The sequence below is a fragment of the Hamadaea sp. genome (genome assembly GCF_013362815.1).
Taxonomy (GTDB): Bacteria; Actinomycetota; Actinomycetes; order Mycobacteriales; family Micromonosporaceae; genus Hamadaea.
Genome location: NZ_JABFVK010000054.1, coordinates 1 through 55,673 on the forward strand (window position 1 = coordinate 1; position 55,673 = coordinate 55,673).

General features: G+C 69.4%; 58 protein-coding genes and 1 tRNA gene (1 of these 59 running past the window's edge). 35 read left to right on the forward strand and 24 right to left on the reverse strand.

All coding sequences use genetic code 11. The annotated features are described in order from the left end of the window. Window positions 1-169: 169 nt before the first annotated feature. On the reverse strand, window positions 170-1,057 hold the full coding sequence (locus HOV77_RS24330) for a MazG nucleotide pyrophosphohydrolase domain-containing protein (RefSeq protein ID WP_290865430.1): 888 nt from the start codon (window positions 1,055-1,057) through the stop codon (window positions 170-172). After that, window positions 1,057-1,755, reverse strand: a complete 699-nt coding sequence (locus tag HOV77_RS24335) for a hypothetical protein (RefSeq protein WP_290865432.1) — start codon at window positions 1,753-1,755, stop codon at window positions 1,057-1,059. The genes HOV77_RS24330 and HOV77_RS24335 overlap by 1 nt, the downstream gene beginning before the upstream one ends. A 151-nt stretch (window positions 1,756-1,906) precedes the next feature. Between HOV77_RS24335 and HOV77_RS24340 the strand changes: the two genes are divergently transcribed. After that, on the forward strand, window positions 1,907-3,031 hold the full coding sequence (locus HOV77_RS24340; protein ID WP_290865434.1) for a hypothetical protein: 1,125 nt from the start codon (window positions 1,907-1,909) through the stop codon (window positions 3,029-3,031). A 94-nt stretch (window positions 3,032-3,125) separates the two neighbouring features. Next, on the forward strand, window positions 3,126-4,727 hold the full coding sequence (locus HOV77_RS24345; RefSeq protein WP_290865436.1) for a DUF885 domain-containing protein: 1,602 nt from the start codon (window positions 3,126-3,128) through the stop codon (window positions 4,725-4,727). A gap of 20 nt (window positions 4,728-4,747) precedes the next feature. On the opposite strand, the gene HOV77_RS24350 is transcribed toward HOV77_RS24345, so the two are convergent. Further along, window positions 4,748-5,440: a hypothetical protein gene (locus tag HOV77_RS24350; protein ID WP_290865438.1), complete on the reverse strand. Its 693-nt coding sequence runs from the start codon at window positions 5,438-5,440 to the stop codon at window positions 4,748-4,750. Between the two features lie 207 nt (window positions 5,441-5,647). Here HOV77_RS24350 and eno point away from each other — a divergent pair, with 207 nt between their 5' ends. The 14 genes from eno to HOV77_RS24420 all read left to right on the forward strand — a co-directional run bounded on the left by eno (window position 5,648) and on the right by HOV77_RS24420 (window position 18,226). Next, the gene (gene eno / locus HOV77_RS24355; protein ID WP_290865440.1) at window positions 5,648-6,928 is read left to right on the forward strand and encodes a phosphopyruvate hydratase; all 1,281 of its coding nucleotides are present in this window, start codon (window positions 5,648-5,650) and stop codon (window positions 6,926-6,928) included. Window positions 6,929-6,980: 52 nt separating this feature from the next. Then, window positions 6,981-7,511, forward strand: a complete 531-nt coding sequence (locus tag HOV77_RS24360; protein WP_290865442.1) for a septum formation initiator family protein — start codon at window positions 6,981-6,983, stop codon at window positions 7,509-7,511. Window positions 7,512-7,591: 80 nt separating this feature from the next. Beyond that, window positions 7,592-8,107 carry a DUF501 domain-containing protein gene (locus tag HOV77_RS24365; protein ID WP_290865444.1) on the forward strand — a complete coding sequence of 172 codons (516 nt, stop codon included), beginning with the start codon at window positions 7,592-7,594 and terminating at the stop codon, window positions 8,105-8,107. Further along, window positions 8,100-8,609: an amino-acid N-acetyltransferase gene (locus HOV77_RS24370; protein ID WP_290865446.1), complete on the forward strand. Its 510-nt coding sequence runs from the start codon at window positions 8,100-8,102 to the stop codon at window positions 8,607-8,609. Before HOV77_RS24365 ends, HOV77_RS24370 begins: the two co-directional genes overlap by 8 nt. Continuing rightward, a complete protein-coding gene (locus HOV77_RS24375; protein ID WP_290865448.1) occupies window positions 8,606-9,520 on the forward strand; it encodes a Ppx/GppA phosphatase family protein in 915 nt (304 codons plus the stop codon). Before HOV77_RS24370 ends, HOV77_RS24375 begins: the two co-directional genes overlap by 4 nt. Before the next feature lie 100 nt (window positions 9,521-9,620). Next, the gene (locus HOV77_RS24380) at window positions 9,621-10,868 is read left to right on the forward strand and encodes an MFS transporter (RefSeq protein WP_290865450.1); all 1,248 of its coding nucleotides are present in this window, start codon (window positions 9,621-9,623) and stop codon (window positions 10,866-10,868) included. 139 nt (window positions 10,869-11,007) lie between these two features. Further along, on the forward strand, window positions 11,008-11,682 hold the full coding sequence (locus tag HOV77_RS24385; RefSeq protein ID WP_290865452.1) for a dienelactone hydrolase family protein: 675 nt from the start codon (window positions 11,008-11,010) through the stop codon (window positions 11,680-11,682). A gap of 109 nt (window positions 11,683-11,791) precedes the next feature. After that, entirely contained in the window at window positions 11,792-12,496 is a 705-nt protein-coding gene (locus tag HOV77_RS24390) for a uracil-DNA glycosylase (protein ID WP_290865454.1), read from the forward strand. Beyond that, window positions 12,493-13,182, forward strand: a complete 690-nt coding sequence (locus HOV77_RS24395) for a DUF4129 domain-containing protein (protein WP_290865457.1) — start codon at window positions 12,493-12,495, stop codon at window positions 13,180-13,182. The genes HOV77_RS24390 and HOV77_RS24395 overlap by 4 nt, the downstream gene beginning before the upstream one ends. Beyond that, the gene (locus HOV77_RS24400; protein ID WP_290865459.1) at window positions 13,179-13,736 is read left to right on the forward strand and encodes a hypothetical protein; all 558 of its coding nucleotides are present in this window, start codon (window positions 13,179-13,181) and stop codon (window positions 13,734-13,736) included. Before HOV77_RS24395 ends, HOV77_RS24400 begins: the two co-directional genes overlap by 4 nt. Continuing rightward, the gene (locus tag HOV77_RS24405; RefSeq protein ID WP_290865461.1) at window positions 13,733-14,824 is read left to right on the forward strand and encodes a MoxR family ATPase; all 1,092 of its coding nucleotides are present in this window, start codon (window positions 13,733-13,735) and stop codon (window positions 14,822-14,824) included. The genes HOV77_RS24400 and HOV77_RS24405 overlap by 4 nt, the downstream gene beginning before the upstream one ends. 8 nt (window positions 14,825-14,832) lie before the next feature. Further along, window positions 14,833-16,200: a DUF58 domain-containing protein gene (locus HOV77_RS24410; RefSeq protein ID WP_290865556.1), complete on the forward strand. Its 1,368-nt coding sequence runs from the start codon at window positions 14,833-14,835 to the stop codon at window positions 16,198-16,200. After that, complete coding sequence (locus HOV77_RS24415) at window positions 16,197-16,754, forward strand: hypothetical protein (protein WP_290865463.1); 558 nt, start codon at window positions 16,197-16,199, stop codon at window positions 16,752-16,754. The genes HOV77_RS24410 and HOV77_RS24415 overlap by 4 nt, the downstream gene beginning before the upstream one ends. 71 nt (window positions 16,755-16,825) lie before the next feature. Further along, window positions 16,826-18,226 carry an NAD(P)/FAD-dependent oxidoreductase gene (locus HOV77_RS24420; RefSeq protein ID WP_290865465.1) on the forward strand — a complete coding sequence of 467 codons (1,401 nt, stop codon included), beginning with the start codon at window positions 16,826-16,828 and terminating at the stop codon, window positions 18,224-18,226. 103 nt (window positions 18,227-18,329) lie between these two features. Here HOV77_RS24420 and HOV77_RS24425 read toward each other — a convergent pair whose 3' ends face one another. Next, window positions 18,330-20,144, reverse strand: a complete 1,815-nt coding sequence (locus HOV77_RS24425; RefSeq protein ID WP_290865467.1) for a hypothetical protein — start codon at window positions 20,142-20,144, stop codon at window positions 18,330-18,332. 60 nt (window positions 20,145-20,204) lie between these two features. Between HOV77_RS24425 and HOV77_RS24430 the strand changes: the two genes are divergently transcribed. Together HOV77_RS24430 and HOV77_RS24435 are read left to right on the forward strand one after the other, a co-directional pair. Continuing rightward, window positions 20,205-20,285 (forward strand) — tRNA-Leu (locus HOV77_RS24430). Between the two features lies 1 nt (window position 20,286). Then, window positions 20,287-20,580, forward strand: a complete 294-nt coding sequence (locus tag HOV77_RS24435) for a hypothetical protein (protein WP_290865469.1) — start codon at window positions 20,287-20,289, stop codon at window positions 20,578-20,580. Window positions 20,581-20,653: 73 nt separating this feature from the next. Here HOV77_RS24435 and HOV77_RS24440 read toward each other — a convergent pair whose 3' ends face one another. The 3 genes from HOV77_RS24440 to HOV77_RS24450 are packed head-to-tail and all read right to left on the reverse strand — an operon-like array spanning window position 20,654 to window position 23,831. Next, a complete protein-coding gene (locus tag HOV77_RS24440; protein ID WP_290865471.1) occupies window positions 20,654-21,901 on the reverse strand; it encodes an acetyl-CoA C-acetyltransferase in 1,248 nt (415 codons plus the stop codon). A 38-nt stretch (window positions 21,902-21,939) separates the two neighbouring features. After that, a complete protein-coding gene (locus HOV77_RS24445; RefSeq protein WP_290865473.1) occupies window positions 21,940-22,734 on the reverse strand; it encodes an SGNH/GDSL hydrolase family protein in 795 nt (264 codons plus the stop codon). Further along, the gene (locus tag HOV77_RS24450) at window positions 22,731-23,831 is read right to left on the reverse strand and encodes an SGNH/GDSL hydrolase family protein (protein WP_290865475.1); all 1,101 of its coding nucleotides are present in this window, start codon (window positions 23,829-23,831) and stop codon (window positions 22,731-22,733) included. The genes HOV77_RS24445 and HOV77_RS24450 overlap by 4 nt, the downstream gene beginning before the upstream one ends. Before the next feature lie 64 nt (window positions 23,832-23,895). Here HOV77_RS24450 and HOV77_RS24455 point away from each other — a divergent pair, with 64 nt between their 5' ends. From HOV77_RS24455 to HOV77_RS24465, 3 genes are all read left to right on the forward strand, one after another. Continuing rightward, window positions 23,896-24,294: a YkvA family protein gene (locus tag HOV77_RS24455; RefSeq protein WP_290865477.1), complete on the forward strand. Its 399-nt coding sequence runs from the start codon at window positions 23,896-23,898 to the stop codon at window positions 24,292-24,294. A 46-nt stretch (window positions 24,295-24,340) separates the two neighbouring features. Continuing rightward, window positions 24,341-25,708, forward strand: coding sequence for a cystathionine beta-synthase (locus tag HOV77_RS24460; protein WP_290865479.1), 1,368 nt, complete (start codon window positions 24,341-24,343; stop codon window positions 25,706-25,708). 185 nt (window positions 25,709-25,893) lie between these two features. Then, entirely contained in the window at window positions 25,894-26,274 is a 381-nt protein-coding gene (locus tag HOV77_RS24465; RefSeq protein ID WP_290865481.1) for a hypothetical protein, read from the forward strand. A gap of 257 nt (window positions 26,275-26,531) precedes the next feature. Here the strand turns inward: HOV77_RS24465 and HOV77_RS24470 are convergent, their stop codons facing one another. Beyond that, window positions 26,532-27,023, reverse strand: coding sequence for a MarR family transcriptional regulator (locus HOV77_RS24470; RefSeq protein ID WP_290865483.1), 492 nt, complete (start codon window positions 27,021-27,023; stop codon window positions 26,532-26,534). A gap of 70 nt (window positions 27,024-27,093) precedes the next feature. Between HOV77_RS24470 and HOV77_RS24475 the strand changes: the two genes are divergently transcribed. Then, the gene (locus tag HOV77_RS24475) at window positions 27,094-27,558 is read left to right on the forward strand and encodes a hypothetical protein (RefSeq protein WP_290865485.1); all 465 of its coding nucleotides are present in this window, start codon (window positions 27,094-27,096) and stop codon (window positions 27,556-27,558) included. Between the two features lie 22 nt (window positions 27,559-27,580). Here the strand turns inward: HOV77_RS24475 and HOV77_RS24480 are convergent, their stop codons facing one another. Beyond that, the gene (locus HOV77_RS24480; RefSeq protein WP_290865487.1) at window positions 27,581-28,174 is read right to left on the reverse strand and encodes a hypothetical protein; all 594 of its coding nucleotides are present in this window, start codon (window positions 28,172-28,174) and stop codon (window positions 27,581-27,583) included. 18 nt (window positions 28,175-28,192) lie between these two features. Then, window positions 28,193-28,846, reverse strand: coding sequence for a peptide-methionine (S)-S-oxide reductase MsrA (msrA, locus tag HOV77_RS24485; RefSeq protein WP_290865489.1), 654 nt, complete (start codon window positions 28,844-28,846; stop codon window positions 28,193-28,195). A 52-nt stretch (window positions 28,847-28,898) separates the two neighbouring features. On the opposite strand from msrA, the gene HOV77_RS24490 reads away from it, so the two are divergent. Together HOV77_RS24490 and HOV77_RS24495 are read left to right on the forward strand one after the other, a co-directional pair. Next, window positions 28,899-30,038 (forward strand): cystathionine gamma-synthase, encoded by a 1,140-nt coding sequence (locus HOV77_RS24490; RefSeq protein WP_290865491.1) that lies wholly within the window; start codon window positions 28,899-28,901, stop codon window positions 30,036-30,038. Window positions 30,039-30,094: 56 nt separating this feature from the next. After that, on the forward strand, window positions 30,095-31,486 hold the full coding sequence (locus tag HOV77_RS24495; RefSeq protein WP_290865493.1) for an amidase family protein: 1,392 nt from the start codon (window positions 30,095-30,097) through the stop codon (window positions 31,484-31,486). 3 nt (window positions 31,487-31,489) lie between these two features. Here HOV77_RS24495 and HOV77_RS24500 read toward each other — a convergent pair whose 3' ends face one another. Beyond that, window positions 31,490-32,158 carry a class I SAM-dependent methyltransferase gene (locus tag HOV77_RS24500; RefSeq protein ID WP_290865495.1) on the reverse strand — a complete coding sequence of 223 codons (669 nt, stop codon included), beginning with the start codon at window positions 32,156-32,158 and terminating at the stop codon, window positions 31,490-31,492. An 82-nt stretch (window positions 32,159-32,240) separates the two neighbouring features. After that, complete coding sequence (locus HOV77_RS24505; RefSeq protein ID WP_290865497.1) at window positions 32,241-32,732, reverse strand: DUF2269 family protein; 492 nt, start codon at window positions 32,730-32,732, stop codon at window positions 32,241-32,243. 91 nt (window positions 32,733-32,823) lie between these two features. On the opposite strand from HOV77_RS24505, the gene ilvA reads away from it, so the two are divergent. The 5 genes from ilvA to HOV77_RS24530 all read left to right on the forward strand — a co-directional run bounded on the left by ilvA (window position 32,824) and on the right by HOV77_RS24530 (window position 38,674). Continuing rightward, window positions 32,824-34,032 (forward strand): threonine ammonia-lyase, encoded by a 1,209-nt coding sequence (gene ilvA, locus HOV77_RS24510; RefSeq protein ID WP_290865499.1) that lies wholly within the window; start codon window positions 32,824-32,826, stop codon window positions 34,030-34,032. Window positions 34,033-34,161: 129 nt separating this feature from the next. Beyond that, on the forward strand, window positions 34,162-35,517 hold the full coding sequence (locus tag HOV77_RS24515) for a hypothetical protein (protein ID WP_290865501.1): 1,356 nt from the start codon (window positions 34,162-34,164) through the stop codon (window positions 35,515-35,517). Between the two features lie 103 nt (window positions 35,518-35,620). Continuing rightward, window positions 35,621-36,829 (forward strand): nucleotide sugar dehydrogenase, encoded by a 1,209-nt coding sequence (locus HOV77_RS24520; RefSeq protein ID WP_290865503.1) that lies wholly within the window; start codon window positions 35,621-35,623, stop codon window positions 36,827-36,829. After that, a complete protein-coding gene (locus HOV77_RS24525; RefSeq protein WP_290865505.1) occupies window positions 36,829-37,641 on the forward strand; it encodes a glycosyltransferase family 2 protein in 813 nt (270 codons plus the stop codon). Before HOV77_RS24520 ends, HOV77_RS24525 begins: the two co-directional genes overlap by 1 nt. Before the next feature lie 10 nt (window positions 37,642-37,651). Further along, on the forward strand, window positions 37,652-38,674 hold the full coding sequence (locus HOV77_RS24530; protein ID WP_290865507.1) for an NAD-dependent epimerase/dehydratase family protein: 1,023 nt from the start codon (window positions 37,652-37,654) through the stop codon (window positions 38,672-38,674). A 92-nt stretch (window positions 38,675-38,766) separates the two neighbouring features. On the opposite strand, the gene HOV77_RS24535 is transcribed toward HOV77_RS24530, so the two are convergent. From HOV77_RS24535 to HOV77_RS24545, 3 genes are all read right to left on the reverse strand, one after another. Beyond that, a complete protein-coding gene (locus HOV77_RS24535) occupies window positions 38,767-39,675 on the reverse strand; it encodes a hypothetical protein (RefSeq protein ID WP_290865509.1) in 909 nt (302 codons plus the stop codon). Window positions 39,676-39,794: 119 nt separating this feature from the next. After that, complete coding sequence (gene greA, locus HOV77_RS24540) at window positions 39,795-40,286, reverse strand: transcription elongation factor GreA (RefSeq protein ID WP_290865511.1); 492 nt, start codon at window positions 40,284-40,286, stop codon at window positions 39,795-39,797. Between the two features lie 60 nt (window positions 40,287-40,346). After that, the gene (locus tag HOV77_RS24545) at window positions 40,347-40,778 is read right to left on the reverse strand and encodes a DUF4307 domain-containing protein (protein ID WP_290865513.1); all 432 of its coding nucleotides are present in this window, start codon (window positions 40,776-40,778) and stop codon (window positions 40,347-40,349) included. Between the two features lie 168 nt (window positions 40,779-40,946). On the opposite strand from HOV77_RS24545, the gene mca reads away from it, so the two are divergent. The 3 genes from mca (at window position 40,947) to HOV77_RS24560 (ending at window position 44,748) form a co-directional block, all read left to right on the forward strand. Next, entirely contained in the window at window positions 40,947-41,816 is an 870-nt protein-coding gene (mca, locus tag HOV77_RS24550) for a mycothiol conjugate amidase Mca (RefSeq protein ID WP_290865558.1), read from the forward strand. Further along, window positions 41,816-42,085: a hypothetical protein gene (locus HOV77_RS24555; RefSeq protein WP_290865515.1), complete on the forward strand. Its 270-nt coding sequence runs from the start codon at window positions 41,816-41,818 to the stop codon at window positions 42,083-42,085. The genes mca and HOV77_RS24555 overlap by 1 nt, the downstream gene beginning before the upstream one ends. Window positions 42,086-42,207: 122 nt before the next feature. Then, complete coding sequence (locus HOV77_RS24560; protein ID WP_290865517.1) at window positions 42,208-44,748, forward strand: bifunctional diguanylate cyclase/phosphodiesterase; 2,541 nt, start codon at window positions 42,208-42,210, stop codon at window positions 44,746-44,748. Here HOV77_RS24560 and HOV77_RS24565 read toward each other — a convergent pair. After that, window positions 44,729-45,559 (reverse strand): isocitrate lyase/phosphoenolpyruvate mutase family protein, encoded by an 831-nt coding sequence (locus HOV77_RS24565; protein ID WP_290865518.1) that lies wholly within the window; start codon window positions 45,557-45,559, stop codon window positions 44,729-44,731. The genes HOV77_RS24560 and HOV77_RS24565 overlap by 20 nt on opposite strands. Continuing rightward, window positions 45,544-45,984, reverse strand: coding sequence for a carboxymuconolactone decarboxylase family protein (locus HOV77_RS24570; protein ID WP_290865520.1), 441 nt, complete (start codon window positions 45,982-45,984; stop codon window positions 45,544-45,546). Before HOV77_RS24570 ends, HOV77_RS24565 begins: the two co-directional genes overlap by 16 nt. A 47-nt stretch (window positions 45,985-46,031) precedes the next feature. Between HOV77_RS24570 and HOV77_RS24575 the strand changes: the two genes are divergently transcribed. After that, window positions 46,032-47,399, forward strand: coding sequence for a PLP-dependent aminotransferase family protein (locus HOV77_RS24575; protein ID WP_290865522.1), 1,368 nt, complete (start codon window positions 46,032-46,034; stop codon window positions 47,397-47,399). Window positions 47,400-47,484: 85 nt separating this feature from the next. Here HOV77_RS24575 and HOV77_RS24580 read toward each other — a convergent pair whose 3' ends face one another. From HOV77_RS24580 to HOV77_RS24610, 7 genes are all read right to left on the reverse strand, one after another. After that, on the reverse strand, window positions 47,485-48,063 hold the full coding sequence (locus HOV77_RS24580; protein ID WP_290865524.1) for a TIGR03086 family metal-binding protein: 579 nt from the start codon (window positions 48,061-48,063) through the stop codon (window positions 47,485-47,487). A gap of 144 nt (window positions 48,064-48,207) precedes the next feature. Beyond that, window positions 48,208-48,438, reverse strand: a complete 231-nt coding sequence (locus tag HOV77_RS24585; protein ID WP_290865526.1) for a helix-turn-helix transcriptional regulator — start codon at window positions 48,436-48,438, stop codon at window positions 48,208-48,210. Then, window positions 48,432-48,860, reverse strand: a complete 429-nt coding sequence (locus HOV77_RS24590; protein WP_290865528.1) for a hypothetical protein — start codon at window positions 48,858-48,860, stop codon at window positions 48,432-48,434. The genes HOV77_RS24585 and HOV77_RS24590 overlap by 7 nt, the downstream gene beginning before the upstream one ends. Window positions 48,861-48,911: 51 nt before the next feature. Continuing rightward, window positions 48,912-50,138 (reverse strand): DUF6596 domain-containing protein, encoded by a 1,227-nt coding sequence (locus tag HOV77_RS24595; protein WP_290865530.1) that lies wholly within the window; start codon window positions 50,136-50,138, stop codon window positions 48,912-48,914. A 2-nt stretch (window positions 50,139-50,140) separates the two neighbouring features. Next, window positions 50,141-50,494, reverse strand: coding sequence for a YciI family protein (locus HOV77_RS24600; RefSeq protein WP_290865532.1), 354 nt, complete (start codon window positions 50,492-50,494; stop codon window positions 50,141-50,143). Window positions 50,495-50,521: 27 nt separating this feature from the next. After that, complete coding sequence (locus HOV77_RS24605; RefSeq protein WP_290865534.1) at window positions 50,522-51,127, reverse strand: dihydrofolate reductase family protein; 606 nt, start codon at window positions 51,125-51,127, stop codon at window positions 50,522-50,524. A gap of 100 nt (window positions 51,128-51,227) precedes the next feature. Continuing rightward, complete coding sequence (locus HOV77_RS24610; RefSeq protein WP_290865536.1) at window positions 51,228-52,697, reverse strand: ATP-binding protein; 1,470 nt, start codon at window positions 52,695-52,697, stop codon at window positions 51,228-51,230. A 273-nt stretch (window positions 52,698-52,970) separates the two neighbouring features. On the opposite strand from HOV77_RS24610, the gene HOV77_RS24615 reads away from it, so the two are divergent. Together HOV77_RS24615 and HOV77_RS24620 are read left to right on the forward strand one after the other, a co-directional pair. Next, on the forward strand, window positions 52,971-54,974 hold the full coding sequence (locus tag HOV77_RS24615; protein WP_290865538.1) for a thioredoxin domain-containing protein: 2,004 nt from the start codon (window positions 52,971-52,973) through the stop codon (window positions 54,972-54,974). Window positions 54,975-55,020: 46 nt separating this feature from the next. Then, on the forward strand, window positions 55,021-55,673 hold the 5' end (the start) of the coding sequence (locus tag HOV77_RS24620; RefSeq protein WP_290865540.1) for a hypothetical protein. 1,234 nt of this gene lie beyond the right edge of the window; 653 of the gene's 1,887 nt are visible here — the first part of the coding sequence; its start codon is at window positions 55,021-55,023; the stop codon falls past the right edge of the window.

A 55,673-nucleotide genomic window follows, 5' to 3' on the forward strand; every position in this document is an offset into this window, starting at 1 on the left:
GCTCGGGGGCGCGGCTCGGCGCGCGGCCCGGCGCTCGGGGGCGCCGTCCGGCGCGTTATCCCGGATAACGCTGCTTAGATCGCGGAGAAGGCGACGTCATCCGGCATACTGCGATGATCTTGAAATGCCGGTCTCAAGGTGATCTTGAAATGCCAGGCCCAAGGTACGGTCAGGACTCGACCTGCCGGAGCGCCTCGCGAAGCGCGGTCACCGCGTCCTCGTCCCGGGAGGACTGCGCCAACGTAGCGAGCGCGCTCGCCAGCGACGTGGTCGCCCGAGGCGGGTACGCCGCACGCTCGGCGGCCTTGGCCGCCTGCCAGTTGGTCATGATCTCGGCGATGTCGTCGGTCGCGCGGCCGGGCTCGAAGACGTGCGGATTACGCCGGATCATCTTCTCGACGAACTCGCCGGCGACGTCGTCGATCGTCCAGCGCTCGTCTTCGGGGAGCTCCTCGGCCATCCGCGCGTGCAGCAGGACCTGCAGGAGCACGTCGCCGATCTCGCCCCGCAGCGCGTCCAGGTCGTCGGCGACGATCGCGTCGTACGCCTCGTATGCCTCCTCCAGCAGGTAGCGCGCGAGAGTCTGATGGGTCTGCGAGCGTTTCCAGGCGTCCTCGGCGTGCAGGCGATCCATGACGGCGACCGCGTCGAGCAGCCGGGCGCCGGGCGGATCCCACGAGCCGTAGAGCAGCTCCATCTCGGCGAGCTGCGGGTTGCTCGCCAGTTTCAGGCCGAGTTCCCGGGCGAGCCGCTGATCCCCGTCCGGCCCGGCCAGCCAGATGACCGTGCCGTCGACCGCGCTAGTGCCGTCAGCCGCGCTCGTGCCGTCAGCCGCGCTCGTGCCGTCCGCGCTAGCGGCAGCCGCGTGAAGCAGGGCCTCGGCGGTCGGCGACGGCAGGATCGTGACGTCGACCCCGTTCGCCCGGAGGGCAGCGGTCTGCGCGTTCTCCGCCTTCGTCAGTACCGGGTACGCGCGGACGAGATCCCAGGCCGGGGCGGTGAGCAGTCCGGCGGGCAGCCTCGGGGAGGTAACGAGCAGGACGATGCGTGCCGTCATCAGCTCTGGACGGCGCCGGCTCCACCAGCGGCGGGCTGGGTCGGAGCGGGCGTGGGCGCGTCCACGACGCTGTCGTTGGCGGAGTCGCCGAGCTGCAGGACGACCGGCACGTTCTTCGGGCTGCCGACCGAGATGCTCAGCGAGCGGTATCGCGGGCTCACCGAGATGTCCTGCTTGGTGGTGGCGTCGGCCCACATGCGGCGGAGCGCCAGTGTCTGCACGATCTCCTGGCTCCCGACGATTTCCGGCTTGACCTGCTCGAAGGTCACGTCGGGCGAGAGCGCTCCGACCCTGATCGCATCCTCGTAGAACCAGTGGAGATCCGCGTCGCTGACCTTCGTCCCGGCGTCGGGCGCACCGTAGATGCAGCTGTGCATCTCCAGCCGGATACGGCCGATCTCGGTGGACTGGTCGAGCCCTTCGGAGGCCAGCGCCTGGGCGCCCTGTTGGGTGTTCGGCTGGAAGCCCTTGTCCGCCGCGAACTGCTTGCACGCCTCGGAGAGCACGAAGCTCAGCACGACGCCCTCCCGGCTGATCTTGCCGCCGGTGCTGTCGACCATGTCGGTCACCTGGGCTTCGGTGAGCCGCTCGTCGCCGACGTACGCCGCCGCGGTCGGTGCCGAACGGCAGCCGGCCAGGGCGAGCGCGGCGAGGGCGCCGGCCACGGCAACGGTGATCAGACGGCGGTGGGTACGCACAGCGGCCTCCAGGAATCGACGGTCCGGCAGCGAGCTTACTCATGGACGGGATCTCAGGGAGAGTTCGGGGACGCGGTGGATACCCAAGCGGCGTGTCGCACGGCAGAATTCCCTGAACGTCCGTCCCCTTCTATCGAGACGAGCTGACCCAGTGACGATCTTGACGTTGCCGCCCACGGACTGGGCTCGCATCGCCATCTCCGGGCCGACCGAGGAGCAGCGTCCTGCCACGGTGCTGCTGGTCTACCGGTTGTGGCTGGTGGCGTTCATTCTCAAGATGCTGGGCTCCACCTGGGACATGTCGTGGCATTTCAAGTGGCTGCGCGACGACCTGGCCCCGCCGCATCTGCTCAACACCGTCGGCACCGTTCTCGCCGTCGCGCTCGCCATCTTCCAGGTGCGTACGGGAGTCGGCGTGGACAAGCGGGCGCGCAATCTGATCGTCGCGGGCACCGGACTGTTCCTGCTGGCCATCCCGATCGACGTGCTCAACCACCGGATCAACGGGCTGGACATCACCGCCTGGTCGCCGAGCCACGCGCTGCTCTACATCGGCACCGCGCTGATGATCCTCGGCGTCGCGCACGGCTTCGGGATCAGCACCGCGCCCGGCCGCGTACGCACCGTCGGACTGAGCCTGGCCTGGTTCTTCTTCCTGGAGAACGTGCTCTTCCCGAGCCAGCATCAGGAGTACGGCGTGCTCTCGCTGAAGGCGTACCTGGCCGGCACGCCCTATGCGGAGCCGATCCTGCTGAAGTTCGCCGCCGACCAGATCGGCCGTCCGGTCGACACGATCGCCATCACGAACTTCACGTTGCCTGTCGACTCGTGGGTCTACCCGCTGTGGCTCGTCGGGGCGGCCATGCTGACCCTGGTCGCGGCGCGGATCTTCGTCGGCGCCCGGTGGACGGCGACCATCCTCACGGCGGCGTACCTCGCCTATCGGTGCGTCGTCTGGGGCCTCCTCTACGGCACCGGCTTCCCGCCCTCGGCGGTGCCGTTCGCGCTGCTCGCCGGGGCTGCGGCCGTCGACGTGGCGTTCCTCGTCGGAGCGCTGAGCGGCGCTGAGCGCACGCTTCCCGGCCGGGTCGGCGTGGCGGTCGTCGGCGCGATGCTGACCGCTTCGGCCCTGGGTGCGGGGCTGTACGCCCAGGCCGAGCTGGCCGCCCCGCCTGTCCGGTACGCCGTCCTGCCGCTCGCTGCGCTCGCGCTCGCCGCCGGCTGGATCGCGCTGACCGTACGCCGCGCTCCGGTGAGCGAGTCCGCCGAGGGATAGCACCAGATCACGGTTCTCGGCCGAATCATGCGTCAAGATTCGACCGAGAACCCTGATCCAGCGCTCAAAGACGGGCGACCGGTAGGGTCGGGGCATGGAGTTCGCGCCGCTGGCCGAGAAGATCGTGGACGCCGTCCTGGAGTCCGACCCCGTCGCCGCCTCGTACGCAGGCGACCACCGGTTCGACCACCGGCTGCCCGATCTGAGCACCGACGGCGTGGCCGCCGACGTGATGATGCTGCGCGAGGCCGCGCACGCGTTGTCCCAGGTGGACGCGGACGGGTTGGAGCCCGCCGATCAGGTCGACCACGAGATCTTGTCCAGCATCGTCGACCGGCAGATCTTCGAGCGGTCCGACGTGCGCGAACACGAGTGGAATCCGCTCGTGCACAACCCGGGCGCGCTGCTGCACGCGTTGATGTCCCGCCCGTTCGCCCCGGTCGAGGAGCGGCTGGAGTCGCTCGCGATGCGGCTCGCCTTCGTGCCCGATGCGCTGGCGACCGCGCGTACGTTGCTCGACGGCTGTCCGCAGATCCACCTGGAGACCGCGGTCGGGCAGTTCCAGGGCACCGCCGAGCTCATTCGCGACCAGCTGCCGTCGATGATCGCGCAGGTCCCGGCGATGGAGTCGGTGGTCGGCCCGGTCGCCGACCGCGCGGTCCGCGAGCTGGAGGACTTCGCCGCCTGGCTGCGCGAGCAACGTCCGGCGCGCGATCCGCGCCTGGGCCGCAAACTCTTCGAGGCCCGCCTCTGGCACACCCTCGACACCCAGCTGTCCGCGGCCGAGATCCTGGACCGTGCGGAAGCCAACCTCGAGCGGGTCACGGCGGAGATCCGCGAAGCCGCGTCCCAGGTCGAGGGTGGTCCCGCTACCGACCAAGGGGTACGCGCAGCGCTGCGGTCGTTGTCCGAACAGCGGCCGGCGAACGACACGATCGTGGAGCTCGCCCGGCTGACGATGGACGAGACCACCGAGTTCGTCCGCGCGAACGACCTCGTCTCCCTGGTCGGCGACCCGTGCGTGCTGGAGGAGATGCCCGAGTTCGCGCGGGGGGTGGCGGTCGCGTACTGCGACGCGCCGGGTTCGCTGGAGACGGCGGACGTGCCGACTTTCTACTGCATCGCGCCGACGCCCCGGGACTGGACGCCGGACCTCGTCGACTCGTTCTATCGCGAGTACAACGACCATATGATCCGGAACTTGACCGTGCACGAGGCGATGCCCGGTCATTTCCTGCAGCTGGCGCACGCCCGCCGATACCGGGGGTCGACCCGCGTACGCGCGCTGGGCTCGTCGGGTCCGTTCGTCGAGGGTTGGGCGGTGTACGCCGAGGAGGTCATGGCCGACCACGGCTTCGGCGGTCTCCCCGTACGCCTACAGCAGCTCAAGATGCAGCTGCGGATGACGATCAACGCTCTGCTGGACCAGCTCGTGCATTGCGAGGGGCTGGCCGAGGTGGACGCCATGGCGCTGATGACCGAGCGCGGCTTCCAGGAGGAGGGTGAGGCGGCCGGCAAGTGGCGGCGGGCTCTGCTGACCTCGACGCAGCTGTCGACCTATTTCGTCGGCTGGTCGGAGGTGTCGGCGATCGGGCGGGCCCGGCCGGCGGGCACCCCGATCCGGCAGTGGCACGACGCGATGCTGGCGCACGGCTCACCGTCGCCCCGGCACCTGCGTACGCTGCTCGGCGCCTGACCTCCCGCGCAGAGCACAGCTCAGAGCGCGGAGATCGACGGGCTCGGCTCGCTCGTGGCGAACGCGTCCGGAGCCGCGTTCGGGCTGTACTGAGTCATCGCGAACTCGATCGGCGCGCCGTCGACCATCCCGGTGAAGCTTCCGAGCACGTTGTCGGTGGTCACACAGGCTTCGATGTCGTAGTTCTTGCCGTTGCGCTCGCCACTCACCTCGACGCAGCTCGCCGGACGGCCGGCGATGGTGGTGTCCCGCTGCTCGATCTCGCTCCGCAGGTCGAGGGCGGCCGCCGTGAGCAGCGCGCTCACCTTCTGTGCCGGGACGAGGCCGTGCTTGAGCAGCTCGGAGGCGTCCGGTTGAGGCGTGGCCGAGGCGGGGGCGGCCGTCATCGTGCAGACCGCCGGTGCGCCGGAGCACCTCGTCGTGGCCTGCGGGGTCAGGATCAGCGCCCCATCAGTCCACCGGTACGCCGTCCGCCGCGGTTCCTTCGACTGCGTCACCGTCGCGATCGTCCCGCCCGCCAGCTGGTAGCGAGCCGTGTAGTCGGCGGCCGGCGGCTGGTTGAGCCGGGCGGCGAGGTCGTTCACGAGGTCGGTGCGGTCGATCGGCGGCGTCGTGCCGCCGCAGCCGGCCAACGCCAGTAGACCGGCCGTGATCGGGCCGGTCAAGAAGAGCAGAATCGCGTGCCGCCGTAACCGGCGCTCCCCGGGTCGCACGCTACTTACCCTGGCTCATGAGATCGATTCGCCGCAACGGGGATGTCCGATTCCCGAAACAATGCGGAGAAACTGACGTTCGCGTATCTCGGTTCCCGGCCGGGTCCCCGTCTGGCGTTGGGCGATCACCCGGCCGCGATAGGCTGCGGGTGATTTCGCACCGCAGAGTCGCGGCGCCCAGCGCAGACATCAACGAGGAGCAACACTGTGGCCACCATCGAGGGATTCGTCGCACGGGAGATTCTCGACTCGCGGGGCAACCCCACCGTCGAGGTGGAAATCGGCCTCGACGACGGCACCATCGAGCGCGCCGCCGTCCCGTCCGGCGCGTCCACCGGCGCCTTCGAGGCGATCGAGCTGCGCGACGGGGACAAGAGCCGGTATGGCGGCAAAGGCGTGCAGAAGGCCGTCGCCAACATCACCGACAAGATCGTCGACGAGCTGATCGGCTACGAGGCGAGTGAGCAGCGCCTGATCGACGCCAAGATGCTGGAGCTGGACGGTACGCCGGACAAGTCCAACCTCGGCGCGAACGCGATGCTGGGCGTCTCCCTGGCGGTCGCCAAGGCCGCCGCCAAGAGCGCCGAGCTCTCGCTGTTCCGCTACGTCGGCGGGCCGAACGCCCACCTGCTGCCGGTGCCGATGATGAACATCCTCAACGGTGGCGCCCACGCGGACTCCAATGTGGACGTCCAGGAGTTCATGATCGCCCCGATCGGTGCGCCGACCTTCGCCGAGGCGCTGCGGTCCGGTGCCGAGGTCTACCACGCCCTCAAGTCCGTCCTGAAGAAGAAGGGCCTGTCGACCGGCCTGGGCGACGAGGGCGGCTTCGCCCCCGACCTGCCGTCGAACGCCGCTGCGCTGGACCTGATCGGCGAGGCTGTCGCCGCCGCCGGGTACGCCCTGGGCAAGGACATCGTGCTCGCCATGGACGTCGCCGCGACCGAGTTCTACAAGGAAGGCTCGTACCTCTTCGAGGGTGCCCCGAAGTCGACGGACGAGATGATCGCGTACTACGCCAAGCTGGTCGAGTCCTACCCGATCGTCTCGATCGAGGACCCGCTGGCCGAGGACGACTGGGCGGGCTGGTCGTCGATCACCGCGCAGCTCGGCTCGAAGATCCAGATCGTCGGCGACGACCTGTTCGTGACCAACCCGCAGCGCATCGCCCGGGGTATCGCCGAGGGTGCGGCCAACGCCGTCCTCGTCAAGGTGAACCAGATCGGCACGCTGACCGAGACGCTGGACGCCGTGGAGCTGGCCCACCGCAACGGCTACCGCTGCATGATGAGCCACCGTTCGGGCGAGACCGAGGACACCACGATCGCCGACCTCGCGGTGGCGACCGGCTGCGGCCAGATCAAGACCGGCGCCCCGGCTCGATCCGACCGTGTCGCGAAGTACAACCAGCTGCTGCGTATCGAGGAGGAGCTGGACGACGCCGCGCGGTACGCCGGTGCCGCCGCGTTCCCGCGGTACAAGGGCTGACTCACCGGAAAGACAAGACCGCCGGAGAGATCGATCCGGCTAAGGTGAACGCATGACGCAGCGCCGGACGCCGAGTGGGCAGGGTCCCGCACGGCGCTCCGGCGCGCGTACGACCCGGGACGGGCGGTCGGCGGCACGTCCGGCCACCGCTCGCCGCACGGTGTCGGCCGGGGCGGCTGCGCGTACCACCGCCAAGGGGCAGCGCCGGTTGACGGGGCGCGCCGTGATCCTGCTGGTCGTCCTGTTGGCGCTGGCTTTGGCGTACGTGTATCCGCTGCGGGTCTACTTCGGTCAGCAGGACGAGATCTCGGCAATCCAGGCGGAGCAGGCGCGCCAGCGGGCGCACATCGCGGAGTTGGAGCAGACCCGGCAGAAGTGGGACGATCCGGAATACGTCCGGATTCAGGCCCGCCGCCGGTTGTTCTACGTCCGCCCGGGCGAGGTGCCGCTGGTCCCGATCTGGGCGCCCGAGTGGGCCGCGCGGGAGGCGGGCGTACAACCCGAGCCGTCGCAGAACACCGGGCGACCTTGGTACGAAACGCTGTGGGGGAGCGTCGGCGCCGCCGGCTCGAAGACCGATTAGCGTCAAGGACCGAGCGGCGCCGCATGTCACAGCGCAGCGGGTTCGGAAGAGCAGAAGTAGCAGATTCGATGGGGGACTAGATGGATCGGGACCTCGTCCCGCCGCCGGTGCGTACGCCCGCGACCGCTGACGACCTGGATGTCGTCGGCCGCCAGCTCGGCCGTCCGGCCCGGGGCACGCGAGCCGTCGCGCATCGCTGCCCGTGCGGCAACCCCGACGTCGTGGAGACCACGCCTCGCCTGGACGACGGCACTCCGTTCCCCACGCTCTACTACCTGACCTGTCCCCGGGCGGTCGCGGCGTGCAGCCGGCTGGAGTCGGCCGGGCTGATGAAGGACCAGCAGGCCCGGCTCGCCATCGATCCCGAGCTGGCGACGGCGTACCAGAAGGCGCACGAGGACTATCTCGCCCAGCGCGAGGCGATCATGCACGTCGGCGAAATCTCGGGCGTCTCCGCGGGCGGCATGCCCAACCGCGTGAAGTGCCTGCACGTCCAGCTCGGTCACGCGCTCGCCGCCGGACCCGGGGTCAACCCGATGGGCGACGAGGTGATCGAGCTGATCGAGCCGTGGTGGAGCGGCGGACCCTGTGTCTGAGGCGGTCGTCCGGCGGGCCCGGACCGGCGACGTGCGCGGCATCCGCCGCCTGATCGACGTGTACGCACCCCAGCGCCGCCTGCTCAGCAAGGCGACGGTGACGCTCTTCGAGGACGTGCAGGAGTTCTGGGTCGCCGAGCTCGACGGCGAGGTCGTCGGATGCGGGGCGATCCACGTGATGTGGGAGGACCTAGCCGAGGTACGCACCGTCGCGGTGGACCCGGCCGCGCGCGGGCGCAAGATCGGTCACGCCATTGTGAGCGCTCTGCTTGATCAGGCCCGGGAGCTGGGCGTACGCCGAGTCTTCGCGTTGACCTTCGAGACCGATTTCTTCCGCTCCTTCGGTTTCGTCGAGATCGACGGGGCGCCGGTTCCCCCCACCGTCTACGAGCAGCTTCTCCGGTCGTACGACGAAGGCGTGGCCGAGTTCCTCGCGCTGGAACGGGTCAAGCCCAACACTCTCGGCAACACCCGCATGCTGTTGCACTTGGAGCCCCGATGACGAGGGTCGCTGCGATCGACTGTGGCACCAACTCGATCCGCCTGCTCATCGCCGATTTCGACGGCGGACGCAGCACCGATGTGAGCCGCCGGATGGAGATCGTCCGGCTGGGTCAAGGCGTGGATGCGACCGGCCGGCTCGCCCCCGAGGCCATCGAACGGACTCGGGTGGCTCTTTCGGCGTACAAGTCGGAAATCGACGAAGCCGGTGTCACCGCGGTACGCATGGTCGCGACCAGCGCGACCCGGGACGCCGCGAACGCCGCGGACTTCCACGACATGGTGGTGGCGACGCTGGGGCGCGAGCCGGAAGTGGTCAGCGGCGAGGAGGAGGCGCGGCTGTCCTTCACGGGCGCGGTGCGTGGGCTGACCGCGGAGCCGCCGTTTCTCGTCGTGGACATCGGCGGCGGATCGACCGAGTTCGTGCTCGGCGACGGCAGCGGCGCGCGCAGCGCGATCAGTGTGGACATCGGCTGCGTCCGGATGACCGAGCGCCACCTGCACAGCGACCCGCCGGAGCTGGACGAGCTGGCGGCCGCGACGGCCGACATCGGCAAGGCGGTCGACCACGCGCTCACCGTCGTCCCCGGCACGCAGGCCCGCACGTTGGTCGGCCTGGCCGGATCGGTGACCACGGTGACCGCGATCGCGCTCGGGCTGACGAGCTACCAGCCGGAGCGGGTCCACCACGCTCGGGTGACCCAGGAGGAGGTCGCACTCGTGACCGCCGGGCTGGCCGAGATGACGCGCGACCAGCGGGCCGGGATCGGCGTGATGCACCCCGGCCGGGTCGACGTGATCGTCGCCGGCGCGCTCATCCTCCGGACGATCATGGAGAAGACCGGGGCGTCCTCCGTCCTCGCCTCCGAGCACGACATCCTCGACGGGATCGCGCTCTCCCTCCTCCCGTGACCCCCTTTTGGGAGCGCTGGATCAGGGTTCTGGGTCGAATCTTGGTGTGTGATTCGACCCAGAACCCTGATCCAGCGGTATGCGGGTAGGGTGCGTGATCATGAGCGCGCTCACCCCGCTGCGCCACGCCCCGTTCCGATACCTGCTGCTCGGTCGCACCACCAGCATGCTGGGCAATTCGGTCGCCCCGATGGCGCTGGCCTTCGCCGTCCTCGACCTCACCGGGTCGGTCCGTGACCTCGGCTTCGTGGTCGCCGCCCGATCTCTGACGAACGTCGTCTTCATCCTCTTCGGCGGCGTGCTGGCCGACCGGCTGCCCCGGCGGCTCGTCATGATCGGCTCGAACACGCTCGCCTTCGCCACCCAGGGCGCGGTCGCGGTCCTGCTGTTCACGCATACGGCGACGTTTGGGCTGCTCATGGGCCTCGCCGCGGTGAACGGACTGGTCGCGGCGTTCTCCTTCCCCGCGATGTCGGCCATCGCCGGGCAGGTCGTCCCGGACGAGATCCGGCAGCAGGCCAACGCCCTGATCCGGCTCTCGGTGAACTTCGTCGGCATCGGTGGCGCGGCCGCCGGTGGTCTGCTCGTGGCGGCGTTCGGGTCCGGGTGGAGCATCGCCATCGACGCGGCGTCGTTCGCACTGGCCGCGGTGTTCTTCTCGTTCATCCGGGTGCCTTCGGTGCGGGCTGCCGCCGCCGGGAAGTCGACCCTGCGCGAGCTGCAGGTCGGCTGGCGGGAGTTCGTGGCCCGGCCCTGGCTGTGGTCGGTGGTCGCCGGGTTCTGCGTACTCAACATGATGCTGAGCGCCGGGCTGTCCGTCCTCGGGCCGTCCGTCGCCGACGAGACCTTCGGGCGTACGGCGTGGGGTCTGGTGGTGAGCGCCGAACTCGCCGGACTGGCCCTCGGCGGACTCGTCGCGCTGCGGCTCCGCGTACGCCGATTCCTGCTGGTCGGAGTGATCGCGATGGCTCCGGTGGCCCCGGTTCTCCTGGCGCTCGGTCTCGCCCCGTACGCCCCGCTGCTGATCGCGCTGAACCTGCTGGCCGGGATCGGCATCGAGATTTTCGGGGTCTCCTGGGAGACGAGTATGCAGCGCCACGTCCCCGCCGATCTGCTGGCCCGGGTGTACTCGTGGGACATGCTCGGCTCGATCGTGGCGGTGCCGATCGGCCAGGCGATCGCCGGTCCGGTGGCCGCCGCGGTGGGCACGTCGACTGCGCTGGTCGGAGCGGGTGTGCTGAGCCTGCTCGCCGTGCTCGGCATGGTCGTCGTCCCCGCCGTACGCAGCCTGGACAACACGCCCGTGCCCGCCCCCGAGGCCACGGAAGAGCCCGCAACAGTTTCGTGACACAAAGTAGGCACGTGAGGACCGCGACTTTTACCTCAGACGCCTTCCCCTGGGTGGGCCGCCCATGGTTGGCTACGCCCAACACGTCCGGACCCTGGGCGAACGGCCAACGACGTCTGACCGACAGGAGGACCCATCCGTGGGCGAAAAGGTGAGCTTCGGCGAGGGCAGCGAGGGCTACCTCGCGCTGCCGACCGCAGGCGACGGCCCAGCGGTGCTGGTCGTCCAGGAGTGGTGGGGGCTGGTCTCGCACATCACCGGGTTGGCCGATCGCTTCGCCGAGGCCGGTTTCGTCGCGCTCGCCCCGGATTTCTACCACGGTGAGAACACCACCGAGCCGGACGAGGCTCGCCGTCTGCTGATGCAGCTGGCGTTGCCGCAGGCGGCGGCCGACATCGCGGATGCGGCGACCTACCTGCGGGGTCTGGAGCAGGTCACCGGCAAGGTGGGCGTCGTCGGATTCTGCGCCGGGGGCAGCCTCGCGCTGTGGTCGGCGACGGTCGCACCCGAGCAGATCGCCGCTGTGACGGCGTTCTACCCCGGTGGGTACACCGAGAAGCTCGCTCCCCAGTGGTCGGCGTACGCGGGCAAGCCGGCGCTGATCCACTGCGCCGAGGGCGACGGCACCTCGACCGCGCCGCACATTCAAGCCGTGGTCAAGGGCATCGAGGACGCGGGCGGCACCGCGACGGTGTACGACTACCCGGGCACCGACCACGCGTTCTTCAACGACGACCGGCCGGAGCACTACCACCGCGAGGCGGCGACCCTTTCCTGGGCCCGCACCCTGGACTTCTTCCGAAACGCGCTATAGAAAGCGACATAGCGCGCTACGAACTTGCGGCCCCCGAATCTCCTTCCCCGGGGGCCGCTTTACGTGCATGGGGGCACGTGCCGCCACGGGCGACCGTTAGGCTGTGCCGGTGACCGCCGCCGACCTCGCCCTGTTGGACGAGGAGGTCACCCATTGCCGGGCCTGCCCGCGACTGGTCGAGTGGCGCGAGCGGGTCGCCCGCGAGAAGCGCGCCGCGTTCCGCGATCAGACGTACTGGGGCCGCCCGGTGCCGGGCTTCGGTCCCGCCGACGCCCGCATCCTGATCCTGGGCCTCGCGCCGGCCGCGCACGGCGCGAACCGGACCGGTCGCATGTTCACCGGCGACCGCAGCGGTGAGGTGCTCTATGCGGCGCTGTATCGGGCCGGCTTGGCGACTCGGCCGGTCAGCGTCAGCGCCGACGACGACTTGCGGCTGATCGGCACGCGGATCACCGCCCCGGTCAAGTGCGCGCCGCCGGCGAACAAGCCCGAGCCGGCCGAACGCGACAATTGCGCGCATTGGCTTCGCCGCGAACTGCGCGACCTCGCCGAGCTCAAGGTCGTGGTGACGCTCGGCGCGTTCGCCTGGGCGGCGTGGTGGATGGCGCTGGAGCCGGTCTACGGCGTCCGGCCGCCGACGCCGCGCCCGCGATTCGGTCACGGCGTCGTTCACCAGATGCCCGGGCTGCCCGCGGTTCTGGGTTCCTACCACGTGTCGCAGCAGAACACCTTTACCGGACGTCTCACACCCGCCATGCTGGACGACGTGTTCCGGCAGGCACGGTCGCTCGCCGGAGAGGAGTCGCGGGGGTGAAGGTGCTGCGCCGCTTCTGGCCGCTGACGGCGGTGGTGGCCTTGCTGGTGATCGCGGGGTTCGCCGCGGCCACCGGCTCGTTGCCGCTGCGTCCGGCGCCGTTGCAGGGCGACTCCGCGAACGAGCCGCCGCCGACCTGGGACCCGCATCTCGCCTCGGCGAAGCCGCCGAACACGCCCGGCGCCGCGGCTCAGCGCATCGAGGTCTCCCCGGTGCTGATCGCGGTGGTCCAGGCCGTCTGCCTGCTCGTGGTGGTCGGGGTGATCGTCCTGCTCGTCGTGCTGCTGGTCCGGGGGGTGGTCCAGCGCCGAGTCGCCTTCGAAGCTCCAGGGGTACGCCCAACGCAGCGACAGACGACCGAGGAGATGCTGGCCGCAGTCGACCAGGGACTCGTCGAGCTGGACGACGACGGTGATCCCCGGCGGGCGGTCATCGCCTGCTGGGTCCGCCTGGAACGGGCCGCCCAGGCGGCGGGAGTGGAACGCAAGCCGGGCGACACCTCGACCGATCTGGTCGTACGCCTCTTCAGCACCCGGTCGGTGAACCACACGGTGCTCAACGACTTCGCCGCCGTCTACCGCGAGGCGCGCTACTCGCCGCATCCGGTCACCGCAGCCACCCGTGACGACGCGCGCGCCGCCCTGCGGCTGCTGCGAGACGAGCTCGGAGCGGAGCGAGCAGTATGAGTTCCAGCATTGATGAGCTTCTCGGTGGGGCGTACGAGGACGAGGAGCGCCCGCAACGCTCCGGCCGGTCGGCCAGTGCGTACGCGAAGGCGATCGGAGCTGCGCTGGCGTTGACCGCCGTCGGTTCGGCGGCGCTGCGTACGGCCAAACTCGACGCGCCCGTGTGGTTCCTGTTCCTCGTGAGCTGTGCTCTCGTCCTCGTCTACATCGCCGTACGCCGAGTGCGCCCGCCGTTGCCGCCTCGCGCCGCCGGTCGCCGCCATCTGCCGGACACCGCGCCGGACGGGCTGCGGCACGCGGTGAAGCGGTGGGAGGCCAGGCTGGACTGGTGCCATACCGACGCGAGCGCGTTCAACCGTAAGGTGATCCCGGCGCTCGGCGAGATCGTCGACGAACGGCTGCGCCAGCGCCACGGGATCACGCGGGAATCCGCCCCGGCTCGGGCCCGGCAGCTCGTCGGCGAGCCGCTGTGGAGCTTCCTGTCCACGCCGGTACGCCGGCCGCCGGCCCCACGGGAGCTGGCCAATCTGATCGCCTGGATGGAGCGGATATGACGAAGAACCTCACCCCGGCCGAGGTCGGCCGGGTCGCGGCGCAGGTGCTCGACCGGGTCGGCACCGTCGTGGTCGGCAAGCGCGCCGCGTTGGAGCTGGTCTTCGCGGGCATCCTCGCCGGTGGTCACGTGCTGCTGGAGGATCTGCCCGGGTTGGGCAAGACGCTGACCGCCCGGATGTTCGCCCAGGCGCTGGGCCTGGACTTCCGGCGGCTCCAGTTCACGCCGGATCTGCTGCCCGCCGACGTGACCGGGTCGTTCCTCTACGACCAGCGCAGTCACGACTTCACCTTCCGGGCCGGTCCGATCTTCACGAATCTGCTGCTCGCGGACGAGATCAACCGGACGCCCCCGAAGACGCAGGCCGCTCTGCTCGAGGCGATGCAGGAGAAGCAGGTCTCCGTCGAGGGCGTGACCTACCGTCTGGAAGCCCCGTTCCACGTGCTCGCGACGGCCAACCCGATCGAGTACGAGGGCACTTATCCGCTGCCCGAGGCACAGCTCGACCGGTTCCTGCTGCGGGTCAGTTTCGGCTACCCGGACGCCGCGGAGGAATGGGCGGTGCTGCGCCGCCGGATGGCCCGGCAGCGCGAGGAGGCCGTCGTCGAGGCGGTCGTCGATGCGCCGACCCTGCTCCAGATGCAGGCCGCGCTGGAGACCGTCGAGGTCGAGGACTCCATCGGGCAGTACATCGTCGCGCTGACCGCGGCGACCCGCTCCCACCCGTCCGTGCTGGTCGGCGCCTCGCCGCGGGGTTCGCTCGCGTTGATGCTGCTGGCCCGGGCGCGGGCGGCGATGGCCGGGCGCGACTACGTCATCCCGGAGGACGTCAAGGAGGTCGCCGTCCCGGCGCTGGCCCACCGGATCACGCTGCGCCCGGAGATGTGGCTGAAGCGGGTCGACCCCGGCTCGGTCGTCACCGACGTTCTGGCGTCGACGCCGGCTCCGGCCAGCGGGGCGCTGCCTGCATACGGGAACACCGGGGCACCTGGTCCCCGCCCGAGTCCCGCCCGTCCGCAGAACGAGGAATGGGAGTACGCGGAGCCGGAGGAGCCCGCCGACCCCTACCGTTACACGGCACGGGGCTGACCTTGGCGCTGCGACCGGCCGTTCCGCGTACGCCGCCGCCGGCTCCCCCGGAGGAGACGGCGGCCCAGGACTGGCAGCCGACCCGGGCGCTGGGCCGTGCCCTGCTGCTCATCGGGTTGCTGCTGGTCGCGGCGGCCTTGTTCGGCCGAGTGGACCTGGTCGTGCTGGCGGTCCCGTTCGCCGTCAGCGTGGCGTGGGGGCTGTCGCGACGGCCGACCGCCGTGCCCGGCCTTCGCCTCGCCACCAGCGAGGAGTACGCGACCGAGGGCAGCTCGCTGACGACGACCCTCACGATGGCCAACCGCGACGTGGTGGCGTACGACATCGCGATCGCGCGAACCCAGCACTCGGCGTGGCTGGACCTGACCGCGGAGGGTTCCGGCGCGAAGCCTGACCGGCCGGTAGTGGCGGCATTGGACCGCAACGAGGCGGCGGCGGTCGTGCTGGCGGGACCGGCGAAGCGTTGGGGCCGGCACAGCATCGGCCCGGCGGCGGCGGTCGCGGCGGCCTGCGGCGGTCTGCTCGCCTGCCGCGCGGTCGTGACGGGATCCCTGGGTTTCAAGGTGTTCCCGGTGACCGATCCCTTCGCCGCCGAAGACGCCATGCCGCGGGCCGCGGGCCTGGTCGGGCAGCATCGCTCGCGGCGGCAAGGCGAAGGCGGCGAGCTGGCCGGAGTACGCGTGTTCGGGCCGGGCGACCGGCTGCGGCGCATCGACTGGCGGACCACGCTGCGGACCCAGCAGTTGCACGTCGCGCGCACGTTGTCCGACCGGGACGCCGATGTCGTCCTCGTGCTCGACCTGCTCGCCGAGGCCGGAACTTCGGGCGGCACCGGCGGGGCATCCAGCGTGATGGATATCACCGTACGCGCGAGCGCCGCCATCGCCGAGCACTACCTCACGGTCGGCGACCGCATCTCGATGATCGAGTACGGGTCGTCGGCCCGCCGCCTCCGGCCAGCCTCCGGGCGACGGCAGTACATGACGGCGCTGGAATGGCTTCTCGACGTCTCCTCCCGTCAGGTTGTACGCACACCCGGGGAGAGCCGCATGTCGGAGGCGATCTCCCCGAACGCCCTGGTCGTCGTGATGACGCCGCTGCTCGACGCCCGGTCGGCCGACATGGTCGCCGGACTGGCTCGGGCCGGGCGCTCGGTGGTCACCGTCGACACCCTGCCCCCGGGGCTGGTGCCGACGGTCACCGGCCCGTGGACCTCCTCGGCTCTCGGCATCTGGCAGCTCGAACGCGCCAACACCATCGGCCAGCTGCGCGAACACGGCGTACCGGTGGTGGCGTGGGCCGGCGCGGGCAGCCTCGACCTCGTCCTGCGAGACGTCGCCCGCATGGCCGGCCGGGCCCAGGGAGCGCGCCGATGAACGCGTACTTCGAGCGGATCGTCACCGCCCTGTCCCGGATCACCCCGGCGACGCTGCTGGCCCGGGGTGCGGTGTTCATCCTGACCACGGCGGCACTGGTCATGGCCATCCCGTCGTTCCTGTTCGGGCCGCGGCCGATCTTGGCGGCGGCCGTGCTGGCGCTGGTCGTCGCGCTCGCGCCGGGCAGCCGGATCGTCACGGTGGTGCTGGCCCTGGCCGCGGTGGGCTGGGGCGCGACCTGGCTCGGGCGGCTGGCCGAGATCTCGCCGCTCCAGCTCGTGGCCTTCGGCAGCCTGCTATACCTGGCCCATTCGGCGGCCACGCTCGCTGCACTCATCCCGTACGACGCCGTGGTGACCCCTGAGGTGTTCGTCCGCTGGTACGTCCGGGCGATCGCGATCGTGGCGGCATCGGCTGTGATCTCTCTCGCTCTGCTCGTGGGCGTCTGGGCGCTCGCCGGGTTCAACGGGGCGGCGATCGCCTCGCTGCTCGGTCTCGCCGCCGCGGTCGCCCTGGTCGCGGTGGGTGTGAAGCTGGTACGCGCACGCGCCTGACCTGCGTGTGCGTGGTCACAAGTTGCGCCGCTGAATCGGCGCTGACACAAAGACGCGGGAAAATGGTTCTCGTGAAGCCTCAGCGCATTCTTGTAGTCGGTGCCGGACACGTCGGGCTGTACGCCGCCCTGCGACTGTCTCGCAAGCTCAGTTCCCGCGAGGCTGAAGTGATCATCGTCGATCCCCAGCCGCACATGACGTATCAGCCGTTCCTTCCCGAGGCGGCGGCCGGCAACATCTCCCCGCGCCACTCCGTCGTGCCGATCCGGCGCGAGCTGAAGAAGTGCAAGATCGTCGCGGGTGAGGTCACCAAGATCACGCACGCTACCAAGACGGCGACCGTGCAGCCCTACGTCGGCCCGGCGCTGGAGCTGGAGTACGACCACGTCATCGTGGCCCCCGGCAGCGTCTCGCGTACCCTGCCGATCCCGGGCCTGCGGGAGACCGGCGTCGGCTTCAAGACCATCGGCGAGGCCATCTGGCTGCGTAACCACGTCCTGGACCGGCTCGACGTCGCCGCCAGCACCAGCGACCCCGATGTCCGCAGCCGGGCGCTGACCTTCGTCTTCGTCGGCGGCGGCTTCGCCGGCATCGAGGCGCTCGCCGAGATGGAGGACATGGTCCGCGACGCGATCAACCGCTACTACCCGGAACTGTCCCCGAACGACGCCCGCTGGGTGCTCGTCGAGGCGGCCCGGCGCATCCTGCCCGAGGTCGGGCCGGAGATGGGCGCGTACACCGCGGAGCAGCTGACCAAGCGCGGCATCGACGTCCGGCTGGACACCCGGCTCGAGTCCTGCGTCGACGGGGTGGCCAAGCTGTCCGACGGCGACGAGTTCGTGACCGACACCCTGGTCTGGACGGCGGGCGTCAAGCCCAGCCCGATGCTGGAGGCCACCGACCTGCCCCGCAACCAGCGCGGCGCGGTCACCTGCCTGCCGACGCTCCAGGTCGTCGACGGCGACCGGATCATCGACGGTGCCTGGAGCGCGGGCGACTGCGCGGCCGTCCCCGACATCACCGGTACGCCGGACCAGAACGGGCAGCTCCCATTCTGCTCGCCGAGCGCCCAGCACGCCGTACGCCAGGCGAAGCGGATGGCCGACAACATCCGTGCCGCCGTCCGGGGCAGCGCGCTCAAGCCGTACCGGCACAAGCACGTCGGTAGCGTGGCCAGCCTCGGCCTGCACAAGGGCGTCGCGCACGTCTACGGCGTGAAGCTCAAGGGCTGGCCGGCCTGGATGATGCACCGCACCTACCACATGAGCCGGATCCCCTCGCTCAACCGGAAGGTCCGCGTCGTCGCCGACTGGACCCTGGCGCTCTTCCTCCGCCGGGAGGTCGTGCCGCTGGGCAGCCTGCACACGCCGCACCAGCCGTTCGACGAGGCGGCTGCCACGACTCCGCCCCGGCTCGCGGCACCGATCGCTCCGCCGGCTGCTCCTCGCGTACGCGAGAAGGTCGGGGTCTGACCAGTTCGCTTTCGCCCTTGGGCGCTGGATCAGGGTTCCGGGTCGAATCATGCAGCAAGATTCGACCGCGAACCCTGATCCAGCGCTTTCGCGTTGAGGGGGCTCAGCGCTTGATGCGCCACACGGTGGCGTCGGCGATCTGTTCGCCCGGACCGAGCAGCCGGTTCATCGTCAGCCGCAGCGCGTCCTCGCTCGGGGTCTGGGTCAGCACGACGCAGTCGGCCTTCCAGTACGCGAAGTCGCGCCGGGCCAGCGCCCGATCGGTGTCGTTGACGTCCCGAGCCCGGCCGGTCTTCGTCACATCCGCGATGAGCAGCGACGTCGGCCGCTTGTACGTGCCGATGGAAGCTCGGCGAGCGCGCCCGTAGGGCCCGATGAAGAAGCCTTCCGGCATTCCGAAGGCCACGTTGGTGGCGACGGCGTACCGCATCGGCTCGGGAGCCGGGGGAGTGGCGATCGGCAACGGCACGATCACCCCGCCTTCGGGCGCGCACTGCCGCCAGTAGCCCTCGCGGTAGAACACCGGGACGGGATCACGTTCCGTCGTCGGCAGCGGCGTGGGCAGGATCGGGGCCAACGCTGCCAGCACCAGCGCCGGTACGCCGTACCGCAGCGCCGAGGTGGGCCGGGTGCGGACGTCTTCGATGAGGTAGACCAGGAGGATCGCGATGAGCGGCACCGCCGCGAGGGCGAACCGCATCGGCAGCGCGCCGTCGACGACGGGAAGCCCATGGATGATCCGATACAGCCCCGGGATGCCGGTGCTCTCCCGGTCGATGACGACCCGCGGCCCGAGCGACAGCAGGCTCATGATCAGCGCTGCGACGGCGCAGGCGACCGCGACCGCCTGGCGGCGTAGCCAGATGATCGCCACGACCGTCATGATCAGCAGTGGCCAGCCGAGGAAGGTGTTCAGCTCGGTGTAGCCCGTCGAGAGCCGCAGGCTATCCGGCGAGCCGGCGATCGACAGCGGGGAGAACGCGCCGAAGCTAGCCAGGTCGGCGTAGAAGTAGTCCGGGCTGAACGGACCGTCCGGCACGCTCTGCCGCCCGGCGAACTGGGTGAGCAGCGGCCCGGCCAGCAACGCCGCGGCGACGCCGATCGCGGTGCCCAACCCGGCCAGGAACCGGCCCATGTCCGCCCGCGACGGCCGGCGCATCACGGCGTACACGATGGTGACGACGACCAGGGTGAGCGCCGTGAGGAAGAGGGTCTCCTCGCCGATGAGGACCTGGAGGCTGACCAAGACCGCGAGCAGTAGGCCGCTGGTGACCGAGCGATGGCGGTCGCCGGCTTGCGCCGCGCGCCACATTCGCACGACCGCCCAGATCATGGCCGGGACCAGCCACTGAGCCGTGATGTGGAGATGGGCGTTGGACTGGGAGATCATGCCGGGCGCGAACCCGCACAGCGCCGCGCCGACCGCCGAGGCGAACCGGCCCGCTCGCACCGTACGCGTGAACAGCAGATACCAGGCGATCGCCGTGCCGGCCAGGTTGACCGGGACGAGCAGCGCGAACGTGACGGGTGCGCCGAAGATCAGGGTGATCGGGGCCAGCACGACCCCCAGCGCGATCACGGTGGTGTTGGCGAGCAGGTTCACGCCGTCCGGCGAGTTGAGCCGGTCGGTGACGAGACTGAAGTCGCCGGTCCAGACGTGAGTGTCGTAGGACAGGAACCACTCGTACAGCGCCTGATCGGTCGGGTTCTGCCCGAGCGCGCGCCCGTGGGGGTCGGCGAGCAGGTCGTGGACGAGCCAGAGGGCGAACGCGACGAACGCCGCCAGCACCGCGACGTCACGCAGCCACGGTCGGCGGACCGCCCGGATCAGGCGGTCACGCGTTCCCTCGGTGATCTCGGGAGCCGGAGCCGCCACCGAATCCCGGAGTGGCGTGCGGAGCGGAGCGGTGCGCGTCACGGTGCGACCCTACCGTGACTACGGAGATCCCGTCGTTCTGCGTTACGGTGATTGCGCTGCGCGCAGGTGGTGGAATGGCAGACACGGCTGGCTTAAACCCGGCTGCCGCAAGGCGTGCGGGTTCGAGTCCCGCCCTGCGCACGTGGAGAGCGACACTTTGGCGGGTCAGGCGGAGCTGCTCGTCCGGCAGGTCGCGCACTGGACTCCGGCGCGCTGGGCCGGACGCGGCGACACGGTGTACGCCCTCGTGCAGCGCTTGGCGGACGCCGCCGCCGTCGCTGAGGGGCAGCCGAGCCGACCGGTGCCCCGGCTGGCCGACACCGCCCTGCCCGACCAGGTACGCGTCATCGTCGCCGATCTGCTTGCGGCTGCTCCTGAGGCCGCCGTGGCCGACGCGCTCACCGCGGATGTTCGCGCTACGCGGCTGGCTCTCTAGCCTTTTCCCTGCAGATCACGGTTACGCATGCTTTCCAGCCGGATTTGGCATGCGTAACCGTGATCTGCCGGTCTCAGCTGAGGCGCTCCAAGATCATGGCCATGCCCTGACCGCCGCCGACGCACATCGTCTCGAGCCCGATCTGCTTGTCGTGCCACTGCAACGAGTTGATCAACGTGTTCGTGATGCGAGCGCCGGTCATGCCGAACGGGTGCCCGACCGCGATCGCACCACCGTTGACGTTCACCTTGTCCAGCGGCAGGCCGAGTTCCCGGTACGACGGGATCACCTGAGCCGCGAAGGCTTCGTTGATCTCGGCCAGATCGATGTCGTCGATGGACATCCCGGCCCGGGCGAGCGCCTGCCGCGTCGCGCCGACCGGCCCGATGCCCATGATCTCCGGGCTCATCGCGGTGACGCCGGTGCTGACGATCCGGGCCAGCGGCGTGATGCCCAGCTCGCGGGCTTTCGTGTCCGACATGATCACCACGGCGGCCGCGCCGTCGTTCAGGGGGCAGCAGTTGCCTGCCGTGACTCGCCCGTCCGGCCGGAAGACCGGCTTGAGGCCGCTGACCGCTTCGAGGGTCACCCCCGGCCGAGGACCGTCGTCGCCGCTGACGACCGTGCCGTCCGGCGTCGTCACCGGGGTGATCTCGCGGGCCCAGAAGCCGTCCGCGATCGCCTTCTCGGCCAGGTTCTGGCTGCGTACGCCGAACTCGTCCATGTCGGCCCGAGTGATTCCGCGCTGCTCGGCGAGGTTCTCCGCGGTCTGCCCCATGGCCATGTAGATGTCGGGCAGCTCGCCGTCCTCGCGGGGGTCGTGCCAGGCTTCCGCGCCACCCTGCGCCCGTTGGGCGGTCCGCTGGACGGCCGCGTCGAACTTCGGATTCCGCCACGAGCCGCCGACCAGCGCCTGAGCCTCCGGCGGCAGACCGTCGGAGCTGCCCCGGGCGAAGCGGGAGACCATCTCGACGCCGGCCGAGAGGAAGATGTCGCCTTCACCGGCCTTGATGGCGTGGAAGGCCATCCGGGTGGTCTGCAACGACGAGGCGCAATACCGGGTGACCGTCGCGCCGGGCAGGAAGTCCATGCCGAGCAGGGTCGAGACCACCTTCGCCATCTGATGGCCCTGCTCGCCGCCGGGCATACCGCAGCCGAGGTAGAGGTCGTCGATGGCACGCGGGTCCAGCTGCGGCACCTTGGCCAGCGCCGCCTGGATGATCGTGGTGGTGAGGTCGTCCGCGCGCAGATCGCGCAGCGAGCCCTTGACGGCCCGGCCGATGGGAGAGCGGGCGGTGGCGACGATGACGGCTTCAGTCATGGTTCCAACCCTACTGGCGAGTAACTAACCTGCCAAGGTCAGGGGAGTGTCGGGCTGACCCCGGCCGCGTGCGCAACCGCCGGGAGCAGGGCGTACGCCCAGACCCGGTAGCCGTCGGCCGACGGGTGGTAACGATCTTCGCAGAGGGTGGCGGGATCGGCCCGGAACACCGGCCCGGTCTCGGCGGCGAGGTCGACGACCGCACCGCCGGCGCTGTGCACTGCGCGTACCTGCGCGCGGGCGATCCTCCGGCCCAGCCAGCCGACCAATTGCCGGAGCGGCGGGGCGATCGCCCGCGCGGCGCCCATGTCGGGGCACGTTCCGACGACCACTTCGACGCCCGCTTCGCGGAGTCGGCGTACGGCCGCACCGAGGTGCGTGGCCGCCTCGCCCGGTGAGCGCAGTCCGACGACGTCGTTCGCGCCGACCAGAATGACCGCCACATCGGGGCGTACGCCCAGCAGAGACCGCGCGACCTGGGTGGCGAGATCGGAGGACCGGGAACCGGAGACCCCGACGCTGGACAGGTCCACCCGTCGGCCCGGCTCCCCGCCGACCGGGTTGGACAGCAGCTCGGCGAGCTGACCGCCGACGGTGTCGGCGACCCGGTCGACGCCTACGCCGAGCGCAGCCGAGTCACCGAGCATCACCAGGCGCAACGGCGGAGCGGCGTCGGCCCCGATGCTGGCCCGCACGTTGAGCCCGAGCGCGGGCTGGGCGTACGTGCGACGGCGCGCCATGATCGCCTCGGCGGTCAGCAGCGCGGCACCGCCGACGGTCCCGGCGACCAGGGTGATCACCGTCGCCTTCCCGACCCGCTTGAGCAGGCTCATGTCGGCTGTCCCTCCACTCCGTCCAGACTCGTTGCCAGATCCTCGGCGGCGGTGGCGGCGTGGCCGTCATGCCGGGCCGCCGCCTCGGCGGGTACGCCGGCCTCCTGCGCAGCCTCCACGGGCAGCCGAAGCACTTCCCAGACCCGGTGACGCAGTTGGGCCCATCGACCGGCCGGGCCGCGATCCCGCCCGCCGACGGAGACCCCGCTGACCTCCGTGCCAGGCAGGCGCACCGCCTCGGCAGCCGCCTCCGGCAGCGACCGTACCCCCTTACCGGCGGTATGCGCAGCCGGGCGGAGGTCGCCTCGGTGCACGGCGGCGATCGCGGTCGGCAGGAGAGCGGCGCTCGCGATGGCGTATCCCTCGGCGGACGGGTGGAACCGGTCGCTGCCGAACATCCGCTGCGGCTCGCTGGCGAACCGAGGCCCGAGCAGGTCGCCGAGCGACACCGTCCAGCCGCCCGCCTCGACTACTGCGACGGTCTGCGCCATCGCCATCTGGCGGCTCCAATGGCGGGCCAGCCAGCGCAGCGGCGGCCGGATCGGCTGAACGGCACCAAGATCGGGACAGGTGCCGACGACTACCTGGCAGCCCGCCGCCCGCAGCTGGCGTACGGCGTCGGCGAGGTAGCGGACGGCGGAAGCCCGGCTGCCCGCGTGGGTCACGTCGTTGGCCCCGATGAGGATGACCGCCAGGTCGGGCTGGACCTCGAGGGCCTGCTCGACCTGCGGGCGCAGTTGCGCCGACGTCGCGCCCACGACGGCGAACGTATGCGCGACGACCGGCCGGCTCAGCCGCCGGGCCAGCCCGGTCGCGATGAGCGCCGTCGGCGTCTCCCGGGGGCGGTATACGCCGAAGCCGGCCGCCGACGAGTCACCCAGCACCACCATGGTCAGCGCAGGACCCTCGTTACGCTGCCCGTACCGCCCGTCCGGCCGGGGTGGTGGCGCCTCGGCGAGCGGGATGATCCGCTTGGCCTGCTCCGCCTGCGCGTACATGACACCTGCCGCCACCAGACCCGCCGTGACAGCGAAACCGCCGCTGTACGCGACGGCCCGCCCGATGGTCTTGACGGCCTTCTTTCCTGCGGTGCTCATGGCGGACTCCGAGTAACGTGAGGCTCGTACCCTTCGGCGTGTGACTCAAGGTTAGCGAGATCAAATGGGACGGACCATCAGGCGTACCGCAGCCTTCACAGCCTTGTGGAAAGCAGTGACCGCGTCGCATCGCGGCGGACCTGGACTGGCCGACCGCGTGTTCAGCGTGCCGCGGCTGGCCTGGGCCTCGTTGCGGGGTCAGTATGACGGCTCCGGCCGGTTCCTGATGATGGCATTGGCGACCTTGTACGTGATCTCGCCCATCGACCTGATGCCCGAGATCCTGCTCGGCCCGCTCGGCCTGATCGACGACGGCATCGTCGTCGCGTGGATCGCGGGCGCGTTCCTCTCCGAGACCGACCGCTTCCTGCAATGGGAGCGCCTGTTCCCGAAGGGCCGCCGCCGGGAACGTCCCGGCACCGCCCGGCCGGGCGAGTTCATCGACGGCCAGGTCGTCGACTGATCCCCGGCCGGTCCACATGATCAACCACAGGTAATAGGCTCTGGCCATGCGATATGTCGACAACGTTGTTGACCTGATCGGCGACACCCCGCTGGTCCGGCTGCACAGCGTGACCGAGGGAATTCCGGACGGCGGCCCGATCGTGCTGGCGAAGGTCGAGTACCTCAACCCGGGTGGGTCGGTGAAGGACCGCATCGCCGAGCGGATGATCGACGCGGCCGAGCAGGAGGGCCTGCTGAAGCCGGGCGGCACGATCGTCGAGCCGACCAGCGGCAACACCGGTGTCGGGCTGGCTTTGGTGGCGCAGCGCCGCGGCTACCGCTGCGTGTTCGTCTGCCCTGACAAGGTCAGCGAGGACAAGCAGAACGTGCTCCGGGCGTACGGGGCCGAGGTCGTGGTCTGCCCGACCGCGGTCGCCCCGGAAGATCCGAGGTCCTACTACTCGGTCTCCGACCGGCTCGTCCGCGAGATCCCCGGCGCGTGGAAGCCCGACCAGTACTCGAACCCGAACAACCCGCGGTCGCACTACGAGACGACCGGTCCCGAGATCTGGGCCCAGACCGAGGGCCGCATCACGCACTTCGTGGCGGGCGTCGGCACCGGCGGCACCATCTCCGGCGTCGGCCGCTACCTCAAGGAGGCGTCGGGCGGCCAGGTGAAGATCATCGGCGCCGACCCCGAGGGCTCGGTCTACTCCGGTGGCACCGGCCGGCCGTACCTGGTCGAGGGCGTGGGCGAGGACTTCTGGCCGACGACCTACGACAAGGGCGTCTGCGACGAGATCATCGAGGTCACCGACCGCGAGTCGTTCGAGATGACCCGCCGCCTGGCCCGCGAGGAGGGCCTGCTGGTCGGCGGATCCTGCGGGATGGCGGCGGTCGCGGCGATCCAGGTCGCCCGCTCGGCCCCCGCCGACGCGGTGATCGTGGTCCTGCTGCCGGACGGCGGTCGCGGCTACCTCTCCAAGATCTTCAACGACGACTGGATGTCGCGCTACGGCTTCCTCGCGGCGGAGGGCCCGACCGTCGCCGACGTGCTCGCGGCCAAGGCCGGCGTGATGCCGTCGCTGGTCCATGTGCATCCGACCGAGACGGTACGCGACGCGATCGACATCATGCGTGAATACGGGGTGTCGCAGTTGCCGGTGCTCAAGGCGGAACCGCCGGTGGTGACCGGTGAGGTGGCGGGCTCGATCGCCGAGCGCGACCTGCTCGACGCCCTTTTCGCCGGGCAGGCCCATCTGCACGACATGCTTGAGAAGCACCTGGCCCCGTCGCTGCCCATGGTCGGGGGCGGCCAGCCGGTCGCCGAGGCGGTCGCGTTGCTGGCGAAGGCGGATGCCGCGATGGTCCTCATCGACGGCAAGCCGGCCGGCGTACTCACTCGGCAGGACCTGCTGAACCACCTGGCGTGACTAGCTCGTCTAACTGACTGCACTCCTGGCGGCTCGCCCGAGAGGCTCCCCGGCAACCGCGTCACCGTTTGGAGCGACCCGCGCGCACTCTGCGCGCGGGTCGCACAGTTTGTCCGAGTGTGACGCTTGACCGGGGCGTTGACTTCCATGTCAGGAGCACACCGCTCCTCCTTGGGGGGGAAGTCGTGATCAGCGTCGCCGAACCTGCAAACCGGGCCGCCTCCGGCGAGTCCGAGATCCTCGACCCACTGCTCTGGCAGGACGCGCAGCTCATGCTCGCCCGCCACGCACCACGGGACGGGATCGGCACCGACGACGACACCTGTGCCTGGTGCGGCCTGCAGTGGCCGTGCCCGCCGCGACGGCTCGCCGAGCGCGCCGCGGCCGCGTCGACGCGGACCTGGCAGCACGCCTGGACCGCGCGGCACGACCTGAACAGCCTCCGTTCGCTGCCGAGCGTGCGGTCGCAGTCGGGCGGTCGGAATTCCGGCAGCCTGCTCGGGCTCGACGCGCCGGGCGCGGACGAGGTCGGGCGGGCCGGCACCAACCGGGCCCTCTTCGACTAGCCGAACAACGGACGCCCTTCCCGCCGGACCCGTCCCCCGGCAAGGCGGGAAAGACGTCCGGCATAGCGGCGACGCGCCGTGCCCGCCAGCGCGCGCGTCCCGCGAACACCCGCCCGTCGCGGTGATCGGCTGCCTCCGCCGATGTCGACGCCTCCGGCCAGGCGTCGCAGACCGCGAGACGGCGGGAAAGTTGGGCGGGAGTACGCGATCAACCGGTTCCCCCGCAGTCCGGTCGCGATACTCCCGCCCAACGCATGTCAGCTCTTCTTGACCGGACGAGCCGGTTTCATCGCCCGGAGCCGGTCGATCTGCCGCTCCTGGATGCCGATGGCGCGCTCGAAGAAGTCCAGCAGCAGCGTCAGGTCGGCGTCGGAGTAACCCGCGATGCTGCGGGTGGAGTCCTCGATCAGGGGCAGCATGACCTGCCAGGCCTGGTCGGCGATCTCCGGCCGGGCCTGGACCACCACCTTCCGCCGGTCGCTCGGGTCGGGCGTACGCGTGATGTAGTCGCTCTTCTCCATTCGGTCGAGCATCGCCGTGACGCTGCCGGTGGTGAGCCCGAGTTCGGTGGCGAGCCGTCCGGGCGCGGTCGGCCCCTCTTGCAGGAGGAGATCCAGGCAGCGCAGGTCCGTCCGGTTCAGCCCGAGCAGCCGGGCGATCTCGTCGTCGCCTTGATCGACCGCCCGCTGAAACGCTCTGACCTGCTCGCCGAGCCGCTGTTCAAGATTTTCCCGAGAATCACTTGACATTCGAGTATCTCGTCCTTCAAGCTATATGTGTCTTGAGAGTCAAGATATCAGATCGTCAAGGGAGTTGGCCATGAACACCGTTACGAACACCGAGACCGTCCGCGTCGAGGCGTACTCGGACACCGTGAAGAAGCTGGGCGACTGGACCGACGCCCACCAGTTCGAGGTACGCGGCCGCAACGGCTACGCGCTGCTGGATCTGCGTTCGCCCCGCATCGCCGGCGACGTGGAGATCCGGGTTCACGCCTCGCGGTCGACGATCAAGCTGCTGGTTCCCGAAGACTCCGTCATCGACCAGTGGGATCTGACCTTCCGGGGTCGTGGCTCGGTCAAGGACTGGGAGCACACCAAGGCCACCGGCACCCGCCGCATCCGGATCGTCGGCGAGATCGAGAACGGCGAGGTTCGCATCGTCCGCGGCGGCATCGCGATCCTGACCGCCATGTTCTCGCGGGAATTCGTCGAGGACGCCCGCCGGGCCCACCGCGAGGGCGGCCGGCCGACCGTGCACGACCCGGCCGACACCCACGCCTGATCGACCATGGAAAAGCCCCGCCTCACTGGGCGGGGCTTTCCTGTTGGTACGGACGCCCCGACGCGAGCAGTAGATCGCGCCAGGCGTTCGGCTCCGACGAAAGCGCCGACCAGCCGGGGCTCGCCCACATCGGCCAATCCCGGGTGTGCGCCCGGAGGCGTTCGCACAATTCGGCCGGCGGCTCGAACGGCACGCCCAACCCCCGGCATATGTCATACGCGTGCAGGATGAGTTCGAGACCGGCGCGGGGCGGGAAGTCCATCGGCCCGCGGATCTCCACCTGCGGCCTCCGCCAGATCACCGCTCGCACGTCAGATTCCGCCGCGCGTACGACGGCGGTCAGAATGCGAGTAGCGGTCGCCAGCGCCTCGATGAGGACCGAAGGCGACGCGTCCGGTCCCGGAGTGCTGATCCCGTACGCCGGATAGCCATCCAGCTTCCGGGAGGCGAGGAAGATCGCCGGTGCCAGTACGGTGTCCACGGTGTGGTCGGCGGTCCGGAGACAGCTCCAGGTCAAGGTGCCGGCCGGAGCCGACCAGTCCCGGTCGAGCCCGGTACGCCAGGCCGCGATCACGAAACCGGTCAGCTCCTCGAGATCACCGAGCGTGAATGCCATCCGCTCAGTGTGAGCGACTCAGCCGAGCGTGGCGACCCCGGTCTGGCAGGTCAGCCCGTTGGGGCCGATGCCGCAATACCCGTCCGGGTTCTTGGCCAGGTACTGCTGGTGGTAGTCCTCGGCGTAGAAGTACTGGCCGAGCCGGCCGATCTCGGTGGTGATGTCGTCGAGACCGGCCGCCTTCACGACGGGTGCGAAGCCGTCTCGCGAGGCCAGCGCCTCTTCGAGCTGCGCCGGGGTGGTGGCGTAGATCGCCGAGCGGTACTGCGTACCGACGTCGTTGCCCTGGCGCATGCCCTGGGTCGGGTCGTGGTTCTCCCAGAACGCCTTGAGCAGCTGCGCATAGCTGATCTTGGCGGGGTCGAACACCACCATGAGGACCTCGGTATGCCCGGTGAACCCGGAGCAGACCTCGTCATAGCTGGGATTCTCGGTAAGCCCACCGGCGTACCCCACCGAGGTGGAGTAGACCCCGTCGAGCTTCCAGAACAGCCGCTCGGCACCCCAGAAGCAGCCCATTCCGAAGACCGCCGTCTCCAGGCCGGCCGGGAACGGGCCGGTCAACGGCGTACCAAGGACGAAATGGGACGAAGGTACCCGCATCGCCTCGGCGCGACCCGGCAGAGCCTGCTCGGGCGTGGGAAGGTCGAGCATCTTGCGGCGTAGGAACATGAATTACACCTCCGGTGACATGAACGCCGGTCCAGTGAGAGAAAATCCCAGCATGTCTTACGGATTCGAGACGCTCGCCATTCACGCCGGTCAAGAGCCGGACGAACGCACCGGTGCGGTGATCCCGCCGATCTTCCAGACCTCCACGTACGCCCAGGACGCGGTCGGCGCGCCGCGGTTGGGGTACGAGTACTCCCGGAGCGGCAACCCGACGCGGGACGCCCTGCAGGAGTGCCTGGCGGCGCTGGAAGGCGGGCGCTTCGGGCTCACCTTCGCCAGCGGTCTGGCGGCGGAGGACACGCTGCTCCGGTCCGCCCTGCGACCGGGGGACCACGTGGTGATCCCCGACGACGCGTACGGCGGCACCTATCGGTTGTTCGCGCGAGTTGCGCAGCCGTGGGGCGTACAGTTCACGCCCGCGAAGCTGACCGACGCGGACGCCGTGCGGGCGGCGGTGACTGCGCAGACGAAGATGATCTGGGTCGAGACCCCGACGAACCCGCTGCTGGGCGTCGCGGACATCGCCGCCATCGCGCAGATCGCGCGCGAGGTCGGTGCGATCCTCGTGGTGGACAACACCTTCGCCAGCCCGTACCTGCAGCAGCCGCTGGCGCTGGGCGCGGACGTCGTCGTGCACTCGACGACCAAGTACGTCGGCGGACACTCCGATGTGGTCGGTGGTGCCCTCGTGATCAACGAGGCCGAGCTCCATGAGAAGGCGAAGTTCCACCAGAACGCGATGGGTGCGGTGAACGGCCCGTTCGATGCGTGGCTGACCCTGCGCGGCCTCAAGACCCTCGCGGTACGCATGGAGCGCCACTGCGACAACGCCGAGCGCGTGACGGAGTTCCTCAGTGGACACTCTGCGGTGACGCAGGTGCTCTACCCGGGCCTGGCGGAACACGCCAACCACGACGTCGCGGCGAAGCAGATGCGCCGGTTCGGCGGCATGGTGAGCTTCCGGGTCGGCGATCCGGCCAAGGCCGAGCGGATCTGCAACAGCACCAAGGTCTTCACGCTCGCCGAGTCGCTCGGCGGCATCGAGTCGCTGATCGAGCACCCCGGTCGCATGACGCACGCCAGCGTCGCCGGTTCGGCCCTCGAGGTCCCGGCGGATCTCGTGCGCCTGTCGGTCGGCATCGAGACCATCGACGACCTGCTCACGGATTTGGGCAATGCGCTGAGTGCCTAGCAACTCACTCCTCCCCGGTAGAGTGTGCGCACGCACTGCTGGGGAGGAGTGGGTACATGCCCGAGACATGGGTCGGCGCGACCGCGAAGCAGATCGCCCGGGCCGTGCGCCGCGGTGACGCGTCGGCGACCCAGGTCGTCGCCGACCACCTCGATTACATCCGGGCGAACGACGACCAGGTCCACGCCTTCCGCGCGCTGCGCGAAGCCGAGGCGGCGTTCGAGGCGGCCGAGGTCGACGACCAGCCCGACCTCGGCCACCTGCCGCTCGCGGGGGTCCCGGTCGCGTTGAAGGAGAACACCTCCATCGCGGGCCTGCCGATCTGGCGCGGCTCGGCTGCCGCCAGGTCCGATGTGGCCGATGCCGATCACGAGGTGGTACGCCGTCTGCGCGGAGCCGGCGCGGTGATCGTCGGGGTGACCCGGATGCCGGAACTGGGCCTCTGGGCGACCACCGACGACGACACCGCGATCACCCGGAATCCCTGGAATCTGGAGCGTACGCCGGGCGGCTCGTCGGGCGGATCGGCGGCGGCGGTGGCAGCCGGGCTCGTCCCGATCGCGCACGGCAACGACGGACTCGGCTCGATCCGCATCCCGGCGGCGTGCTGCGGACTGGTCGGGTTGAAGCCGGGCCGGGGCGTCGTCCCGGCGCAGTTGGGCCGGGAGGATTGGTTCGGCCTCGTCGAGCACGGCATCCTGGCCACCACGGTCGCCGACGCGGCGGTCGGATTCTCCGTCCTAGCTGGACGTACGCCGGGCAAATTGGAGCACCCGCCGCGGCTGCGGGTCGCCGTCTCGCTCCGCTCGCCGGTCGCGGGCACGGCCGCTGACGCGGCCAACCGCGAAGCCGTGTCCGCCGCGACCAAACTGCTCGTCGAGGCGGGCCACGACACCGTTTCCGCCGATCCGGCGTACCCGGTCGGGTTGGGCCTGCGGGGGATGGCGACCTGGTTCGCCGCGGCCTATCGCGACGCCGAGGACGCCGGTCTGCTCGACGCTGGACTGCAACGACGGTCGCGCCGCCATCTGCGGATGGGTCGCTGGGCGTGGAACCGCGGGCTGATCCGCGAAGAAGACCGCGAGGGCTTCCGGGAGCGGTCGATCGCCTTCTTCGGCGACCGGAACTTCGACGTCCTGCTCACCCCGGCGTTGGCGCGTACGCCGTTGCCCGCCCGCTCCTGGTCGTCCCGGAGTTGGCTGTCCAACGTGACGGCCTGCCTCCGGTTCGCCCCGTACGCCGCACCGTGGAACGTCGCCGGGCTGCCCGCGTTGACCGTGCCGGTCGGCGTACGCCCCGACGGCCTGCCCGCCGCGGTGCAGCTCGTCGGCCCGCCCGGCAGCGAACTCACGCTGCTGGCCATCGCCGGGCAGTTCGAACTGCTGCATGCCTGGCGGCGGCACGCACCGGGGTTCCCCGTCGCGGCCGCCCCCGCGCGTGCGCGTTAGCGCTCAGGCCTTGCTCGGGGTCGCCACGACGAAGGCCTGCGCACCCAGGAACCGCCATGCCAGCGGAATCTTGAGGTAAAGGCGGACGAGCCCGGGGCCACTGGGCAGCCGGCTCTTGGTCGTGTAGGGGAGGAACCGGGGGATACAGGTGTCCACGTCGTAGCCGGTCGCGTGTAGGGCCTCCACGAGCGCACGATCGTCCACCGGCGTGATGTGGTCGAAGAACATCCAGTAGTCCTTCGCGCAATACCGGACGTTGGGCTGGAGGATCATCAGCTTGCCGCCCGGCTTGAGCACACGGCGTACCTCGACGAGCGTCGACACGATGACCTCGCGGGGAACATGCTCGAAGAAGTTGCTGATGAAGACCCGGTCCACGGAAGCGTCCGCGATCTCGGTCATCGCGTCCGAGCGTACGTTGTGGGTCTCCACGTCGGCGGCGGCCCGGACTTTGACATCGGGGTTCAGGTCCACGGCGATCTTGCGACCGGCCCGGATGTTGTTGATGAACTCGCAATGGCCGGCCGCCACGTCGAGGACGACCGCATCCCGGGGCACCCATTTCTGGAAGAAGTCCGAGCAGAGAACCTGCCAGAGATCCGTACGCTGCGCTTCTTCCTGGCCGAAGCGATTCGTGTAGAGGACCTTCAGGTCCTCCGACTCGTTACTCATGGGGTGCCCTTCGTCAGCCTCGCCACGGACAACAGGCCGGTCGGTTCCGGCATTGCGCGCTGGGCATCTTATCCCCCGGCGGTCAGAACGGGCGGATCACCATCAGGAGCGTGATCACTGCGAACACGAGGAGAACGAGGAGCCCGGCGCCGGCGACCCGCCCGGTGATGGCGTCGAGGTGCTCCTTGAGCCGCAGATCGTCGGCGGTCGCGGTCAAGGCCGAGGCCTCGGGCTGAGCGTCGATGACGCCCTCGGAGACCATCCGGGCCGCCTTGAGCAGCGCCGGCACGGCGTAGAAGAAGACGAGGGCGAGCGCGACGACGTAGAGCGTCATCGAGATGATCACCCATGGCGTTCGGAACTCGTATTTGCCGTCGCTGGCGAGGAGCGTGGCGACCCCGAGAAGGGCGGTGAGCAGTGTTCCCGCTCCGAAGAGGCGAGTCTGATTCGCCGCCATGCGAACGCCGTCCGCGCTGCGTCGCTGAATGGCCCGCCGTCCGATGAACGGGGCGGACATGAGCGGGCCGACCAGCATCACCGCGGTGAGCACGTGCAATGCCTTCAGGAACGTCATCACAAAAACGATCATAGGCACCAAAAGGTGTGAAACACGCAAGGATTGAGCCGGTCGCCGGAAGCCAGGGCGGTGGTGCAACGATCAGGGCGTGACACACCTCGTCAGCGTCGACGACATCCGGGCTGCCCGGGAGCTGCTTCAGGACATCGTGCGTACCACTCCGATCGAGCCCTGCCGGCCGTTGTCGGCCAAGCTCGGCGGTCAGGTCTGGCTCAAATGCGAGAACCTGCAGCGGGCGGGCGCTTACAAGGTGCGGGGTGCGTACACGCGGATCGCCCGGCTGACCGACGCGGAGCGTGCGCGAGGCGTGGTGGCTGCGAGCGCCGGTAACCATGCGCAGGGTGTGGCGGTCGCTGCGACGGCCCTGGACGTGACGGCGACGGTCTTCATGCCGGTGGGTGCGCCCTTGCCGAAGGTGGCGGCAACCAAGGGCTACGGCGCGTCTGTGCAGCTCATCGGGGCGAACGTGGACGAGTCGCTGGTCGCGGCGAAGGAGTTCGCCGACGCGACCGGCGCCATCTTCATCCACCCCTTCGACCATCCGGACGTGATCGCCGGGCAGGGCACCGTCGGGCTGGAGATCCTGGAGCAGGTTCCGGACGTCAAGACGATCATCACCGGGATCGGCGGCGGCGGCTTGATCTCCGGGGTGGCGGTCGCCGTCAAAGCATTGCGGCCCGATGTTCAGATCATCGGCGTGCAGGCGGCTGGAGCGGCGTCGTTCCCGCCGTCACTGCGCGCCGGCCACCCGGTCAAGCTCGATCAGCTCAACACCATCGCCGACGGCATCGCCGTCCTCCGGCCCGGTGATCTCACGTATCAGCACGTCAGCAAGCTCGTGGACGAGGTCGTCACGGTCACCGACGAGGAGATCTCGCGGGCGCTGCTCATGTTGCTCGAACGAGGCAAGCTCGTCGTCGAGCCGGCCGGGGGCGTCGGGGTCGCAGCGCTGCTCAGCGGGGCCGCCAAGGTCGAGACACCCGCAGTCGCGATCCTCTCGGGCGGCAACATCGACCCGCTGCTCATGCTTCGAGTCATCGAGCATGGACTATCGCTGGCGGGCCGCTTCCTGCGGTTCACCGTCCGGTGCGCGGACCGTCCGGGCCAGCTGGCCTCGCTCCTCGCGCTCATCGCGGAGCATCGAGCCAACATCGTCGACGTGGCGCATCAGCGCCATGACCCGCAGCTCCGTCTCGGTGAGGTCGCGGTCGCGCTCTCAGTGGAGACGAGGGGGTCCGAGCATTCGGATCGCCTACTGTCCGCGCTCAAGTCCAACGGGTACGCCGTATCAGCCTGACGTCGTGCACCGGTGAGTTCGGCTGTACGGCCATGGTCGAGGTAAAACGGCCGGGCTATTATCGCCGGGCGTCTTTCCGGCGGCGACCCGCCGAGAGGATTCGCCACCGGGATGAGACGGGGACGGTCGATGAGTTCAGCGACGTTGACGCCGAGTAGCACGGCGCGGGTACGCAGAAGTCTGCCCGGCGGCCTGCGCGGGGCGCTCACGCCGCTGTTTCCTCCGGCGACCGAGTATCGCCGCAGCTGGCGAGCGATCGCCCTGGCCGTCGTCACGATCGTGGCCGGTGCCGGGCTGAGCATGACGCGCAACGGCGGCGCCGGCGCGTGGAACACCATCTGGGCCGAAGACGGCACCAACTTCCTCACCGATGCGCTGAACGAGAGCGTGCTGCGGACCGTCTTCAAGCCCATCAACGGCTACTTCCTCGTCCTGCCGCGCCTGCTCACCGAACTGACGACGCTCTTCCCGATCGAGTGGGCCGCCGGCGTCATGTCGGCGACCGCCGCGTCAGTGGGCGCGTTCCTCGCCGTCTTGGTCTACACCGCTGCTGGTGCACACGTGCGATCGTGGATCGTGCGGGGCCTCGTCGCCGCACCGCTGATCGTGGCGCCGGTCGGGCAGGGAGCTTCCGGCCCCAACGGCGGATCGGTGATCAACAATCTCGCGACGCTCCAGTTCCTCCTGGTGTACGCCGTCTTCTGGCTTGTTCTGTGGACGCCGGCCAGTCGAACCGGCCGCATCGTGGCGTCCGCGGTAATCGCTCTCACCGCGTTCAGCACGCCCCTGTCGATCGTCGTGATCCCCCTCGCCGCAGCGCGCCTCCTCGTCCGCCGTGACCTGCTGGGCTGGTCGAACCTCGCCGGCCTCGTCGCCGGGGCCGCCCTGCAATTCGGTGCGCTGGGCCTCGGCCTGACAAGCCGGTCCGCAATCGGCCACACCCGGATGGATCCGTTCTGGATCCTCGGGGAGTACGCCCAGTGGCTCGTCCCCAACGCGGTGCTCGGTGAGGCGTGGAACCACTCCGGCGAGGTCGTGATCGTCGTGGCGGCCTGGGTCGTGGTCGCGGCGGGCATTGCCCTTGCTCTGACCAAGGTCACCAGTCCTCGGCTGCTCCTCTCAGCCGTCGCGCTAGTCGTCAGTATCGGTCTCACCGCGTTCCAGATCGGTACCCTCGGAGCCGTGGCCGACCGGTACCTCTACACGCCAGGTCTGCTGGTCATCGCGGCGCTCGCGTTGTTGCTGGAACCGCGGCGTCCGACCGTGGCGGCCTTGGCCCCCGCCGTCGGCCTGGCATTCCTGCTCGGCGTGGTCTGCCTGGCCAACTGGCAGGCGGACAACCACCGATCACATGCCTACTCGTGGCAGAGCGTCGTCGCACAGGCTCGCGACAAATGCGCGGTCGGCGAACCGAAGCGGGTCACAGTCAGAACCAACCCCGCGTTGAGCTGGCGGGTAGTGTTCCCCTGCCGAGTACTGCGTTGACGCGGGCGTGGCGAAACCGGCCGTGCATGGTAGCGTCCGGCGACGTCGCATCTGCCTCTCTCAGGCTTCACCCCCTCTCATGCTTCGAAGAAAGGACCGGATCGTGACGGACGCGAACGGCGACCACTTCCCCCGTGACGTCGTGATCGTGGGCGGATGCGGCCGAGTCGGACTGCCGCTCGGCGTGGCATTCGCGGCACGTGGGCTCAAGGTCACGCTCTACGACATCAACCAGGCAGCGGTCGATGTCGTCAACTCGGGGCGACTGCCGTTCACCGAGGAGGGCGCGGGAGACCCGCTCGCCGAGGCGGTGGCGACCGGTCTGCTGACCGCGACCACGAACCCCGCGAGCGTCGGTTCGGCCCAGAATGTTGTCGTCATCGTCGGTACGCCGGTGGACGAGCACCTGAACCCGGATCTCGCGGCGGTGCCCCGAGCCATCGAGCGTTGTGTGGAGTTCCTCCGGGACGGCCAGTTGCTCGTCCTGCGGTCGACCGTGCACCCCGGCGTGACTGCGCTGACCGAGAAACTGCTGGTCAAGAGCGGCCTCAAGGTCGACGTGGCGTTCTGCCCGGAGCGCATCGCCGAGGGCAAGGCGATGACTGAGCTGTTCGAACTGCCGCAGATCGTCGCGGCGCGGTCCGACGCCTCGCTCGCCCGGGCCGAGAAGCTGTTCCGCAATCTGACCGACCAGATCGTGCTGCTCGAGCCGGAAGAAGCCGAGCTCGCGAAGCTGTTCACCAACACCTGGCGGTACATCAAGTTCGCGGCGGCCAACCAGTTCTGGATGATGGCCAACGACATGGGTCTGGACTTCGAGCGGATCCGGCACGCGATCCGCTTCGACTACCCCCGTGCCGCGGACATGCCCGGCCCCGGCTTCGCCGCCGGCCCGTGCCTGTTCAAGGACACCATGCAGCTTGCCGCGTTCAACCGGAACAACTTCATCCTCGGCCACTCCGCGATGCTCATCAACGAGGGCCTGCCGCTGTACCTCGTGTCGAAGATCGAGGAGAAGTACGACCTCTCGGCGATGACGGTCGGCATCCTGGGGATGGCGTTCAAGGGCGGCAGCGACGACCCGCGCGAGAGCCTGGCTTACAAGCTGCGCAAGATCCTCATGACCAAGGCGGCGGAGACGCTCTGCAGCGATCCGTATGTTGCCGACGACCGCTTCGTCTCCCAGGATGAGGTGATGCGCCGAGCCGACCTGCTGATCATCGCCGCGCCGCACCCCGAATACCGGGAGCTGAAGAGCGACAAGCCGATCGCGGACATGTGGAACATCGTCGGCGACGGGGTCTTGATCTGATGGATCTCGCTGTCTCGATCGTCATCCCCGTCTACAACGAGGGTGACAACATCGTCAAATGTCTTGAGCGCATCCTCCGCGAGGTCACCCTGGACTGCGAGGTGCTCGTCGTTCACGACACGCCGGACGACACGACGGTTCCGTACGCGGAGAAGGCCGCCGCCCGGGATTCCCGCGTACGCCCGGTGCTGAACACCTTCGGTCGCGGTCCCGCCGCCGCCATCCGGTTCGGGATCCTCGCCGCCGCCGCGCCGGTCGTCGTGGTGACGATGGCCGACGGCTCCGACGACCCCCGTCAGATCGACGACCTCGCCCGATTGGTCGACCGGGGTGTCGTGGTCGCCGCCGCGTCCCGTTACATGCCGGGCGGCCAGCAGGTAGGCGGTCCCTTCCTCAAGCGGACGTTGTCCCGGCTGGCCGGGCGTCTGCTGCGTACCTTCGCCCGAGTCGGCACGCGGGATGCGACGAACAGCTTCAAGGCGTACTCGACGGAGTTCGTCCGAGCCGTAGGCATCGACAGCCGGGCGGGCTTCGAGATCGGGCTGGAGCTGACGGCCAAGGCGAACCGGCTTCACCAGCCGGTCGCCGAGATCCCGACCATCTGGCTCGATCGTGCCTTCGGCGTCACCAACTTCCAGTTGTCGAAATGGCTGCCGGCCTACCTGCGATGGTTCTGGTTCGCCTTCGGCGGCCGGATGACTCCGCAGCGGCTGACCGACTGGCGCCGCAAGCGCGGATATCTCACCGAATCGACAGCTCAGGTCGAGAGCACGACATCGTCGGTCGCAGTGCCCGCCGACGCGATCAGGTAGGAGTAAGGGTTTGAAGGTCTTGGTGACCGGATCGGCCGGATTCATCGGTGGCTACGTCGTGGAGGAGTTGCTCCGCCGCGGTCACGACGTCGTCGGTCTGGACAACTATTCGAAGTACGGCCCGGTGTCGCGCAGTTATGACGATCACCCTCGATACACGTTCGTCGAAGGCGACGCGCGCGACGTCGAGCTGATGACCCGGCTGCTGGCCGACTGCGACCATCTCATCGCAGGTGCGGCGATGATCGGGGGCATCTCCTACTTCCACGCGTACGCCTACGACCTGCTCGCTACGAACGAGCGGATCATGGCGTCGTCGTGCGACGCGGCGATCCGTGCTCATCGTGAAGGCCGGCTGCAGAAGGTCACGTACATGTCGTCCTCGATGGTCTTCGAGTCGACCACGACGTGGCCGTCGGCGGAGGGCGACGAGCGGAAGATTCCGCCACCCCTGTCCTCGTACGGCTTCCAGAAGCTCGCTGTGGAGTACTACGCTCGCGCGGCCTGGGAGCAGTATCAGCTGCCATACACCATCGTCCGGCCGTTCAACTGCGTCGGCGTGGGTGAAGGCCGGGCCATCGGCGACGTGGAAGTGCTCTCCGGCAACGTGAAGCTGGCGATGTCGCACGTCGTGCCCGACCTCGTCCAGAAGGTCATCAAGGGCCAGGACCCGCTGCACATCCTGGGCGACGGCAGCCAGGTCCGGCACTACACGTACGGCGGCGACCTCGCCCGCGGCATCGTGACGGCGATGGAGCACCCGGCGGCGCTGAACGACGACTTCAATCTCTCGACTGCGGAGTCCACGTCGGTCCGGGAACTGGCCGAGGTCATCTGGCGCAAGATCAAGGGCGCAGATGTGCCGCTCGCGCTCATCAGCGACGACCCCTACGAGTACGACGTGCAAAAGCGCGTACCGGATGTGGCCAAGGCTCGCGACGTGCTCGGCTTCGAGGCGACCACCGGCCTTGAGGAGATGCTGGACGAGGTCATCCCGTGGGTCGTGGAGGCAGTCCGGGACGGGCGTCTCTAGCCGTACCGCAAAGATCCGTACACGTGAAGGGCGCCGGGAGAACTCCCGGCGCCCTTCACGGTTGGTCTTCCTTCAGCTGACGCCGAAGGGTTTCACCACTTGCGCGGGGTCTTCGCCCGCAGGTCGGCCCGAGCAGCACGAGCGTCCTGCGCGGAACGAGCGCCCTGGACGGAACCGGTGGGGGTGACGTCCCAGTAATCGCTGACCGCGAAGCCGAAGACGTCGAGGATCACGTGCGTGGTGACATTGGCGAAGATCGCCAGGCCAGTCGTGCGGATTGCGCCGGCGACGTTGGCCGACCCGGTGGCGCCGAAGAACGAGTTCGAGACGTTCTGGTTGGCCGCGAAGCCCAGGTTCGCCGTCGCCGGCCGGGTCTCGCCCAGCGGGTAGGCCGTCATGAAGCCGGCCGCGGTCGGGGAGATCGCGGCCAAGGTGCCGAAGACACCCCACGCGAAGTACGCGTAATCGCTCAGGTCCACGAACAACGACTGGCCCTTGACGAGGCGGCCCGCCGCGTCCAGCACGCCCGGGTTGAGCACGAGGCCGCGGGTGTTCGCGTAGCGGGTGTCCAGCACACGCTGGGGCACGTCGAGCGGCACGGGCATGGACGACCAGCTGGTGTCGTAGGTCTTACCCACCAGGCCGTGCTTGGTGGTCGTACCCCAGGTGCTGTAGTGGTAGCCGTCGTCGCCGTACGCCAGCGAACCGTCGGGCATGCCGGTCTGGCCGAGTTCGTCCCATTCAACGGACTTGGCGGTCAGCGTCAGAGGCGCGCCGGCACCGCTGTTGGTGAGGTTGAGTGTCGACGTCCCAGCCGAGCTCGAGATGTTCGTGGCCACGGTGCCGGCGGCGTTGTCGCCCTGGATGAGCGCTACGCCGTCGGAGGCGGACGCCGGGCTGGACACGATGGCGGACGCGACACCCGCCGCACCCACGCCGGCCGCGACGGTTCCGGCTCGGCGAAGCAGCTTGCGACGGTTGACAGCGTTGTCTTCGGACATGTAGAGGGATCCTCCCGTGGAAGGCTCGCATGGAACGCGAGCGGCAAGCCAGCCTGCCAGGCGGATCCCTTGATCTTCAATGGCCCGAAGGGATGATTGAGATCATCCCTTGACGACGCTCAGCCCGCGAAGGGCTCGAATTTGACGATCGTCACAGTGATCGTGGCCCCGCTCGGCGCGGTGTAGCTCACGGTCTGGCCGTTCTTGGCGCCCATGATGGCCGCGCCCAGCGCCGACTCGGGGCTGTAGACGGTCAGATCCGTGGTCGCGGCGATCTCCCGCGAGCCGAGCAGGAAGGTCTCGGTGTCGTCAGGGTCGTCGTCGAACTGGATCGTCACGACCATGCCGGGGGAGACCGCGTCGGCCGAGGGCGCGTCGCCGACCCGCGCCGTCCGCAGGAGCTCCTGCAGCTGGCGAATCCGGGCCTCCTGCTTGCCCTGCTCCTCGCGGGCGGCGTGGTAGCCGCCGTTCTCCCGGAGGTCGCCCTCCTCGCGGCGGGCGTTGATCTCCGCCGCGACCGCGGGCCGAGCCGCGATCAGCTCGTCGAGCTCACCCTGCAGCCGGTCGAACGCATCCTGGGAGAGCCAGGTGTTGGTCTCGGTCGATGGCACGGCGGACTCCTTGACTAGATCGGACAGAAGTTCAAACTTAACAGCGTACGCCCACTGTGGTTAACGGCTGGTTTCCGCGTCGCGGGCGTAACAGCGCTCGACTTCTCCGGTCACGGGCCGGCCGGTGGTGGTCAGGTGGTACCGGACGACCGTCCGCCCGGGTTCGGTCCCGGCGGTGACGGCGACCGTCGCCCGGCCGATCTCGGTTCCCGCCTCGTTCCGCGCCCGGACGACGCAGGTGGCCTGGCCGCCTTCGGGCAGCCGGACCACGAACTCGACGTCGACAGCGCCGTCGGCGGTGGTGAACCGCGAGACGCTGGCGCTGTAGTCCTGTTCGCCATATGCCCGATAGAGGCGGAACCCGACAAATGTCATGATCACCAGCAGCACGACGGCCACGGTCGCCTTCACCGGCCGGGGTACGCGGCGCGGCGCTCGCTGCCGCCCGTAGCGGCCGGGCGGGAATACCGGGTGGGTCGTCTCAGCTGTCACAGTGCAGGGTCCTCAGCGCGATCAGGTCACCCGCGGCGAGGCCGGTGACCACGTTGTCGGTGGTCGGAGTCAGAATGGCTGCGAACCATCATCGCACTGGACCGAAAGTCTGGACCGAGGTGCAGTAGATACCCAGGGGGAGATCCGGTGAGTGAGCAGCTTCGCCTGATGGCCGTGCACGCCCATCCCGACGACGAGTCGAGCAAGGGCGCGGCCACTATGGCCCGTTACGTCCGCGAGGGCGTCGACGTGCTGGTGGTGACGTGCACCGGTGGCGAGCGCGGCGACATCCTCAATCCGAAACTGGCCGGCGATCCGGAGATCCTGGCCAACATGACGCAGATCCGGCGGGCCGAGATGGACCGGGCCCGCGAGATCCTCGGCGTACGCCAGGAGTGGCTGGGCTTCGTCGACTCCGGCTGGCTGGAGGACTACCGGCCCGAGCACGCCGACAAGCTGCCCGACGGGTGCTTCGGCCGCGAGGATGTGGCGACCGCCGCCCAGCCGTTGATCAAGCTGATGCGAGAGTTCCGCCCGCATGTCGTGATCACGTACGACGAGGAGGGTGGCTACCCGCACCCGGATCACATCCAGTGCCACCGGGTGAGCGTCGCCGCTTTCGACGCGGCCGGTGACGCCCAGGTCCACCCCGAGCTCGGGGAGGCCTGGCAGCCGCTGAAGCTCTATTACCACGTCAGCTTCACCCGTTCGCAGTTCACCGCGTTGCACGAGGCCTGCCTGGCGGCCGGCATCGACAGCCCGTACGCCGAGCTGCTGGCCGACTGGCCGGCCGACCGGGACAAGGGCGACCGGGTCACGACGCGGGTGGAGTGCGGCGATTACTTCCCGATCCGGGACGACGCGCTGCGGGCGCACGCCACCCAGATCGATCCCGACGGCGGCTGGTTCCGCGCGCCGCTGTCGATTCGTCAGCAGGGCTGGCCGACCGAGGACTACCAGCTCGCTAAGTCGTTGGTGGACAGTCCGACGCCGGAGAGCGACCTGTTCGCCGGCATCCGGAAGGAGGGGCTGGTCTGATGGTGGTCCAATTCTTGGCCGACAACAATTTCGGGGACACCCGTTCGGGCGGTCTGGCCGGGCCGATGGGCCTGCTTCTGATCGTCGTGCTGGGCATCGCGACGGTGCTGCTCATCCGCAACATGAGCAAGCGCATCAAGCGGCTGCCGACCTCGTTCACCGGCGAGCGGCCCGAAGGTCTTCCGGCTCAGGCGATCGAGCACGAGAAGTCTTCCGGCTCGGCTGACGTGGTCGAGCAGGTTAAGCCGCGACAGGACAATTCTCGATGATCCATGCGGTTTTTGGCTGCGGAGACTGTCGCCCGCCTCGATAACGTCGTAGCCTTCCCAGCGGGATTCGCGTCAGTGTGCCAGTCAGCCGGGAACCCACGAAGAGGGGGTGCGGTGTGCTGATGAACAGCGTGGTTCACCGCATCACCGAGGGGCTGCGGTCCGGTCTGGACCGATCGCGGGTGGCACTGCGGCGGGCATACCTCGCCAGTGGCGCGGCTGAACTTCCCCGGCGCGCCCGGACCTTCGTCGCGTTCGCCGTCGGTGCGGCCCTCGTCATCTCGATCGGCGGCGTCCTCTTCTCCCCAGTCGACGACTGGCCGCGGTTCGGGATCGTCGTCGGCCTCGTCGTGGCCAGCCACCTCGGCCGCCTCCGCGTCCGGATCTCCGGGTCCAACTTCGCCACCGCCTGGGGCGACGCCGCCTTCATCGTGGCGGTCTGGATCGGACCGGACGGCTGGCTGCCCGCCGCCATGGGGCTCGGCGTGCTGCTGGCCAACTTGTTGCTGCAGGCCTTCGCCGACGAGTGGAAGCCGTTCGTCGAAACCATCCGCCGCTCGGCCAGCCTCACCATCGCCGCCGGGCCTGCGGCCCTCGTCGCCCACCTGCTTCTGCAAGGCGACGGGTACGACCAGATGGTGACGCCGGACGACGGCTTCGCCCTCGCCGCGACGGCCCTCGGCTACTCACTGCTGACTGTCGTCATCACCTGTGTCTACACCGCACTGCGCGACGGGCACGCCTTCGGGACGTTGATGCGGCGGGCACTGAGCAGCATCTGGATGATGACCCTCGGCAACCTCGCGGTGGGCCTGGGCATCGTCGGTCTGCTCGGGGTGGACCTGCGCTGGCTGATCGCCCTGCCGCCGGTGCTCTGGGCGTTCCAGCAGGCGTACACCCATCGGCTGCTCGACTCGCAGGAACGGCAGGGCTGGAACCGGTACGCCGATGCCATCCGGGCGTTGCGCCGCCACGGTGACATCTCGGGGATCGCCAACGCCGGCGCGCGCAGTGCACTGAGTCTCTTCCGGGCCAACGAAGTCGTCGTCGAACTGCTCAACGCGGACGGCCCCACGATGCGATACACCGCAGGCGGTGGTCCATTGCGCCGCAACTCCGGGGTGATCGCCTCCGTGACCCGGCCGTTGGAGGTCGCGGGCGAACCAGTCGGCACGTTGACCCTGCACTTCGCCGGCACCGTCGGGCTCCGCAGCCGGGACCGTGCGGCCCTTGCGGCGTACGCCGACGCGCTCGGAGTGGCGCTGCACGACGCGGCGACGCACGCCGCGTTGCGGCACGCCACCGAACGAGCGGTCGACGAGGCGGTCCGAGATCCGCTCACCAAACTCTTCAACCGGGAGGCGTTGCTCCGCCGCGGCGACGAGACGCTGCGCGGGCTCGACCGGTCGGCCGTGGTCGCCCTCCTGATGCTGGACGTCGACAACTTCAAGGACGTCAACAACACCCTCGGACACGTCGCGGGCGACCAGTTGCTGCAGATCGCGGCCGGCCGGCTCGGCGATGTCGTCTCCGATGTGGAGCTGCTGGCCCGGCTGGGCGGCGACGAGTTCGGGCTGCTGCTGTTCGACCTCCCCGAAGACGGCACAGAGCAGGCCATGCGCCAGGCCGAACGGCAGGCGCTGCGCCGCGCCCGCCGGCTGGCTGCCGCGCTCGCGGAGCCGACCGAGATCGCCGGCGTCACCGTCTCGGCCGAGACGTCGGTCGGCGTCGTCGTGGCAGCGGCGGGCCGGGTCGACATGCCGGAACTGCTGCGCCGCGCGGATGTCGCGCTCTACCAGGCCAAGGACGGCCAGTCCTCGGTCGTCGCGTACGACCCGTCCCATGACGGGGCGAGCACGGATCGGCTGGCGCTCGTCGCCGAGATGCGTACCGCGCTCAGTCTGGACGATCAGCTGCTCGTGGCGCTGCAACCGGCGATCGACCTGTCGACCGGGGCGGCCACCGGGGTCGAGGCGCTCGCCCGGTGGGAGCATCCGCGCCGCGGTCGCCTGCATCCCAAGGACTTCGTCCGGGCGGTCGAGGCCAGCGAACTGCTCGCCCCGTTCACTCGGTACATTGTGGACAAGGCGTTGACGGCGGCGGCGTTGTGGCGGGCCGAGGGCATCGACGTTCCGGTCTCGGTCAACCTGTCGGCTCGCAACCTGCTCGACGCCGAACTGCCGGCCGACATCGGCGTACTGCTGCACAAGCACCGTATTCCGGCCGCGCGACTCGTCCTCGAGATCACCGAGACGGTCGTCATGAGCGATCTCCGAGTGATCGACGAGGTGCTCAGCGATCTGCGGGAGATGGGCGTACAGCTGTCCGTGGACGACTTCGGCACCGGCTATTCGTCGCTGACGTTCCTCACCCGCATCGCCGTCGACGAGGTCAAGGTGGACCGCAGCTTCGTCCGGGCGATGGGCGACTCACCCCAGGCCGCGGCGATCGTGCGTACCACCGTCGATCTGGGCCGGCAGCTCGGCCTGCGCGTCGTCGCCGAAGGCGTCGAGACGCACGAGCAGCGCCGAGTCCTCGCCGAGCTGGGGTGCACGGCCGCGCAAGGCTTCCACTTCTTCCGGCCCATGCCCAGCGAGGAGATCACCGCCGCGCTGCGCAGCCTGCCCGATCCGCCGACCGGCGCTATCGCCCACGTGGGCTAGCCCCGAGGCGCGCCAGCAGGTCCGCGTGTTCCCTCCGCACAGCAGCGTGTACGCGAGAACCGAAGCTGATCCGGGCCACCCCGCAAGCGGCGAGGTCGCCGATTCCGGGGTTGCCGTCCAGATTGCCGAGGATGTTGACGGGCCCACCGGCCTCGTCGACGAAGGTACGCACCGTCGCCGGGTCGTCGAGCAGGATCGGGTAGACGCAGTCCGCTCCGGCCGCGAAGTATCGGCGAGCCCGGTCGACCGCGTCGGCCAGTGCGTTGTGCGTACCACTTGATCGGAAGAAGGCGTCGATGCGTGCGTTGACCACGAGATCGACCCGCGCGGACCGGGCTGCCTCGCGGACCGCGGCCAGGAAGTCGGCTTGGCGGCCGGGGTCGACGAGCGAGCCGGTCGCCGGATCGGAGTCCTCGAGATTGCAGCCTGCCGCGCCGGTAGCCGCGAGACGTTCGACCAGCTCAGCCGGGGCGAGCCGGAAGCCGCGCTCGAAATCCGCCGTCACCGGTACGCGCACTGCCCGCACGATCCGCGCGATGGCGTCGAGGATCTCACCGACGGGCGCGGTCTCCCCGTCCGCATGGCCGAGCGTCTCGGCGAGGGCGGCGCTGCTGGTCGCGACGGCGGGAAAGCCGGCCGCCTCCACCGCCTGAGCCGACGGCACGTCCCAGACGTTGGGCAGCACGAGCGGATCGCCCGGGCGATGAAGCGCGCGGAGCGTGGTGGCCGCCGTGACCAGGTCGGGCCTGGTGCCGGACCAGTCGCCGGCACCAGGAGCCCAGGAGGACGGGGGAGTCACGACAGCGGCCACGGGTGAGCGGTCGCGCCGAGCCGGTTCCAGGCGTTGATCACGGTGATCGCCCAGATGAGCTCGGCCAGCTCGACCTCGGTGAACTGTTCGGCGGCCCGAGCGAAGACCTCGTCGGTCACCGGGCCCTCGGTCAGCCGCGTCGCCGCCTCGGTCAGTTCGAGCGCGGCACGTTCCCGATCGGTGAAGAACGGGGTGTCGCGCCAGACCGTGATGGCGAACAGGCGGCGCGGGTCCTCGCCGCCTTTGACGGCGTCGGCGCTGTGCTGGTCGACGCAGTATTCGCAGCCGTTGAGCTGCGAGGCGCGCAACCGGACCAGCTCCAGCAGCGGAGCCTCCAGCTGGGTCTTGCGGACGGCGGCGTCGAGCGCGTTCATCGCCTTGTTCATGTGGGGGGCCAGGGTGTCGACTGCAAGACGAATGTTCATGTCGTTGACGGTACGGGCCGATTGGCTCTGCGCTAAGGTCCAATATCATGGCGATTGATTGGGCCAATTTCGGCGTCGACCTGCATCTGGAACTCGCTGCCTCTGCGGGTCGCCGGACGGCGTTGGAGGAGGCGCTCCGCGAGGCGATCCGGTCCGGCCGGCTCGCACCGGAGACCCGGCTGCCCGCGACGCGTACGCTCGCCGCCGAGTTGGGGCTCGCCCGGGGAACGGTGAGCGCCGCATACGACCAGTTGATCGCGGAGGGCTATCTGACGGCCCGCCAGGGTTCCTTCACGACCGTCGCCTCGCTGGCGGCCACCACATCGCCGGTTTCCGTGGAGCCCGCCTCGACCGGTACGCCGCGCTACGACCTGCGGCCGGGCAGCCCGGACGTCTCCACCTTCCCGGTCGCGGCCTGGATTCGGGCGGTACGCCGAGCGCTGTCCCGGGCGCCGTCGGCTGCCTTCGATTACGGCGATCCCCGGGGGAGCCTTGCGCTCCGCACCGTGCTCGCGGAGTACCTGGGCCGCGCGCGCGGCGTACTGGCCAGTCCGGATCGGATCGTGGTGACATCGGGTTACGTCCAGGCGCTGTCCCTGCTCGCCACCGTCTACAAGGGACGCACCTTCGGCCTGGAGGATCCCGGGCTGGACTTCCACCGCGAGGTCGTCCGGGCGGCCGGGACAGCCGTCGTCCCGGTCTCGGTCGACTCCCTCGGTGCGAGGCTGCCGATCCCTGGGGCCGATGCCGTCGTGCTGACCCCGGCACATCAGTACCCGATGGGCGTCACGCTGCACCCCGAGCGACGGCGTACGGCGGTGGAATGGGCGCGATCCGGCGATCGGCTGATCATCGAAGACGACTACGACGGCGAGTTCCGCTACGACCGGCAGCCCGTCGGCGCACTACAGGGCACCGCACCGGATCACGTCGTCTACATCGGAACTGCGGCGAAGACGCTGAGCCCGGCGCTGCGCCTGGCCTGGATGGTGCTTCCGGCATACCTCGTCGAGCCGGTGGTGCGGCTCAAACGGCTGACCGATCTGCATACCGAGATCGTCGGGCAGCTGGCCCTCGCCGACCTGATCAGCGAGCACGCGTACGACCGGCACATCCGCGCCGGGCGGCTGCGGTATCGGCGTCGCCGCGACGAACTCGTCGCCCGGCTTCCGGGGGCCGACCTCGGTGGTATCGCCGCCGGACTGCACGTCGTGCTGAGGCTGCCGGCCGGAGTCACCGAGCGGGAGGTCCTGGCTGCCGCCGCCGCGCGGGGACTTGCGATCGGTGCGCTCGGAACCCATTGGCACTCGCCGGGTGCGCATCCGCAAGGGCTTGTGCTCGGATACGGGACTCCTCGCGACGGGGTCTACTCCGCTGCGCTCGACACCCTCGCCCGGCTGTTGCGCGGGTTCTAACTTTCCCTTGCTTCCTGCAGATCACGGATATGCATGCTTCCCGCGCGCGAGAAGCATGCATATCCGTGATCTGGTGCCTACGAGGTCACGGCTTCCACTGCGGGTCGCGACCAAGGTGCCGCAGCAGCTGGGCGGTGGCGTCGTCGTTCTCCAGGCCCGCTAGGGCATCGGCGTACGCGAAGCCGCGCAGCGGGTCGGCGGTCGCGTGTGCGATCGGCAGTAGAGCCTGCGAAAGCTCCGGCGTCAGGGGCGACGCCTGCCCGGTGGCCACCGCGATGTCCCAGGCGTGGACCGCCGCATCCAAAGCGGCCGCTGCGACGACTTCCTCGGCCGACATCGGCGGGAGCGGAAGCGGCTTGGGCACATCCTGCGTACCGGTCTCCACCGCGGCGAACGCCGCCGCCGAGGCCGCCAGCGCCTGCTCGGTGAAGGTGGCGGGGTCCTCGTCGAGCTGCCCCGACGGTGCGAACGGGTTGTACGCCGGGCCGGTGCCGACCCCCAGAGTTCCGGCGTAGCCGAGCTGGTCACCGGCGGCGTGCTGGAGGACCTGGGTGACCGTCCACTGGTCGCACGGGGTGGGCAGGTCCCAGCCGTCCGGGCCGACCCCGGCGATCGCGGTACGCAGAGCCCGGTGAGCGTCGTCGAGCAGAATCCAGGTGGTCATCAGAGCCTCCGTCGGCGTCCAAGTATCTGTGGAGCGGAACGTTCCATTCCACTATAGCTCCAGCACGACCTTCCCCGCAACCTTCCGCGCCTCCAACGATCGCATCGCCTCTGCGGCGTCACCGAGCACGGACGATCGCCTTCATCACTCCTCCTCGGAGCCGTCGGGGTAGTGGAAGACCGAGTCGAGCGGCATCCCGAAGATCCGCGCGATCTGAAAGGCCATCTCGAGCGACGGCGAATACCGCCCCTGCTCGATGGCGATGACGGTCTGCCGGGTCACGCCGATCCGGTCGGCCAGCTCGGCCTGCGTCATCTCGCCCTGCGCGAACCGCAGCGCGCGAATCGAATTGGTCACCCTGGTCGGTTTCACCATGTCTGGAAGGCCTTGTGGTACGCGATGATCCGGGCCGCGGAGCCGACCGTCGCGGACAGGAAGAACCCCAGATAGATGATGTTGGCGATCCAGAAGTAGTCGGCCTCGATCAGTGCCAGCAGCATCCCGGCGACGCCGCCGAGCACGACGAACGACTGACCGATCCGATCGCCGAGCCGGCCGATCTCGCGATCGCGCTCGTCGACGGTGCTCCGCGTACGCGGTGACAGGATCCCGGCCACGATGGACACCACGATCGTCGAGACGATGGCCGCCCCGATCGTGGTGACCATCAGCCACGCGTACGGGACGTCGGTCAGCCACGAATCGCGTGCGCGGCCCAGGACGACGGCCACATAGATGGCGTACGCGACCGCACTGACGACGCCCATGATCCAGGCGCGTTTCTCTTCGTATGGCATGACATCAATGTAAAGCTATCTTGACACCGTGTCAAGAATTCTTTACATGCGCTATCCCAGTTGGTCGCGGCGGCGCGTCAGGTACGCGACCTCGGCGGAGTTTCCGGCCAGCTCGATGGCCTTGTCGTACGCGGCCCGGGATTCGTCGCTGCGGCCGAGGCGGCGCAGCAGGTCGGCCCGGGCGGCGTGGTACGCGTGGTAGCCGTCCAGTCGGTCGGCCAGCCGATGGGTCTCGGCCAACGCCACTTCGGGCCCGTCGAGCTCGGCGACGGCGACTGCTCGGTTGAGCGCGACGATCGGGGAGGTGTCGAGGCGTACCAGATGGTCGTAAAGGGCGACGATCTGCGACCAGTCGGTGTCGCGCACGTCGCGGGCGGAGGTATGCACGGCGCCGATCGCCGCGAGGACCTGGTAACGCCCGGGGGCCACGCGGGCGGCCAGCCGCTCGCGTACCAGTTGATGTCCTTCCGCGATCAAGGTCTGGTCCCAGGAGCCGCGATCTTGCTCGGCGAGGGTGACCAGTTCGCCGCTCGCCGAGACGCGCGCGGCGCGACGGGCCTCCGTGAGCAGCATGAGCGCCAAGAGGCCGGCCACCTCGCCGTCTTGCGGGAGTAGCGCGCGGATCAGGCGCGTGAGCCGGATCGCCTCGGCGGTCAGGTCGTGGCGCACGGGGTCGGCGCTCGGGCCGGTCGCGAGGTAGCCCTCATTGAACACCAGGAACAAGACGGCGAGCACACCGGAGACGCGGCCGGGAAGGTCCTCTGTAGACGGCACTCGATACGGAATGCCGGCGGCCTTGATCTTGACTTTGGCCCGGGTGATCCGCCGCTCCATGGCGGTCTCCTGCACGAAGAAGGCGCGGGCGATCTCGGCGACGGTCAGGCCGCCGAGCATCCGGAGAGTCAAGGCGACGCGAGCCTCCAAGGCGAGCGCCGGATGACAACAGGTGAAGATCAACCGGAGCCGGTCGTCGTCGATCGCACCGAGAGGCTCGGGCGGACTGTCGTCGTGCAGCATCTGAGCCTCCTTCTGCTTGTCGTCGCGCTTGTTCTCGCGACGAATCCGGTCAATTGCCTTACGGTGGGCGGTCGTCGTCAGCCAAGCGCCCGGGTTCGGCGGTACGCCGTCCACCGGCCACCGCTCCACGGCGGTCGCGTACGCCTCGGCTGCGGCTTCCTCGGCGATGTCGAGATCGCCGAATCGCCGGGCCAGAGCGGCGACCACCCGAGCCCACTCGTCGCGATGGGCTCGGGCGACCGCCTCCCGGACGTTGGTCACGTTCACGCGCTGGGGGAGGGATCGAGGTCGACGCCGGCGAACGGCCGTACCTCCACCTTGCGATTGCACGCCTTGGAGCCGTCCGCGGCGAGTTTGAGGGCCACGTCGAGGTCGGCGGCTTCGATGATCCAGAAGCCGGCGAGGTACTCCTTAGTCTCGACGTATGGACCATCGGTGACCAGCGGATCCCCGCCGCGGTTGTCGATGACGGTCGCGGTGCTCGGCCCGGCCAAGCCACCGGCGAAGACCCAATGGCCCTCGGTCTTGAGCCGGTCGTTGAACACGTCGATGGCGGCCATCTCGTCCTCCGTGGCGAGGTCGAGACGGTCGTGCACGACGGAAACCAGGTAATGCATGTCAGCTCATCTCGGGTAGAAACTGGATCAGTCGGCGGCGTACTGGGGTTTCCCAGCGGCTCGATAGGTCTGGAGAACGACGCCCTGGGGAAACACGCGCGACTGGACCAGGTCGAGCGCGAGGTCCGGTCCATTGCCGGGAAACAGCCGCGCGCCCTGGCCGACGATGACCGGGAAGACGAGAAGGTTCAGCTCGTCGATCAGGTCGTTCGCCAGCAGCCACTGGACCAGCGTCCCGCTGCCGTGCACCTGAAGCTCGCCGCCCGGCTTCGCCTTCAGCTCGCGTACGGCTTCGGCGAGATCGCCGGACAAGACCGTCGTGTCCGCCCAGCCCGCCTCGGTCATCGTGGTCGACGCGACGTACTTGGGCCGGGTGTTCATGGAATCGGCGATCGGTCCGCTGCCCAGTTCCTGGACACCCCAATAACCCGCGAACAGATCATAGGTACGCCGTCCGAACAGGAACGCGTCGGCGCGAGCGAACACCTCCCCGACGTAGGCCGCCGATTCGGGATGGAAGTAGGGCCGGGCCCAACCGCCTCGCTCGAACCCGCCGCTGCGGTTCTCGTTCCGCCCGCCGTTGCCCTGCACCACTCCGTCGACAGTAATCTGCGTCAGGGTTGTCAGCTTCATGATCGTGGCTTCCTTCTGCTGCCGGGCGCTCCTCGCGAGCGGCCTCTCAGCAGTACCACGAACGCGTACGCCCCGATCCGACACGACTCTGCAGAATTTTCTAGGCCGGTTCGTAGAGCTGATGGAGATCGACGAGCAGTATGCGCCGATCCTTGGCTGCTGCGGCGATGAGTTCGGGAGTGAATCCTGCGCCTCCGTAGCAGGCCAGGACGGTGTCGTCAGTGGCATAACCCTTGAGCGTCAGCAACTCCCGGGCCCGCGCCAGGCGATCGAGGTGATGAGTGCCCATCACTTCGCCCCACTTCGCCTCGCCGAGGGACAGGACTCGTCGTGAGCCATGTGAGTCTTGCGCGGCGAGGACAGCCACATCGATCTCGATCTGCGTCCGGTTCGCCGGATCGTTGACGACGCCGGATCCCACCTCGGAGGCGAAGCCCTTGAAGAGATCGGCTCCGTTTTCGAGCGCGTACTCGCGACAGAGCCCTTCGAAATGCGGGCCGACCACCTGCGTGAGGAACGTCTGGCGTACCGAGGCCCACACCGCTTCGGCCCGATGGATTTCCAGCTCGGACCAGCGCTTGCGCATGATCGCCTCGTAGAACGTGATCAGCGGTTCGACGATGCGATAGTGCGAGCGCCCGGGACGGAACAGGTCGGGCTCGCGGCGGATCAGCGCACAATCCTCGAGGACGTTGAGCGGGTGAGATATCTGATCTGACTTGCGGCCGATGTAGTTTGCGATGCCGCCGTTGGTGGTGTTGCCCGTGGCGATCGCGGCCAACACCGAGTGGTAGAGCGCCGGATCGCGGATGTCCGCCTCTTCCGCCAGGAGGTAACGAGCCTCCCGGAAGAGCGGAGTCTGCGGATTCAGCACCGTCCGTACGACCCAGGCGTCGAAATCGCCGAGGTCGGCCGGCGCGTCTCCCTGAGTGAACTCGTAGCGGTACGCAGGAGTTCCACCTAGGACGGAGTGGACGAGGACGGCTAGTCGTGGATCGGCGAGGCCCCAGAACTCGGCTGCGTCACGGTAGCGGAACGGCTGGACGACGAGTTCGAGGCCGGCTCGACCGCGCAGCGGCGATTGGCCGGACAGGAGACCCCCCATGACCGACATCGCCGATCCGCACAGCACCAGGCGTACGGAGCTTTCCTGTCCGCTGCCACCGGGGCCGAGCTCCCGCTGAATGATGGACGGCAGGGACGGTGACACCCGGGTCATGAACGGGAACTCGTCGATGACGAGCAGCGTCGACCGCTCCCGAACAGCCTGGAACATCTGCTTTATCGCGCTGTTCCAGTCATGGGGCGCTGGATCCCACGGCTCGCGCGTGAACTTGACGAACGCGTCGGCGAAAAGACGAAGCGACTCGGCCTCGGCGGCCTCGGTCGCGGCAAAGTACATCCCGCCGGTCGCTTCGGTGAGCGCCTGCAGGAGAAAGCTCTTGCCCTGCCGTCGGCGGCCGCTGACGACGCCCAGCGTCGCACCGGGGCGGGCCAGCGGTTTGGTGGCGAAGGCCGTCAACCCTTCCCACTCGCGACTTCGATCGAAGACGCGCGCCGGCTTGTCCATTTTCATCCCCTTACGACGGGCAACACAGTGACTTGAGACACGGAACTATACTTCCCGGAAGTATAGTTCCGTCTTGCCGCGTGGTGGGACACATGGCTGGTCAGGCGTCCAACGGCTGGCCTCGATACCCATTTCATGCAGCGCTCAGTACCTATTTCATGCGGACGGTTGCCACCCCCGACCAGGTCAACTCCCAGAATTGCCAGGCTGCGTTCCTGAGACTGCCAGGCGGGGGTGAGGAGACCTGAGCCGAGTCTGTGGGAGAGTCTGAGAGTGAATCGGCTCGGCAGCTCGACCTCGCCCTACCTCCGTCAGCACGCGGCCAATCCGGTGGACTGGTGGCCTTGGTCTGATGCGGCGCTCGCCGAGGCCCGCGAGCGTGACGTTCCGGTGCTCATCTCGGTCGGGTACGCGGCCTGCCACTGGTGTCATGTGATGGCGCACGAGTCGTTCGAGGACCCGGTGATCGGGGCGAAGATCAACGCGAACTTCGTGGCGATCAAGGTGGACCGCGAGGAGCACCCGGACGTGGACGCCGTGTACATGGCTGCCACGCAGGCGATGACGGGACAGGGTGGCTGGCCGATGACGGTCTTCGCCACTCCCGACGGCGAGCCTTTCCTGTGCGGGACGTACTTCCCGCGGGCGAACTTCGACCGGCTGCTCGACGCGGTGGGCGAGGCTTGGCGGGATCAGCGCGAGGCGGTGCTGCGGCAGGGTGCGGCGGTGGTCGAGGCGATCACTCCGACGGCTTTGAAGGGCGCTCAGCCGATCACTTCGGAGCTGCTCGGGCAGGCCGCGCAACGGCTGGTCGCCGCGCACGACGTGACCTATGGCGGCTTCGGGGAGGGCGGCCCGAAGTTCCCGCCGCACCTGGCGATGATCTTCCTCTTGCGGCACTTCCAGCGTACGAAGGATCAAGAAGTGCTGGAGGTCGTGCAGCACACCGCCGAGGCGATGGCTCGGGGTGGCCTCTACGACCAGGTCGGCGGCGGGTTCCATCGGTACGCAGTGGACGGCCACTGGGTGGTGCCGCACTTCGAGAAGATGCTGTACGACAACGCGCTGCTGCTGCGGGCGTACGCCGATCTGTGGCGGCTGACCGGGGACGAGCTGGCCGGACGGGTCGCCCGGGAGACGTATGAGTGCCTCGTCCGGGACTTCGCCACGCCGGAGGGCGGATTCCGGTCGGCGTACGACGCGGACACCGAAGGTGTCGAGGGCCTGACCTATGTGTGGACTCCGGCGCAGCTCGTCGAGGTGCTCGGCGAAGAGGACGGCCGGTTCGCCGCCGACGTCTTCGGGGTGACCGCTGCGGGCAACTTCGAGCACGGTACGACCGTTCTCACGCTGGCTCGCGACATCGACGCGGCCGACCCTGAGGTGCGGGATCGGTGGCTGCGGGTCAAGGCCAAGCTGTTCGCGGCGCGTCGGGATCGGCCGCAGCCTGCGATCGACGGCAAGGTCGTGGCAGCTTGGAACGCGCTGACGATCACGGCGTTGGGGGAGTACGCCCGGGTGGCCGAGGCGATGGGCGAAGATCCCGGCGAGGCGGCGGAACAGGCTGAACGTGCGGCGACGTTGCTGGCCGAACTGCACCTCGTGGACGGCAAGCTGCGAAGGGTGTCGCTCGACGGTGTCGTAGGCGAGCCGGTCGGCGTACTCGAAGACTATGGCTGCGTGGCCGAGGCGTTCAGTCTCGTTCATCAGCTCACCGGCGAGGCGGTCTGGCTCGACCGGGCCGGTGCGTTGATCGACACCGCGTTGACGAAGTTCGTTCAGGACGGCCGGGTGTTCGACACGGCGTCCGACTCGCAGCGCCTGGTCACCCGACCGGCGGACCCCACTGACAACGCCACGCCGAGTGGGGCGTCCGCGCTGGCCGGCGCGCTGTCGGTGTACCACGCGCTGACCGGCGAGCCGGCTTTCCGGGAGCGGGCCGAAGACATCCTCGGTCAGGTGGCCGACGTCATCGCCCGGCATCCCCGGTTCGCCGGCTACTCGGCAGCGGCGGCGGAAGCCCTGCTCAGCGGCCCGGTCGAGATCGCGATCGCCACGCCCGATCGGGATCAGGCCGCCGATCTCGTCCACACCGCGGTCAAGAACGCGCCCGGGGGAGCGGTGCTCGTCGTCGGCGAACCCGACCGGCCCGGGGTTCCGTTGCTGGCCGGGCGTCCCCTGATCGAGGGCCGGCCAGCGGCCTACGTGTGCCGGGGTTTCGTGTGCGATCGCCCGGTCACCGACGCTGTCGGTTTGTCGACAGTGCTCACCGCATAGGGGTCACTTATCCAGCTATGTCGGAATAGCCGGATAGCATCGGCGCATGGCCGGCCTAGCCGCACTGATCTCCCGCCCACCGAGCGCGGCCGACGCAGTCGCCGACGCGCTCGCCGCTCGCGGCTCCGACGTCGCCCGTCATCGCGCCGGCTCGGCGACCCTGATCGTCCGGGCCGCCCTGCCCATCGTCCATGAACTGGACGGATGCGTGGCGGTCGTCGACGGCGTCGCCGAACTCAGCACGCTGCTTTCGGCGTATCGCCAGAAAGGTCCGAGCGGGCTGCTCGGCGGTCCGGACGCCTACGCGCTGATCTTGCGCGACACGAAGCGCCACGGCCTCGTGCTGGCCCGGAACGGTGACGGACCGCCGCTTTACTACGCGCAGAGCGTGACTGGCATGCTCGTGGCCTCGGAGCCCGAGGCCTTGCTCGCGGCCGGCGTGCCCGCGGACCCGGACCCGCAGGTGGTGGCCGCGTTTCTCGAGACCGGCGCGTGCGACGCGAGCGATCGGACCTTCTACGCGGCCATCCGCCGCGTGCTGCCGGGTCAAGCCCTCGCGCTGGACATCGAGGTCACCGACCACACGCCCGCGGCGATGCGTCGACAGCGGTCAATCTCCGCGCGGATGGCGCTGCGGTGGGCGGTCGTTCCGGGTCGCTTAGGGGTACGCCTGACGCCGGGACCGGTTTCGGCGGCCAT

Excerpts from the sequence above, each read along its gene's own strand:
- HOV77_RS24330 (WP_290865430.1), bottom strand. The coding sequence starts at position 1,057 with ATGACGGCACGCATCGTCCTGCTCGTTACCTCCCCGAGGCTGCCCGCC.
- HOV77_RS24345 (WP_290865436.1), top strand. The coding sequence starts at position 3,126 with ATGGAGTTCGCGCCGCTGGCCGAGAAGATCGTGGACGCCGTCCTGGAG.
- HOV77_RS24360 (WP_290865442.1), top strand. The coding sequence starts at position 6,981 with ATGACGCAGCGCCGGACGCCGAGTGGGCAGGGTCCCGCACGGCGCTCC.
- HOV77_RS24365 (WP_290865444.1), top strand. The coding sequence starts at position 7,592 with ATGGATCGGGACCTCGTCCCGCCGCCGGTGCGTACGCCCGCGACCGCT.
- HOV77_RS24375 (WP_290865448.1), top strand. The coding sequence starts at position 8,606 with ATGACGAGGGTCGCTGCGATCGACTGTGGCACCAACTCGATCCGCCTG.
- HOV77_RS24380 (WP_290865450.1), top strand. The coding sequence starts at position 9,621 with ATGAGCGCGCTCACCCCGCTGCGCCACGCCCCGTTCCGATACCTGCTG.
- HOV77_RS24400 (WP_290865459.1), top strand. The coding sequence starts at position 13,179 with ATGAGTTCCAGCATTGATGAGCTTCTCGGTGGGGCGTACGAGGACGAG.
- HOV77_RS24405 (WP_290865461.1), top strand. The coding sequence starts at position 13,733 with ATGACGAAGAACCTCACCCCGGCCGAGGTCGGCCGGGTCGCGGCGCAG.
- HOV77_RS24415 (WP_290865463.1), top strand. The coding sequence starts at position 16,197 with ATGAACGCGTACTTCGAGCGGATCGTCACCGCCCTGTCCCGGATCACC.
- HOV77_RS24440 (WP_290865471.1), bottom strand. The coding sequence starts at position 21,901 with ATGACTGAAGCCGTCATCGTCGCCACCGCCCGCTCTCCCATCGGCCGG.
- HOV77_RS24445 (WP_290865473.1), bottom strand. The coding sequence starts at position 22,734 with ATGAGCCTGCTCAAGCGGGTCGGGAAGGCGACGGTGATCACCCTGGTC.
- HOV77_RS24450 (WP_290865475.1), bottom strand. The coding sequence starts at position 23,831 with ATGAGCACCGCAGGAAAGAAGGCCGTCAAGACCATCGGGCGGGCCGTC.
- HOV77_RS24455 (WP_290865477.1), top strand. The coding sequence starts at position 23,896 with ATGGGACGGACCATCAGGCGTACCGCAGCCTTCACAGCCTTGTGGAAA.
- HOV77_RS24460 (WP_290865479.1), top strand. The coding sequence starts at position 24,341 with ATGCGATATGTCGACAACGTTGTTGACCTGATCGGCGACACCCCGCTG.
- HOV77_RS24470 (WP_290865483.1), bottom strand. The coding sequence starts at position 27,023 with ATGTCAAGTGATTCTCGGGAAAATCTTGAACAGCGGCTCGGCGAGCAG.
- HOV77_RS24475 (WP_290865485.1), top strand. The coding sequence starts at position 27,094 with ATGAACACCGTTACGAACACCGAGACCGTCCGCGTCGAGGCGTACTCG.
- HOV77_RS24480 (WP_290865487.1), bottom strand. The coding sequence starts at position 28,174 with ATGGCATTCACGCTCGGTGATCTCGAGGAGCTGACCGGTTTCGTGATC.
- msrA (WP_290865489.1), bottom strand. The coding sequence starts at position 28,846 with ATGTTCCTACGCCGCAAGATGCTCGACCTTCCCACGCCCGAGCAGGCT.
- HOV77_RS24490 (WP_290865491.1), top strand. The coding sequence starts at position 28,899 with ATGTCTTACGGATTCGAGACGCTCGCCATTCACGCCGGTCAAGAGCCG.
- HOV77_RS24495 (WP_290865493.1), top strand. The coding sequence starts at position 30,095 with ATGCCCGAGACATGGGTCGGCGCGACCGCGAAGCAGATCGCCCGGGCC.
- HOV77_RS24500 (WP_290865495.1), bottom strand. The coding sequence starts at position 32,158 with ATGAGTAACGAGTCGGAGGACCTGAAGGTCCTCTACACGAATCGCTTC.
- HOV77_RS24505 (WP_290865497.1), bottom strand. The coding sequence starts at position 32,732 with ATGACGTTCCTGAAGGCATTGCACGTGCTCACCGCGGTGATGCTGGTC.
- HOV77_RS24515 (WP_290865501.1), top strand. The coding sequence starts at position 34,162 with ATGAGTTCAGCGACGTTGACGCCGAGTAGCACGGCGCGGGTACGCAGA.
- HOV77_RS24525 (WP_290865505.1), top strand. The coding sequence starts at position 36,829 with ATGGATCTCGCTGTCTCGATCGTCATCCCCGTCTACAACGAGGGTGAC.
- HOV77_RS24535 (WP_290865509.1), bottom strand. The coding sequence starts at position 39,675 with ATGTCCGAAGACAACGCTGTCAACCGTCGCAAGCTGCTTCGCCGAGCC.
- mca (WP_290865558.1), top strand. The coding sequence starts at position 40,947 with ATGGCCGTGCACGCCCATCCCGACGACGAGTCGAGCAAGGGCGCGGCC.
- HOV77_RS24555 (WP_290865515.1), top strand. The coding sequence starts at position 41,816 with ATGGTGGTCCAATTCTTGGCCGACAACAATTTCGGGGACACCCGTTCG.
- HOV77_RS24560 (WP_290865517.1), top strand. The coding sequence starts at position 42,208 with ATGAACAGCGTGGTTCACCGCATCACCGAGGGGCTGCGGTCCGGTCTG.
- HOV77_RS24570 (WP_290865520.1), bottom strand. The coding sequence starts at position 45,984 with ATGAACATTCGTCTTGCAGTCGACACCCTGGCCCCCCACATGAACAAG.
- HOV77_RS24575 (WP_290865522.1), top strand. The coding sequence starts at position 46,032 with ATGGCGATTGATTGGGCCAATTTCGGCGTCGACCTGCATCTGGAACTC.
- HOV77_RS24580 (WP_290865524.1), bottom strand. The coding sequence starts at position 48,063 with ATGACCACCTGGATTCTGCTCGACGACGCTCACCGGGCTCTGCGTACC.
- HOV77_RS24585 (WP_290865526.1), bottom strand. The coding sequence starts at position 48,438 with ATGGTGAAACCGACCAGGGTGACCAATTCGATTCGCGCGCTGCGGTTC.
- HOV77_RS24590 (WP_290865528.1), bottom strand. The coding sequence starts at position 48,860 with ATGCCATACGAAGAGAAACGCGCCTGGATCATGGGCGTCGTCAGTGCG.
- HOV77_RS24600 (WP_290865532.1), bottom strand. The coding sequence starts at position 50,494 with ATGCATTACCTGGTTTCCGTCGTGCACGACCGTCTCGACCTCGCCACG.
- HOV77_RS24605 (WP_290865534.1), bottom strand. The coding sequence starts at position 51,127 with ATGAAGCTGACAACCCTGACGCAGATTACTGTCGACGGAGTGGTGCAG.
- HOV77_RS24610 (WP_290865536.1), bottom strand. The coding sequence starts at position 52,697 with ATGGACAAGCCGGCGCGCGTCTTCGATCGAAGTCGCGAGTGGGAAGGG.